This is a genomic window from Psychroflexus planctonicus, from assembly GCF_014640195.1.
In the GTDB taxonomy this organism is placed as follows: Bacteria; Bacteroidota; Bacteroidia; order Flavobacteriales; family Flavobacteriaceae; genus Psychroflexus; species Psychroflexus planctonicus.
This window is the reverse complement of record NZ_BMGM01000007.1, coordinates 114,318-171,988: the sequence shown is the minus strand read 5'-3', so window position 1 is coordinate 171,988 and position 57,671 is coordinate 114,318. Positions and strand designations below refer to the sequence as shown.

Here is a 57,671-nt window from a genome sequence, read left to right as displayed (position 1 = left end):
TTAAACATGTTTCTGAAAATGCCTATTTCGGCTTTCATCGTTTAGCCATTAATGGACTTTCGCCAAAGGGTAATCAACCCATGTATAAAAACCATTGTTGGTTAATTGCCAATGCAGAAATTTTCAATTATCAAGATTTAGCCAAGAAATATGAAATTACCTTGAGTACGGGTTCAGATTGTGAAATTCTAATCGATTTATACCGGAAAATTGGTGTTGAGCAAATGCTGAAAGAAGTGGAAGCGGAATTTGCTTTTGTACTATACGATGAAATTACTAACGAATTTATCGTTGCTCGCGATCATTTAGGTGTACGTGGATTATACATTGGAAAAGACGAATTGGGAGCTACGTATTTTGCTTCCGAAAGTAAAAGCTTGTCTTTTTGTGATGCATTGAAACAATTTCCTCCCGCTCATTTTTGGAGATCTTCAACGAATGAATTTACAGCTTATTTTCAACATACTTATGTCACCAAACAAGAAACAGAAGAAGTTTACTGCCAACAAATAAACAAGTTGCTCACCGAAGCCGTAGAAAAACGAATGATGAGTGAACGTCCTGTTGGTTGTTTATTAAGCGGCGGTTTAGATAGTAGTTTGGTGGCTGGAATTTTAGCTCGTGCTTATCGGAAACAAGGCAAACAATTAGAAACATTTTCCATAGGTTTACCTGGAAGTCCAGACTTAGTTGCTGCTCAAAAAGTCGCCGAGCATATCGGTAGTAAACACCATAGTGTAGAAGCTACTGAATCAGATTTTCTAGCTGCCTTAGAACATACCGTTTACATGTTAGGAAGTTATGACGTTACCACCATTCGTGCATCTGTAGGGCATCAACTTATTGCTGAATACGTTAGTAAAAGTTCTGATGTAAAAGTGCTTTTTTCAGGTGAAACGGCAGACGAATTTGGCTCGTATTTGTATTTTCAAAACGCACCTTCCGAAATGGCTTTTCAAGATGAAGCGGTACGATTATTAGAAGACATTCATTTTTTTGATATGAAGCGTGGCGATCGTTCCATTTCAAACGCTGGCTTAGAAGCGCGAGTTCCTTTTGCAGATAGAGCATTTGTGGAATATTATATGGGAATTCCAGCCAAAGACCGCATGTTTGGTTCTACTAAAATGGAAAAATATTTAATTAGAAAAGCTTTTGAAGCTGAAAACATCATTCCTAATGAAGTACTTTGGAGACGAAAAAACGGATTTTCAGATAGTGTAAGCGATTTAAAAAAGTCGTGGAGCAGCATCATCCAAACTTATGTAGACACCTTGATTACAGATGATGAATTTGAAATGCAAAAGCATGCTTTCCCAACTTTACCAGCAACTAAAGAAGCTTATTTTTATTTAAAAACATTTCAAAAATACTATGGGAAACATTTTCAGTTGACGCCTTATCAGTGGTTGCCCAAATGGTGTGGAGATGTTAAAGACCCTTCTGCACGTGTGTTAACTATTTACGAAGCAGATTAATTTTATCTGCAAAGTTTCAAAAAAATCCTTGCCTTAGCTTCGCAAGGATTTTTATTTCAATAACAAATTATACAGACATGATGCTATTTAAACAGTTTCAATTGTAGATTATAAATTTCTTGTTTTTGTCTTTATTGAATTATTTTACATTTAGTAAAAATTTAAACATGCGCTATTTTATCTTCACATTTATATTTTGTTTTACCATCAGCATCCCTGTTGAAGCTCAGATTCTAAAAAAACTCAAAGAAAAAGTAACCAAGTCTGCCGAAGAATCTGCTTCAAAGCGAATGGAAGAAAAAGCAGATGAGAAAATTGAAAAAGGTTTAGATGAAGTTTTTGAATCGGATAGAAAGGAAAGTAAGTCTGATGAAAATGAAAATCCATATTCTGCTCAACCGGTTCGTAATTCCTCCTCCGATAAAAAGCCACCCGAAAACTATAATTTTGATTACAAACTAGTTGTGGAAATGTATATCGATAACGAAGAAGATATGAGTATGGATTATTTATTAAGCACAGACGGAGATTATTATGCCATGGAAATGAAAGAAGTTGTAAGCATGTTAATGGTTACCGATGCTGAGCGAAAAGCCATGTTTCAATTTATGGACTACGGTGGCAACAAAATGATGATGGTTCAAGATTTGAATTTTTCTGAAGAAGAGCAACAAGCTGTTGAAGAAACTTCGTTTAAAAAATTACCGAATAAAACCATTATGGGTTACCTATGTGAAGGAATTGAAGTGGTGAATAAAGACATGCGAAGTGAAATTTATTTTACCAAAGAAGCACCTGTAAACTTTACTTTTTTTAATGATCCTGAACAGTCTAAAAACTTTTCTATCCCAACTGAAATTGAAGATATAATGAATGATGATGTGTTGATGATGGAAATGCAAATGGAAGATTTAAACCAAGGTTACCAAGTTTTATGGAAAGCCAAATCTTTAGAAAAAGAAGATAAACAAATTAACACAAGCGGTTATCGTAGAATGTAGTGCTAACTATTAAAAAGTAGACTTGAATCCTTTTTGGTAAGCTTCCCAATCTTCTGCTGTGGTAATCTCTTTGTAATCATCGCTTTTTATCATTTTTAGGTACAATTCCAATTGTTCTGGGGTTTTGTAACCTACAACAGGTGCAATTACTTCACCCTCTTCATCAAAAAACACCAAGGTTGGATAAGCACTTATATTTAATGCATTGGCTAAAAAATGTTGAGCATTTCTTCCTTTTCGGTTCGGGTCGTGATTAGGGTTGGTATACTCAAAATCTTTGTACATGATTTTTTCAGTCCCTTCTGCATTGAACTTTACAGGATAAAAATGCTTGTTAAGATAAGCAGCAACTTTTGGATGATTAAGCGTTTTTTTATCTAAAGTTTTACAGGGTCCACACCAATCCGTATAGGCATCCATAAATATTTTTTTGGGTTCTTTTTCCTGAGCTGCTAGCGCTTCATTCATGCTCATCCAGTTTACATTCTGCGCATTAAGTCCAAAAAAAGACACCAAAACAATAGCAAGTATGACTAACTTTTTCATTTCTAAATTTGATTTATATTTAATAACGGTCGAAATATACAATTATTTCTTACCGCACTCCATGCATTAATTTCTTCAACAGCGGATTTAGAGCAATAGCCAATAAACCTAAGGCGGCAGGAACCAATGTAAAAATTAAAAAGAAAGTGGTCATGCTATAGGCTTCGGTTATTTTATCAATTTGTCCACCTAAAGTTCCTGCGAGCTTGTTACCTATGGCAATGGCGATGTACCAAATACCAAACATCATGGCAATCATTCTTCCTGGTACCAATTTACTGATGTAAGATAGTGCGACTGGAGACAAACATAATTCACCTAAAGTATGGAATAGATAAGCTAAAATCAACCAGATAATGCTTACCGATGCAACTTTTGCACCTTGGTCTATTCCTAAAGAACCAAAAGCTAAGGCGGCAAAACCTAAACCTAGCAAAATTAAACCTAAACCATATTTCATCGCGCCCGAAGGATTGCGTTTGCTTTCCCACCATTTGGAAAACAAAGGCGCAAACATAATGATGAAAAGCGAGTTGAGAATTAAAAACCAAGTCGCAGGAATTTCGATTTCATTTTCTTTAATTTCTTTAATTTCTGCATTTACAATGCCTGTATTCTCTCCTTCCTGAGTAGCTTCTCGAATTCGATTTTCGGTAGATTCATCAAGGTAAATAAAGTTTCCTTTTTTATCTACATCAATCACTTTCATTTGGTCTCCTATTTCAAAATCAATAGGTTCAATGATGGTGACTTCTTTTTTAATGATTTCATCGCTTGCTGAAATTTGGTAATCTTCTGTTACAGGAATTATTTTTGTTTGGGCATTTCCTTCTTCATCTAAAACGGGTTGCCCATTTTTATCCAGCATTGCTTTTTCAACTACTTCATAATTGGCAATGTATGCAGAAGAATTTAAGTCGCGATTAATCATCCAAATCACCAAGCCCCAAATCAAAACAAAACTGATTCCTAAAGTAATATTTGCTATGGGGTAATTCTTAAAAGTTTGTTTGAAAAGCAAAATCAATACCCAAGTAATTATGGCAATAGGCACGACGGTAATCAGAATATTAGCAATCAAGAAAACGGTGTACCAATTGCCAGACATGATTCGGTCGGTATAGTCTTTTGCAAAAATGGTCATGGAACCACCAGCTTGTTCAAAACACGTCCAAAAACAAACGGTGAATAGTGCAAAGAAAATAATAGCTACCATGCGATCACGCACTTTTACGGGATACCGAATGATGCGTAAAAATAAAACCAGTAAAAAAGCAAATAAAGCAGCAAGTGCAGTTAGCGTGGAAAAATCTGTATCTCCGAAAGCCAACACACTGTTTTCTCCAATAATGGAAACGGGATCGTTAATAATCCATACCAAACCTAAAACAACCGCAATACCGATAAGAATTTTATCTAAAAGTGTAAACGGGTTCAATTTATCACCTTTGAATTCTAATTTGGCTGCTTTGTCTTCATCTGATTCATCTTCTTCTTTGGTAGGTTTTAAGCCTGCTTTTCCGAAAATATTTCTTGCAAAATAAAATTGAAGCATTCCAAAAAGCATGAAAATTCCGGCTAATCCGAAACCAAAACTCCAACCGATTTTTTCGCCGAGATACCCACATAACAAAATACCTAAAAAAGCTCCTGCATTTACGCCCATATAAAAAATGGTATACGCACCATCTTTTTTATCGGGATGTTTTTGGTATAATTCTGAAATAATGGACGTGATGTTGGGTTTGAAAAATCCGTTGCCGATAATTAGCAAAGCGATACCCAAATACATAAAAAAATGAGCGAATTCCAATGCCATGGAAGCGTGACCGAGCGTCATGATAATAGCGCCAATGACTACCGCTTTTTGGTAACCCATGTATTTGTCTGCCAGGTAGCCACCCAAAATAGGCGTTAAATAGACTAAAGAAGTGTAAGTGCCGTAAAGTGCTAATGCATGTTCGCGTGGCCAATCCCAGCCACCGAGACCAAAAGAGCTGACTAAGAATAAAACTAAAATAGCGCGCATTCCGTAGTAGGAAAAACGTTCCCACATTTCTGTAAAAAACAACACAAAAAGTCCAGCGGGATGACCTAAAACTTGTGTATCGAAAAAATTAAAGGGTTGTTGGTGTTCAAGGTTGGTTTTCATGATTTTTCAGTCTTAATTACAAGTTTGCAAAATAAACCATTTTTGTATAAAATAGTTGATAATTAAAATTTTGTTAATTGTCAAAACTTTTTGGGCGTGTCCCGTTTCAAAAACGGTACCGGGCTATCCGCTACAAGTCCTCGCTCGTACCTCGCTGTGGGCTTTCCACTACTATCCCTCACGCGAGGCTTGTTATTTTTTTAAAAAAGAAAATCTTACAAAAGTTAAACCCCACAGGTTTTTAAAAACCTGTGGGGTTTGTATTTATTTCTCAATTCTTAAGAATAAAAGGATATGATTTGCATAACCATAACTTACTTTACTTCATCATCGGCTAATTCGAAACCTTCGGTTTCAAGTCCTTCAATTTCTTTTTCTTCAGCTCCGTGAGTTAGGCGTTTCAATGGTTTTAAGAGTAAAATTACCAACACACCAAAAGCAACTGTAAAGATAACAATCCCAGCAAAAGTTTTAAATTCTAAATCGGTTTGAAATTGGTCTACATCAACTCGGCCGTAATATGTTCCTTCTTTATAATCGAATTTTAAAAAAGTAGTTAACGGATTTTCTTTTGTAGGATTATAGGTTTCAATACGATTTCTCAAGGTTTGTTCTACTTCTTTAGATGAAGTATCTTCAACTTGATAAGTAAAAATTGAGTTTACTTTTTCACCTGTAGTAGTTTCAATAAATTGTAATTGATTATTCGAATCAACATACAGATTTGTCTCTACAGTAAATGCGGTGTTTTCTGAAAACACATCATCTGAATTGTCAACAAATGGAGTTAGTTTTTCAGTTGAAGCATCCAATTCAATCTCGATGCGTTCAGCTTGAGATGATTCGCCAATTACACCAGCCACTTTGTTTCCTAAACCAGTAGCAGCAAAGTAGAGTCCCATCATTAAAGCACCGTAACGCAAAGGAGCTAATTTGGTGATAAAAGATAAGGCTACTGGCGATGCAGAAAGTTCACCTATGGTGTGTAATAAATAGGCAAAAACCAACCAGTATAAAGCAGCTTCGCCGTTGTTCTCATATTCCATGGTAGCGAAAACCATAAACACAAATCCTAGTCCCATTACAATAACACCTACGGCCATTTTGAAAATAGATGAAGCTTCCTTGCTCCTGTTTTTTCTCCAAGCCCAAAAACCAGCAACTGGAATTCCAAAAATAATGATGTACAGCGGATTTAAAGATTGAAAGAATGCTGCAGGAATGGTATAGTCGAAAGCAGGTAAGAAACGATCTGTTTTTTGTTCAGCGTAAATATTTAGCAATCCACCGGCTTGTTCAAACGCACCCCAGAAAACAATTACAATTAAAAAGGAAAGTAGCAAAACAATAAAACGGTCTTTTTCAACTTTACTCGTTAAATCATGATAAACGGTCATCATAAAACCAACTACAATGGATAAGAAAATAAAAAATACAATATAAGCAATCACTTCAGTATCCATTAGCTGAATAGGCGCAACAACCGAAATGGCAATTAGCAAGATTAAAACAGCCAATGTTTTTTTAGTAGAAAGCATTTGACTGAAAATTTCACCAATAGAAACCGATTGATCTTGTGTGTTGGTTTTATCTGGCGCATTCCCAACGTGAGCTAAATATTTTTGACCAAAAACATACACCAATTGCCCTAACACCATTCCGATGGCTGCTAATCCAAATCCATAATGCCAACCGTATTCTTTAGCCACCAAACCAACGAGAATGGCAGCTATAGCAGCTCCTACGTTAATACCAATGTAAAAAATGGAAAAACCTTTGTCTCTTCTTGGGTCGCCTTCTTTGTATAAACCACCAACCATGGTTGAAATATTGGGTTTCAACATTCCGACACCTAAAACAATAAGTGCAAGTCCTGAGAAAAACGCCCAATCTTGCTCTATAGAAAGTACGCCATGACCTGCAACCAAAAGCCAACCGCCAATCATCACGGATTTTTTCTGACCCAAAATTTTATCGGCAATAATTCCTCCAGGAATGGAAACTACATACACCAACATGGTATACCAACCATAGGTAGCCAAGGCTTTGCCTTCTTCCCAACCCAAACCGGGATTGTCTGAACTTACTTTGGCTAACATGTATAAAGTTAAAATGGCGCGCATTCCGTAGTAGGAAAAACGTTCCCATAATTCAGTGAAAAACAAAATGTAGAGTCCAGCTGGATGGCCAAAAAATTCTCTTTTGTGTGGTGGGGTTAAGGTTTGGTTCATAGTTTGTTGTATTATTTTCTATTTAATTTTAATTGCTGAATATCTAGAAGATCTTTAGGGCGAGAAGATTTTACTTTACTTGTAATTAAATCATCATAGTTCAAAACTCTCCAATACATTCGTTTTTCTCCTTTTACTATTTTTTCATCACTTTTTTTATAAGCTTCTTCAAATGTTTTATTTATAGAAAATCGAGTTATCAATTCCAAGTCTAAATCATAAGGCGAAAATTTAATAGAAATATTTTGATTCTGATTCATTACTTCCTTCGGAAATTGATCAACTTCATACCCCATTTCGTTAAAAACATTTTTTAATCGCTGCATATTTTGTTCAGTAACATCAATCCAAAAATCTACATCGGCTGAATGTCTTTGATAACCATGAAAATTAACAGCCCCACCACCAATCATAATCATTTTTACCTGATTTTTGTTGGCTAATGAAATAAACTCTTCAATATTTTCACCCCATTTCATCATCTTCTTGTAAATCTTTATGAATCAACAAAAAATTACCTTTATTTCTTTCTTCAAAACTCAATTTATCTTTTGGCGGGAATAGTTTATTGATTTTTCTGGATAGCTTCAAAAATTGCATAAATCGTTCTTCACCAGAAAGTTTCAAAAATTCTTCCTGTTGCTGTTTTTTACTTTCTTCCTTGGTTTGAAAACGTACTTCCATTATAAATTTTCCAATAAAAAATCAGTCATTAAATTGTATAAATGCAAACGCGTGTTACCACCGTAAATCCCATGGTCTTTATCAGGATAAATACGCCAATCGAATTGTTTGTTGGCTTGTATTAAAGCTTCAATAAGCTGCATAGAATTTTGTACATGTACATTATCATCGCCACCACCGTGAATTAGTAAATAATTCCCTTTTAGCTTATTTACATGACTTATAGGCGAATTGCTGTCGTAACCTGAAGGATTTTCTTGAGGTGTAGTCATGTAGCGTTCAGTATAAATAGTATCGTAAAAACGCCAGCTCGTCACGGGTGCAACGGCTATAGCAGTAGAAAATACATCATTGGATTGAAAAATAGCATTAGAAGCCATAAAACCACCATAACTCCAACCCCAAATACCAATTCTGTCTAAATCTATCCAAGGTTCGTTGCCTAAAATTTTTGCAGCTTCGGTTTGGTCTTCTAGTTCTAATTTACCAAGTTCTTTTTGCGTAACTTTTTTGAAATCTCTTCCTTTTAAACCTGTACCTCGGCCATCAACACATGCGATAATGTAACCTTGATTGGCCAGCATTTGATACCAATAATCGTTGGCTCCATAAAATGTATTGGCAACCGACTGCGAACCTGGACCTGAATATTGATACATCAGTAAAGGATATTTTTTACTTGGGTCAAAATCGGAAGGTTTTACCATCCACATATTCAGTTCGTTTCCGTTTACTTCTATGGTCGAAATTTCTTTAGGTGAAAAGTCATACTCGTTCACTTTGTCTAACAATTCTTGATTGTCTTCAATTAAGCGAATTTCCTTTCCTTTTTTAGCTTCATGTAAGGTGTATGTTGAAGGTTGTTCTACACTTTGGAATGTATTGATAAAGTAAGTAAAATCAGCTGAAAATGAAGCTGAATTGGTTCCTTCATTCGTTGCTAACTCGCGTTTGGATTTTCCTTTGGCATTTATGGAATACACACCACGGTTTACACTTCCGTTTTCAGTAGATTGATAAAAAATACGATTTGAATCAGCATCATAACCATAATAATTGGTTACTTCCCAGTTTCCTTTGGTGATTTGATTTTTCAACTTTCCATCAGCTTCATAATGGTAAATATGGTTCCACCCGTCTTTTTCGCTTGTCCAAATAAAGCTATTGTCTGCTAAAAAGGTTAAATCGAAATCTACGTCAACGTAAGCTTCATCAGCTTCAGTTAAAATGGGTTTGGCTTGGTAAGTTTTGGCATCTACAAAATGCAATTTTACTTCATTTTGATGCCGATTAGTAGTTTGCACACTTAAGGTGTTGGCATCTTTTGTCCATTGCAAACGGGGAATGTATTCGTATTCGCCCAAATCAATTTTGTGTGTTTCTTTGGAAGCGACATCGTAGATATGTAAACTTACTTCAGCATTGGCTTCACCTGCTTTTGGATATTTAAAAACTTCTTGGCTTGGGTACAAATCGTTTCCATAGGTGCCATACATATCCATTGAAAATTCAGGAACTTCGGCTTCATCAAAACGAATAAAAGCAATTTGAGTTGCATTTTTATTCCAATCGAAAGCACGAACTAGCGAAAACTCTTCTTCGTATACCCAATCCGTAATGCCGTTGATAATTTCGTTTACTTTTCCATCTTCCGTTACCTGAATGTTTTCATTTGAAACTAAATCTTTGTAAAATAGATTATTATCCAGCACAAAACCTACTTTTTTTCCATCGGGTGAAAAATGTGTAGATTGGATTACTTCACTAGAAACGGGAGTGAGTTTTTTGGTGTTTAAATCATAAACATGGTAAATTCCTTTCGTCGATCTTCTAAAAATACGCTCAATCTGATTTCCCAAGAGCACTTTATCTTCATTTTTACTCAACGAAAAAGTTTGAAATCCAGGTAAACCATCCATGTCTTTTGAAGAAAACAAAGTACGTACTTTCTCTCCTGTTTTATAGTTGTAAACTTCCACTTTCATTTCTGCTGAAGCACGATCGTATTCTTGTACAATGTACTCGGTACCGTTGCTTAAAGATTGTAAAGATTGCATATAATTGGCACGAAAAGTTCCGCCCCAAATGTCTTCTAAACTAACTTGTTTTTTTTGTGCTAAAAGCGAACACGAAACAATAAAAAGAACGTAAAACCAAACCTGTTTTTTGTACATATTTAGGAAATATAAATTTGAAGTTCAATTTTACTAAAAAAACCTAAACTAGCCGTCATTAAATTGAATTATTCTTAAGCACGAGCATGACGCTCGCACTGACGAGAATTTAATTTAACTTTTTACTAAACCATAATGCTAGTGCGAGCGTCTCGATCATACGACAAACCTAATTCAAATCAATTTCTAAAACCCTATGGTCATCATTAGCATAATTTCTAGTACTACTGTATTTCCAATCTATAGGATCGGTAACAAAGCCTGCTTTAACTGGTTTATTATGAATGTAATTGAGTTTTTACTCAAACACCTTTAAAGACCAAATTTCTATAGGGTGATTTTTTTGCTGCCAAAACTGCCTATTTTTTACATTACTATTATTGCTTCCAGATTTTTCAAACATCCACAGCATCCACTCTTTTCTGCTTTCTTGCTTATTTTCTGTTAATTGTCAAAGCTAGCTTTGTGCTAACTTTCATTTTAGGCTTTCTTCTTTGCTTCTCTTTCCAATTCTTTTTGTAAATCTTCTAAAACAGGCTTAACTGTGCTTTCGGGTAGGTCTTTTACTCGAATGTACATCAATCCGTCTACAGCATTATTAAAAAGCGGGTCTACATTAAAGGCGACTACACGTGCATTTTGTTTGATGTATTTTTTGATGAGTACGGGCAAACGCAAGTTTTTAGGCTCAATTTCATCGATGATTTTATCAAATTTATTCAAATCGGCTTCTGTTTTGTTGAATACAAAGTCTTTATCTTCATCGTTCAATTTTACTTTAAATTCCTTTCGAGCTCTAATAAATTGAGCCAAGTACGGGTCGTAATAATTCGATTTCATAAACTCAATCATAATGGATTTGGAGAAATTCGAAAACTTATTGCTGATGCTGACTCCTCCAATCAGATATTTGTGCTCTGGAAATCGAATAGTGCAATGTACAATTCCTTTCCAAAGCAAAAATAATGGCATGGGTTTTAACTGATATTCTTGGGTAATAAATGCACGTCCCATTTCGATAGATTTACGCATTACTTCATGAGATTCTTCTTCAAATCGAAATAATTCGTTGAGGTAAAAACCACTAATTCCATGTTTTTTAAAAATCTCCACACCTAAACCCATTCGGTAGGCTCCTGCAATTTTTTGGGCTTGATTATCCCATAAAAACATGTGGTGATAATATTCGTCGTATTTATCTAAATCTACAGCCAAGTTGGTGCCTTCACCAACAGAACGAAAGGTGATTTCCCGTAAGCGACCAATTTCAACTAAAATATTAGGAATCCATTCTTTTTTAGCCAAGAAAACTTCATATTGATTGCTTTCCAAAAGTCGTTTTCCAGCTGCCCTACAAGTTTCTACTTCTTCAATAAAACTCTCTAGAGCTCCTTCTTGAATGATGTCTTTTGGTGTTTTGGGAAGTTTAATCTGTTTTGGAAGTGCATCGAATAAACGCTTTTTTTCATATGCATTGGCGAGCATGTAGGTTTTGGTTCGCAGAAAGTGTGTTAATTCATCTAAATCGCTATGTTCTTGAAGTTCTTTAGGCTGAATCAAGTTTCCCACTCTCACTTTAATGGATCGGTGTTTTTGAGTGAAAATTTCTCTTGGAAGTTGAGCTGTTCTCAATTGATCTGAAACCTTAGCTAATTGATAAAAAAGACTGGAATTTTTAGCATGAAAATAAATAGGTAAAACCGGAACATTCAAACGTTGAATCAGTTTCATTGCTTCTTTAGACCACGGTTTATCTACTATTTTTTTGTCTTGTCGGTGTGTAGAAACTTCACCTGCGGGGAAGATACCTAAGGCTTGTTCTCCTTGAACATGAGCAATGGCTTTTTTGATGCCTAAAACGCTACTTTTTACATCTTTTTTGTCTTCAAAAGGATTGACAGGCAAAACATAAGGCTCCAATGGTTGAATGCGATGCAATAAAAAATTAGCGATTACCTTAAAATCTGGACGCGTGAGTAATAAGATTTTCAACAAAATTAGCCCATCAACACCACCTAAAGGATGATTAGAAACGGTTACAAAAGCGTTTTTTGCAGGAATGCGTTTCAAGTCTTTTTCAGGAATTTCAAATTGCACACCTAAATCTAGTAAAACCGCATCGATAAAAGCAATACCTTCTAAATGTGCATGTTTATTATAAATTTTATTTACATCTGTAATTTTAGTTAGATGCATTATACTTTTAGCAATGGCATTGCCTAATGTCCCAAGCTTTTCAAGACCAATTGCTTGTGCGACTTCTTTAGAAGTAAGGATACTCATGGTTGTGGTTTGGTTGACTGGCTAAGATAGGAAAATTATAAATGAAACTCTTTAAACTAAGATTATGTAATACAAAACCCTAGAAATAGGCTAAAGTCAAAATTTGAAGCCATTAAGGATTCTGCGCATACTTTTTTGGTGTGGTTCCAAATTTCTTTTTAAATGCCGCAATAAAATGACTTGCTGTGCTGTAGCCCACACTTAAACCGATTTCATTTACATTCTTTTGTCCGCGTTCTAAGAGTTTTCGAGCGTAATTCATTTTGTAATCCAACAAAAACGCGTAAACGGTTTCGCCATAAATTTCTTTGAAACCTTCTTTTAATTTCTTCAAACTCAAGCCCACTTCATCTGCCAATTCGTTCAAACTAGGTGGGTCAACCATGCGCTGTATGATAATTTCTTTAGCTAATTTAATTTTTCGCACATTGTCTTCATCTATCAAAAACGGGCATTGTTCTACGTTGGCTTCTTCAGGTTGATTAAAATACAAGCCGATGAGTTCATAAGCTTTTCCTTTAAGGTAAATGTTTTTTACTGAGCTGTGCAAGTTGAAGTTCAGCATCTGGCTTAATACTACAGCAGTTGCAGGTGTTATTTCTCCGTCTTTGTAATACTTTTTGTCTCGGTTTTCTTCCATTAATAAATCAATATAATTGGCTTGTGAAGAAAACATCGTGTGTAATTTTTTTACGGAAACCAACACGGAAACAAACCAAGAATTCGGATAAATTTCTAAATTGATAGGAAGCGCTTTCATAGGATTGTATAACAATAAAGATTGGTCTTCTTCGGTATGCAAAGCGTAACCTCCCTGATTAAAGTTGAATTTTATTTTCCCCTTCACACAAAAATGAAATTGAATAATTTCTTTGTCAGCTAAATGGTTAATACATTGATAATCATCCGTATTGTTTTGTGCTTGAAGAATATGAAAACCATCTTCTATTTCAATAAAATTGTCTGAACCTATAGCGATATTTTTTTTACTAATACTCATTTTTTAACATCGTTTTTATTTAGACTGAATCTAATTAAGTGTATTCAAAAGCCTTGCTAAGCTTACAAAAGTAGCGATTTTTGATGATATTTATCATTTTCTTACTGAAAAGACTTCAAACAACACAAAAAGAACTTTTAGCGTTATTTTAAAGTAAACTTCCTTGTTATTTTTGCGTCAAATTATTTTGAATGCAAGCGTACAACGTTTCTAAACATCAACATTTTTTTGCGATTGGACTAAGTTATGAAAAGGCAGATGCCATCGTGCGTGGTAAATTTAGCTTAAGCATAGCTCAGCGAAATGCTTTATTAGAAGAAGCAAAACAATTGGGTTTAGAAGCACTTTCTATTATTTCTACCTGTAACCGCACTGAATTATACGGTTTTGCTGATGAAGCTAAACACCTTATCGATTTGCTTTGCAAACACAGCAACGGAAGTTTTGCGCAGTTTGAAGAAGTAGGATATACTTATATAAACCAAGGAGCAATTGACCATATTTTTAGAGTTGGTGGCGGTTTGGACAGTCAAATTTTAGGTGATTTCGAAATTATCAGTCAGTTGAAATCTGCTTTTGCTTTATCTAAAAAACACGAAGTTTCTAACGCATTTTTAGAGCGTTTGTTCAATGCTGTTATTCAGACCAGTCGCAGAATTAAGAATGAAACCCAACTTTCATCAGGAGCTACTTCGGTTTCTTTTGCTTCTGTTCAATACATTTTACAGGAAATCGATTTTAAATCCAGTAAAAATATTTTGCTTTTTGGAACCGGTAAAATTGGAAGAAATACCTGTGAAAATTTAGTAAAACATACGCACAATAAGCACATTACCTTAATTAACCGCACCAAAGATAAAGCCGAAGAAATTGCAGGAAAGTTTAATCTAACGGTAAAAGATTTTTCAGATTTGCAAGCGGAAATTCGCAAAGCTGATATTTTAATTGTGGCTACGGGTGCTCAACATCCTACCATTACTAAGGAATTGATTTTTACCAAGAAACCACTTTTGGTCTTGGATTTGTCCATTCCTAAAAATGTAGATGAAAATGTAACGGATTTATCCAATGTGAATTTAATGCACATGGATCATTTATCTAAAATTACCGATCAAACTTTAGAAAAAAGAAAAGCATTTATTCCACAAGCTGAACACATCATTGAAGAAGTAAAAGCTGAGTTTTACGAATGGCTTTCTACTCGAAAATTTGCCCCAACCATCAAAGCTTTAAAGGAAAAATTAGAGTTGATGAAAGTGGAAGAGTTGGATTACCAAGGTAAAAAAATGATGAATTTTGATGAAGCTCAAGCTGAAATCATCAGCGATAGAATTATTCACAAAATAACTAGAAGTTTTGCAGCTCACCTAAGAAATGCAAATGGTTCCACCGAAGCTAGTGTGGAATTGCTCAACAAAGTGTTCAATTTAGCTTTGACTGAAAAAGAGTAAATAACACACCCAAAAAAAACCTGTCATTCCGCACGCAGATGCGGAATCTGTTCGTTTTTAGTTATGAAGTTACTAAGAACTTGTTCAGCGTTTCCATAGGTATGAGAACCCGCATCAGAGTGCGGGGTGAAAGTAAAATTAAGGCGACAACATGAGATTCCGTAAAAATTTGCTTTGCAAATTTTAAAGAATGACAGTGCAGAAGTAGTTTTATGAATTTACTGAACAACAAAGTAAAAAGCTACAAGCTAACAGCTACAAACCATGAGATTCCTCGTCGAAGCGAAAAAGCTTCTCCATCGGAATGACAGTGCAGTGAGAGTTTTGTGTAATGACATTTTCTAATTTACCTGCTCTTACGCAATCCAATTTTCACCGACTGCACATCGCCGCCTAATGGTGGATTGATTTTAGCTACTTGCACATGTAATTTTTGAACGCTCGGTAATTCGTCTAAAATGCGATTGGAAATGCGGTTGGCTACATGTTCCAACAATTTAGAAGGAATATCCATTTCTTCTTTTACAATTTTGTTGAGGTGTACGTAATCTACCGTGTCTTTTAGCAAATCGCTTTTGGCTGAAATGCTTAAATCAGCTTCTACTTCTAAATCTACACGGTAATCGCTACCTATTTTGGTTTCCTGTGGTAAGCAACCGTGATGTGAATAACAACGAATATTTTCTAAGGAAATGTAATCCAATTTCATTTTTTTACAAATTTACTAGTTTAGCTTGAACCTAAACTCGAATTTTAAAATCTTCTTTTACTTGTTCTCTTCTAAAAAATAACATTCCCCAGAAAAAAGTGTCAATACTTACTTTTACCTTCGGATGCGCAATCATTTCCAACCAAGCTTCTTTCATTCCTTTGCTCCAATGAATATCGTCAAAAATCAGAATGCTATCGTTATGTACATGCTTCAGTAAAGCTTCAAAATAACTTAAGGTAGCTTCTTTTTGATGGTTTCCGTCAACAAAAATCAAATCAAATTTTTTAGTTGAAGGAATTGTTTTCAGAAAAGCTTCAAAATCAGCATTGACAAATTGAATGTTTTTCAAATTCAGGCTTTCAGCTGAATCTTTTGCAAATTGTGATGTGTTAGTACAGGCTTCAAGTGTGGTAAGTTTAAGCTTTTCATTCAATCCTAAGGCGATGCTTCCCAAACCTAAAGAAGTGCCTAATTCCAAAGCATTTTTAATGTTCAGATAATTGGATAACCGATAGAGCAGCTTAGCTCGTTTGTAAGTTGTTCCAGCATTTTTAGCAACCGCCGAAACTTTGCGTTTGTTGTTTTGAAATACACGTGAACCTGCGCCCAAATCTTTCATTACAAAGGTAGATGAAGATATTAAGTAAGCTTGCTGAATGCTTTTCCATTTGAAGTAAGCGGGATACTTGGTTTTATCGTAAAAGCATTTGGTGATTAGTTGATACACAAAAGGCGAATGGATTCCGTGTTGATTATTGGAAGTGCACAAAAACCGAATGTATTCTTTAACTTGAAACCACATTGTAAAAGATTTATATTTTAAGGTTTAAAATTTATAGGTTTTACATAAAAAAATATGATGAATACTTTGCAGCCTGAGTTCAATTTAACAAAGCAATTAAATTACAGATTTAGAGTAAACACCCTCCTTAGATCCTCCCTCTAGGGAGGAAATTAGATATGAATATCCCCTTGAGGGGATTTTAGGGGTGTTTTTACAACAAAACTAAAATTAATATTTTTAATAATAATATGATATAATCGAATTCATTTTGGAAAATCGTTTTGTATATTCTTTTTCATTTTTACCACAAAGTCACGGACAACACAATGTCTTCTTCTATTCTTCCAATTGTGCAGAAAGCTCAAACCAACGTTCTGTTTTTTCTTCAATTTGTTGGTTGGTTTTTTCTAGTTTTATGGAATTTTCCTTGATTTGTTCGGCTTCCAATTCTTCTAAAAAACTCTTTTGTAAACTCTCTTTTTTCTTTTCCAATTCAGCTATTTCCCGTTCTAGTTTTTTGAATTCCTTTTGTTCATTATAGCTCAAATTACTGTTCGAATCCTTCTTTTTTTCAGATTTGGTTTCTGTTTTTTGTGGTTGTGTTTCAGGTTTTTCTTTTGGAAGCGCATCTATTTCAGCTTTGTATTCTCTGTAATCTGAATAATTTCCAGGAAAATCAGAAATGCCTTGTTCACCTTCGCCAAACACAAATAAATGATCTACAATTTTGTCCATAAAATAACGGTCGTGTGAAACTACAATCAAGCAACCTGGGAAGTCCAAGAGAAAGTTTTCCAACACATTCAAGGTAACAATATCCAAGTCGTTGGTAGGTTCATCTAAAATTAAAAAGTTTGGATTCTGAATTAAGATAGTACATAAATACAGGCGTTTCCGTTCACCACCACTTAATTTTTCAACAAAATCGTATTGTTTTTTTCGGTCGAATAAAAAGCGTTCTAAAAGTTGTTGGGCTGAAATTTTTCTTCCTTTCTGTAAAGGAATGTATTCCCCGAATTCCCGAATAACATCAATTACTTTTTGTCCTTCTTTGGGTTTGATTCCACCTTGGGTATAATAGCCAAACTTGATGGTTTCGCCATGAACAACTTTCCCCGTATCGGGTTCTAAATTACCTGTAAGAATATGCAAAAAAGTAGTTTTCCCCGTTCCGTTTTTGCCAATGATGCCAATGCGTTCACCACGTTTGAAGTTATAAGAATATTGGTTAAATAGCTGCTTTTCATCAAAAGATTTACCAATTTGATGCAACTCGACCACTTTCGTGCCCATGCGTTCCATGTTTATTTCTAGCTCTACTTCGTGGTCTTTTCTGCGTTTGTGAGCTCGTTCTTTAATGTCGCCAAAATCCCCAATTCGCGCTTTAGATTTGGTGGTTCGCGCTTTGGGTTGACGCCGCATCCAAGTCAATTCTTTTTTGTACAATTGCTTGGCTTTGCTGGTTTCAACGGCTTCGGTTTCCAGACGTTGATCTCTTTTTTCTAAGTAATACGAATAGTTTCCTTTGTAGTTGTAAATAATCCCTTCATCCAATTCAACTATGTGGTTGCAAACCCGTTCTAAAAAGTAGCGGTCGTGGGTTACCATAAACAAGGTCAGGTTTTCGGAAGCAAAAAAAGATTCTAACCACTCAATCATTTCCAAATCCAAGTGGTTGGTTGGCTCATCTAAAATCAGCAAATCGGGTTTACCTAAAATCAAGTTGGCCAAAGCCAAGCGTTTCTTTTGACCACCTGATAATTTACCTACTTTTTTGTTCAGATCGGTAAGTTTCAGTTTAGATAAAATCTGTTGATATTGGGTTTCAAAATCCCAAGCTTGCAGGCTGTCCATTTTCTCGAAAGCATCCTGATACGCTTCTGCGTCTTCTGGATTTTGAAGCGCTTTTTCGTAATCTCGAATCACTTGAAGCACTTCGTTATCTGAAGCAAAAATGGTTTCTTCAACCGTTAAGTTTGGTGCCAAATCGGGTTCTTGGTCTAAAAAACCGACTTTTAATGATTTTCTGAAATTCACTTGGCCTTCATCAGCCGATTCTTTTCCGGCAAGAATGCGTAATAAAGTGGTTTTTCCTGAGCCGTTTTTGGCTACAAAACCTACTTTTTGTCCTTGGTTAATTCCGAAGGAAACCCCGCTAAATAGCTGAAGCATTCCATAGGATTTACCTATATTTTCTACTGAAACGTAATTCAATGTTTTTTTTTGCGAAAGTAGGGAAGTTTCGCTTGCAAACGAAATTTATCATTTGAAGTTGAATGGAAGTTGTGAAATTTGAAGTTGCCATTTATCTATTATGATTGTTACATCGAAATTGCAAATTTCGATGAGCTTCATAAATTAAATACGGTTGATAATCTCCGCAGCTTTTTCTAGCGTTGCATCAGTTTTAGCAAAACAAAAACGAATCATTTTTCTACATTTTTCATCTTTATTGAAAACGGAAACGGGAATGGCTGCCAAACCAAATTCCTTGATTAAGCGCAAGGTAAAATCGGTGTCTTTTTCATTTGAAATGTTTTTGTAACTCGCCATTTGAAAGTACGTGCCTTCACTTGGAGTAAATTCAAATCGGGAATTTTGAATCAATGATAAGAATTGATCTCGCTTTTTTTGATAGAAGTCTGGCAGATTCAAATAGGTGTTTTTATCTGCTATATATTCACTTATAGCGACTTGCATTGGATGATTCACGCAAAATACATTGTATTGATGCACTTTTTTGAATTCCTTCATCAATAATTTCGGTGCTAAAACATAACCCAGTTTCCAACCCGTTACATGAAAGGTTTTACCAAATGAAGCCGTCAGGAAGCTTCTGGATTGCAGTTCAGGGTACTTGGCTACGCTTAAATGTGGTCTTCCATCAAACGTCATGTGTTCGTAGACTTCATCACTTAAAATGAGAATGTTGGTGTTTTTTACGATTTGGATTAAAGCTTGCATGTCTGCTTCAGAAAAAACCTTGCCCGTTGGATTATGCGGCGAATTGATCATGATCATTTTTGTTTTTGAACTGACCTTGTCTTGCACTTCATTCCAATCTACTTCATAAGTTGGTGCTTTCATTTCAATGGGAATGGGTTTTCCGCCAAATAATGCTACTGCGGGTTCGTAACAATCGTAGGCGGGTTTCAGCATAATGACTTCGTCGCCGGGATGAATGCTTGCCGCTAAACTGGTAAAAATGGCTTGCGTTGCTCCAGCGGTCATACAGATTTCATCTTCAGCATAATTGCTTCCGTATAAGGAGTTGGCTTTGTCTAATACAGCTTGATTCAATTTGGGTAAGCCAGAAAGTGGCGCATACTGATTACGGTGATTTTTGACGGCTTGGTTTTGCATTTCCAATAGCTTGGAATCTGCTTCAAAGTTGGGAAACCCTTGCGATAAATTGATAGCATTATGTTCTTGAGCGAGTTTACTCATTTTTGTGAAAATGGTAGTGCCAATATGTGGGAGTTTTGAAGTTATACTTTTCATTTTGTGTGTGTGTTTTAAAATGGTATATGTATTTTGTTAAACCAATAGACATTTCAAACTTATGATAATTTTTTCACGCAAAGCACGCAAAGAACATAACGCAAAGATTTGCTAAGTTGTTTTTGTTTTCAATTTAGCAATAAAAAACCCCTATTCGAAATGAATAAGGGTTAATTTATAATGTTAGTGAGATTTTATCCTTTTAAGCTTGCTGCTAAATATTCACGATTTAGTCGAGCGATGTTTTCTAAAGAAATTCCTTTGGGACATTCTACTTCGCAAGCCCCAGTGTTGGTACAGTTTCCAAAACCTTCCTTATCCATTTGTGCTACCATGTTTAAAACACGGTCGGTAGCTTCAATTTCACCTTGTGGCAACAATGCGTATTGTGAAACTTTTGCAGATGTAAATAACATCGCACTTGCATTTTTACAAGCTGCTACACAAGCACCACAACCAATACAAGTTGCTGCGTTGAATGCCAAATCTGCATTTTCCTTTTCTATTGGAATGCTGTTGGCATCTTGGGTATTTCCTGATGTGTTTACCGAAATAAATCCACCCGCTTGTTGAATACGATCGAATGCCGAACGATCTACTGCCAAGTCTTTAACAACTGGAAATGCGTTTGCTCTAAAGGGTTCGATAACAATGGTATCACCATCTTTAAATTTCCGCATGTGCAACTGGCAAGTGGTAATTCCACGGTCTGGACCATGCGCTTCACCATTGATTTGTAACGAACACATCCCACAAATTCCTTCACGACAATCGTGGTCGAATTCGATGGGTTCTTCTTTTCCATTTTCGATGAGCTCGTTGTTGAGTACGTCGAGCATTTCTAAGAAGGACATATCTCCATGAACTTCGTCAAGTTGATAGTTTTTAAATTCTCCTTTTGTCTTGGCATCTTCTTGACGCCATATTTTTAAATTAAGTTTCATAGTTATAAACTTATTTGTAGCTTCTAGTTTTCAATTCAATATTTTCGAAAATCAATTCTTCCTTATGCAAAACTGCATCTTTGGGTTCACCTTTGTATTCCCAAGCAGAAACATAACGGTAGTTTTCATCATCTCTTAAGGCTTCTCCTTCTGGAGTTTGGTACTCTTCTCTAAAGTGACCGCCACAAGATTCGTTTCTATCTAAAGCATCTTTTGCGAAAAGCTCTCCTAATTCTAAGAAATCGGCAACTCTTCCTGCTTTTTCTAGCTCTGCATTTCTTCCTTCGGCTTTGCCCGGAATACGTACATTGCTGTAAAATTCTTCACGTAGTTGAGCAATTTCTTCAATTGCTTCTTTTAATTCTTTTTCATTACGAGACATTCCGCATTTGTTCCACATAATTAAACCTAATTTTCTGTGGAAGTAGTCAACAGGTTTTTCCCCTTTTACGTTCATCAGTCTATCTAAGAAGTCGCGAACTTCTTTTTCGGCTTCATCAAATTCTTTTGAATCGGTCGGGATTTTTCCTGTCTGAATATCATCTGAAAGATAATCACCAATAGTATATGGTAAAACGAAATAACCATCAGCCAAACCTTGCATTAAAGCCGATGCACCAAGTCGGTTAGCACCGTGATCGGAAAAGTTGGCTTCTCCAGTTGCATAACAACCCGGAATGGTAGTCATTAAATTGTAATCTACCCAAAGTCCACCCATGGTATAATGCACCGCAGGAAAAATCATCATTGGCGTTTCATAAGGATTCTGGTCGGTGATTTTTTCGTACATATCGAATAAGTTACCGTATTTAGATTCCACTACTTCTTTACCCAATTTGATGATTTCTTCTTTTGAAGCATCTTTTTTGCCAGAGCTAAATGCTTTTTCTTTTCCGTAGCGTTCTATCGCACTAGAAAAATCTAAGTACACTGCCTGACCTGTTTTGTTTACGCCAAAACCAGCATCACAGCGTTCTTTTGCAGCTCTAGAAGCTACATCACGTGGCACTAGGTTTCCGAAAGCAGGATATCTTCTTTCTAAGTAGTAATCTCTATCTTCTTCTTTAATTTGCGTTGGCTTCAATTTACCGGCTTGTATGGCTTCTGCATCTTCTTTTTTAGCCGGTACCCAAATTCGACCATCATTTCTAAGCGATTCTGACATCAAGGTCAACTTCGCTTGCAAATCTCCAGAAACGGGAATACAAGTTGGGTGAATTTGCGTGTAACAAGGATTGGCAAAGAAAGCTCCTTTCTTGTGTGCTTTCCAAGCGGCAGTTACGTTACTTCCCATCGCGTTAGTCGATAAGAAAAATACGTTTCCGTAACCCCCAGAAGCCAAAACTACAGCGTGAGCAGAATGGCGTTCAATTTCGCCAGTTACTAAGTTTCTAGCGATAATTCCACGGGCTTTTCCATCTACTTTTACAATGTCCATCATTTCATGGCGTGTAAAAGATTGAATTTTACCCCGATTGATTTGGCGGTTCATCGCTGAATAAGCACCCAATAAAAGTTGTTGTCCTGTTTGTCCTTTGGCGTAAAAAGTTCTTGAGACCAATACTCCACCAAACGAACGATTATCCAGTAATCCACCGTATTCTCTAGCAAAAGGAACACCTTGTGCAACACATTGGTCGATGATGTTTCCAGAAACTTCAGCTAAACGATATACGTTAGCTTCACGAGAACGATAATCTCCACCTTTTACGGTATCGTAAAAAAGACGGTAATCTGAATCGCCATCGCCTTGATAATTTTTAGAAGCGTTTATTCCACCTTGTGCTGCAATAGAGTGCGCACGTCGTGGTGAATCTTGAAAACAAAATGTTTTTACATTGTAGCCTAATTCGGCTAAGGTAGCAGCAGCAGAAGCTCCTGCCAAACCTGTTCCCACCACAATAACATCGATATTTCGTTTATTGGCTGGGTTTACAAGATTAATTTCATTTTTATGTTTAGTCCATTTATCTGCAATTGGACCACTTGGTATTTTTGAATCTAATATTGACATAATACTTAATTATAAATTATTAAGATAATGGAAGATAGCAATAAACACAAAGCCCATTGGTATTACAATTGCAAAAGCTTTGGTAAAAGTCCTAATTCCTTTAGAGTACTTATTATTAACTCCCATGGTTTGAAATGAGGAAGCAAAACCATGCAATAAGTGTAACATCAAAAAGATGAATGAAAATACATAAATAGCTACGCGAATGGGTTGACCTGCAAATTTAGCTACGGTTTCTTCGTAATAGCGAAACTCTCCAGCTTCATTTAAACCGCTCATATCTCCTTGAAGGTATTTAACTTGCATTTCGTGTACCCAGAAATCGTAGAAGTGTAAACCTAAAAAGGCAAGTACTACAATTCCAGAAATCAACATGTTTCTGGAAACCCAAGGCGAATTGGCATTGCCATCAAATTTGGCATAACCTATGCTTCGAGCGCTTCGGTTTCTAGCTTCTAAAATAAAACCCATTACAAAATGGAAAATTACTCCAAAAATAAGAATAGGCTGAAGTACTGCCTGAACAAGAAAGTTCGTTCCCATGAACTGGGAAATTTCATTAAAGGTATCTGGACTAACCACCGATGTAAAGTTGATGGTGAAGTGTTGCGCTAAAAACAAAACCAGAAACAATCCGGATAAAGCCATAGCAACTTTTCGAGCAATAGAAGATTTAATTCCTCCCATGAATAATTTTTTTAAAAATTTCACCAAAAATACAGCGGATGGAAGTCAAATACAAGCACAAACTATCATTTTGCACTTATTTAGAATAGATTTAAGTGATGCTGAAGTTTAGTCCGCTTAAATAAATTCCTAAATGCATAAAATCTAGAGTTTATTACCATTTTAATTAGTTTCAAAATTTAAAATCACTACAAAGGACATCTTTATGTAATTTGTTTTTTTAGCTACTTTCAAATAGCTTTACTGCTTTTACTATTAATGAAAAAGTTTGATTGAAATTTTTCCCTTAAGGGAAATGCCGAGAGACAAAGGGTGTTTTTGCATGTTAGTTTACACCCAACCCTAACCCTTCCCTAAATGGAAGGGAAGAAGCTGATGCTTAGTTTAGATGAAAATTTTTGTTTTAATTGTCACTTCTCATTACATGAAATCACAAAATTTCTGAGGTTCGAATAAGTTTGATTGAACAGTCAGGCAGGCAGGCTGACATTATACTATCTATTTTAACTCATAATACACAACGAATGAATAAGTAATTTTCAAGCTAACAAGCGTATTTTAAAATATTAAAAATGATATATTTTGTAAATAAAAACAAGAATATGATATGTTATTTGTTAATAAATCACTTATTTTGAATTAGTGTATTTATTAATAAGCAATTATGTCTGGAAAAAGCATAAACACAACGGTAGATGTAAAAGCTAGAAAAGCCTTTACTTACCATCTTTTAAAAGATATTGAAACCTTAGATTATATGCTCAAAAACGAGTTGTTTCCTAAGGATGAAATACGAATAGGAGCAGAGCAAGAATTAGCAATTGTAGATCACAAAATGAAACCCACATGCAAATCGCTAGATATTTTAAAAAAGCTTGAAAGTGATTTGTTTACTACAGAATTATCTCAGTTTAACTTAGAAATAAATTTAGAGCCTTTGGCACTAAAAGCGGGTGTTTTTAAAGAAATGCACAAGCGTTTAAAATCACATTTAAATTATTTAGAAGAAAAATCTAAAGACTTTGATGTACATTTCCCTTTAGCAGGAATTTTACCTACCATTGAGCGTTCAGATTTTAATATTGAAAATATTACGCCCTACCAACGTTATAAAATTTTGAACGATATTTTAAAACAAGGAAAAGAAGATGCTTTTGAAATACGTATTTCGGGAGTAGATGAGTTAATTATGAAACTCGATTCAATTCTTGCAGAAAGTTGCAATACCAGTTTTCAGATTCATTTGCAATTGAAGCCGGGCGAATTTAAAGAAAAGTACAATTGGGCGCAGATGATTTCAGCACCTGTTCTAGCCGCTTGTACCAATTCATCTTTATTATTAGGGAGAGAACTGTGGTCCGAAACCCGGATTGCCTTGTTTCAACAAACCGTAGATTCTAGAAATTCTCTTTATTTATTGAGAGAGCAACGTCCCAGAGTAACTTTTGGAAACGATTGGGTAAAAGAGTGTGTTTCTGAAATTTTTAAAGATGATATTTCGCATTATCCATTATTAATTACAGCCGATGTAGATGAAGAGTCTTCTCAAGCTTTAAACGAAGGGAAGCCGCCCAAATTGAAAGCATTGGCCATGCACAATGGGAATATTTACAAATGGAATAGATTGTGTTATGGAGTAAGTGAAGGGAAACCACACTTGCGCATAGAAAACCGCTACATTCCCACAGGGCCAACACTTGTTGATGAAGTAGCCAATGTTGCTTTTTGGGTAGGTTTGATGAATGCAATGCCTGATGCATATAAAAATTTACCCGAAATGATGAATTTTAAGTCGGCTCGACAAAATTTTTATAAAGCCGCAAAACATGGAGTAAATACACAATTTAATTGGTTTGGAAAGAGAATTGCTGCCAAAAAGCTATTGCTAAACGAATTGTTTCCTATGGCAGAACAAGGATTAAAAAAATGTGGTATTCCTGATGAAGAAATTCAATTTTACTTAGAAATTGTTCGCTTGAGGGTGAAAAAAGGAAAAACGGGTTCACAATGGATGAGCACCAATTATAACCGACTAAAAAAACACTTCACCAAAAGAAGAACGGCTTATTTTTTAACTCAGCAAATGCTTATCAATCAAAAGAAAGATATTCCTGCTCATTTATGGCGAAACATCAATATTAATAAAAAGCCTTGCCATGTTACCGACTTTATAGTTTCGGACGTCATGACAAATGAGTTGGTAGTTGTTCATGAAAACGACCCTGTGCTTATCCTGAAACATTTGATGAATTGGAATAATGTACAACAAATTTTAGTAGAAAATAATGAGCATCAACTTACAGGAATTGTAAATTTGCGCGATTTGAATTTTGTTTCATCGAGCAGTAATCAATCTAAATCGGTTAAAAGCATTATGCAGTCTAATGTTATAAAAGTTAGTCCTGATGTAGAGCTCATCGAAGCCAAAGAGTTAATGAATACGCATCAACTTTCCATTTTGCCGGTATTTGCAGACGATAAACTTGTGGGAATTGTAACTTCAGATCATTTTAATCAATTTTCTATAGATGCATAAACCCGAGCGCTTAATAGCTTCAGTATATAAAGATTCCAAATTACCCACCATTATTTATTTTTGTTGCGTTCATGGTAACGAAAGAGCAGGTTATTTAGCACTGCAATCTTTTTTTGAAAAAATAGAAAAACATTCAGATTTAATACAGGGAAACTTGTATGCTGTTTTTGGAAATCAAGAAGCTTACCTGCAAGAAAACAGGTTTATAGACAAAGATTTAAACCGCATTTGGACAACATCTCATTTTGCAGAAGCAACCCGCGAAAACAAGGTAAGCGAATACGCTGAGTTAACCGCTATGTACAAAACAATTTACGATATTCTAAAGCAAGCTCAATCGCAGGTTTACTGTATAGATTTGCATACCACATCTGGACCAACAAAACCCTTTATTGTTATGAATGATGCTTTAAACAATAGAGCATTTGTTAGCGATTTAGGTTATCCCGTAATTTTTAATGTAGAAAGCTTTATTGAAGGTGCTTTATTGAATCTTTTAAATGACTTAGGACATGTATCGCTTGCTTTTGAAGGTGGCGAGCATTATGCCGAAAACTCGGTTGAAGAAATTAAAAAATTCTGTTATAAAACCTTGTATCACACCGGAATTGTAACTTCTGAAAATTTAATTAAAATAGGCATTTCTAAAAGCTTTTTTAAAGCCAAAAAAGCGCATTATTTTGAAATGGTTTTTAGACAAGACTTAAAACCACAAGATCAATTTGAAATGTGTGGTAATTATGTAAATTTTCAAAAGCTAAAAAAAGGAGAACGCATTGCTCGGTTAAATGATGAAGGCATTTATGCACCCAAAGGATTTCAAATATTTATGCCCTTGTACCAAAGAAAAGGAGAAGATGGCTTTTTTTACGTGCAACAAATCAATCGTTTTAAACTAAAAGTAGCTCGGATTTTAAGGAATCTTCATTTCGAGAATATATTGACAATTTTACCGGGAATTAAAAAAATTAACTTTTACACGATTAGCATTCCTAAGGCCATCGAAAAATTTATTCCCAAACGCTTCTTGTTTGCTTTGGGTTATCGCAAAAGCTTGGAGTTAGACTATCAAAATATATGCTATACCAAACAAGAGCAAAAACTAAACGCACTTCCAAAATTACATTCGTTTAAGAGTCCTTATCAAGATGTTGAGCGCACTTCTTAAGTGCGTCTATAGCGCTTCAGGTATCGCTATACAGCTCATTTATTTTCTCTTTATTTCCTAGTTACCTGAATTTGATTAAAAAAATGATAAAGTATTGAAAATCAATACACACTCTCTTTAGTCATCTCTCAAGGTAGGATACTTGTAGTGAAAATATCCCCTGGAGGGGATTATAGGGGTGTTATTATGTCGAAATAGTATTGTATATAGGTTAATTAATTGAAATACAATGATATATAGATCGAACTCAGGTTAGTTCATCACTTCTCCATTCTCGAGCCTTCGGAATCGGAATGATTCAAATTACCTAGCACTATAAATTATGAAAACCAATTCTGCTCTTAACGACTTTTGATATTCAAGTTGATATTATTTTTTCAGCTAACTTATTTACCAATTGTTGTTTAGCTTAAAAATACCCAATATAAGGTATTTACAGGCGTGTTATTTTTGGGTTACTTGCATGAGTAGTTAGGTTTGGTAAAACCTAATGCATAAAATAAAATTACCATAGCAGTTAGCCTGAAAAATACCACTTCAGTTTAAAAGATGGAGTGGTGTTTTTTAATGGAATGTTGGATTTCATTAGTTAATAATCTTTTGTTTCAATATGAAAACCTGATAATCAAAACCTTATATTAAAAAAAATATTTACCTTTAATCTTAAAACAGAAATCATGGCAAATTCGAAAACTAAAATGTTGGTTGCATACTTGAGTTTTATATTGGTTTTGCTCAGTTGCAACAATACAACACAAACCAATACTGATCTTGAACAACTTCAACAAGAATTAAAAGAAGTTAAGGCCAAACTAGAAGCACAAAATGCTTCAACTGAAACTAAAAGTTTAGACGAGTTTCAAAAAAATTACGAAGTTTTTCAGCCTTTGGGTGCTTTTTCAACACAGGAAGATCTACTTCAATTGCACATTCCTGTTTCTTCAAAAGATTTTAATATAATGCAATCAGAAGATATTTCATCGAAAGACATCAATGCTTTAATTGTTCGCTTGACTGATTCTACAAGCATTGATTCTTCAGTTATAAAAGATATAGTTTCGGTAGAACAAAAATTAACTGACTTAAATCTTGATATTACAAAACTTCAAAAACACCAAAAACTAAAAGTAATTGTCATCAATTCAACTCAAGCCATTGAAAAAAATGAATTGGATGCATTAAGAAAATGCATTGAAGAAGACGGAACCGACTATTTAGCTAAAAGCTGTTGGGATGCAATACGTAAAGTTCTTAAACCGAACAGCAAAAACGGCGATATCATTATTGGTGGTTAAGACAATTACATATTGTGTCTTTGGTTTTTTGGCTTTTGCCTTTAGTGGCTTTGGTCAAGTAATTCCTCGTGTTTCTTATGCTGAATTTGAAAAGCTATATCAGCAAAAAAACTACGATTCTATTGTGCAAATTGATAAAGCTCAATTTGATGATTTACCAAACCCTTCCTTAGCTAATTTATATTCCATTTATGCGAAAGCTTTTGAAAAATTAAACCAAGAAGACAAGGCTTTGGATTATTATAAAACAGCAAAGGATATTTACTTTAATGAGAATAATTTAGAACAAGTTGCACAAATTAACTCAAGTATTTATGATCTCTTGAGCAGTCAGCAAGGATTGGAAATTGATAAATCATTTTATTTAAACGAAATTAAGCAATATGCCGAAGAGACCAATTCTAAAAAATGGTTGATGCGCTACTATAACCATAAAGGCGTTGATTTTTACAAAAAAGACGAGTCCGATTCTGCCAAAACCTATTTTTTTAAAGGCAAAGCTTTAGCAGTAGAATTAGACAGTATTCAATCCATGTATAGATTTAATATTAACATTGGTTCGTTATACAACGTTGATTATAAAAAGAATGACTCGGCTATTGTTTATTTTAAAGAAGCACTACGATTATACGATTTAGATAAAACTGAAAATAAAAGAGAAAACGAATTATTTGCTTTGTATAACAATATTGGCAATGCCTACAGGGATTTAAAGAAATACGATGAAGCTTTGAATTTTTACCGTAAAGCTGAATTGATGGATTTAGAAGATTTTAATCGAAAAAGCAAACGCATTTTATTTTCGAATATGGATGCAAACTTTTACTATAAAGGCGATTGGGAAAATGCATACGATTATTTATATAAATACGATTCAATTAACCAACTCATCAACCAAAAGGAACAAAACTCCAACATTGCCAATATTGAAGAAAAATACAACAACGAAAAACTGCGGGCAGACAATCTAGAAATTGAAGCCAAACGAATTCAAAACCGAAATATAGCCTATGGTTTGGGAGGCAGTATTTTTTTAGGTGGAATTATTTTGGTGTTGGGCTTTTCTAACTTCAAACGAAGACAAAAACTGGTGAAGCAACAACAAGAAATCAATACGCAAAAACTCGTTAACCAATTAAAAGAACAAGAACTGAAATCGATTGACGCTTTGGTAGAAGGACAAGAAAAAGAACGCCTACGCATTGCCAACGATTTACATGACGATTTAGGCAGTTTGATGGCCACTATAAAACTGCATTTTGGCTCCTTGCAAAATCCGAAAACATCAGCAGAACTTTACCAAAAAACCAATTCGCTTTTAGAAGAAGCTTACCAAAAAATACGAAGCATTGCGCATGCTAAAAATGCAGGTGTTTTAGCTAAACAAGGATTGAGTATAGCTTTGAAAAACATGGCTGCAAAAGCTTCAACCAACCACCAATTGCAAATTAATGTATATGATTTTGACTTTAACCAACGTTTGGAAAATTCAGTAGAACTCACTTTATTCAGAATTCTTCAGGAACTCATGACCAACGCGATAAAACACGGTCAAGCTTCTGAAATTGACATTCATCTTACTTCGCATGAAAACCACATCAATATTATGGTTGAAGACAATGGAGTTGGATTTAACCCAAGTCAAGTTACAAAAAACAATCCCGGAATGGGACTGAGCAGTATCGATAAACGCGTTGCTTTATTAGACGGTAAATTGGTTATTGAATCTGAAAAAAACAAAGGAACCACCATTATTATAAATCTTCCCTTATGATACGAATAGCCATAGCAGACGATCATCAGTCTTTGGTAGATGGAATTCAGCTTCATCTCAAAAAAGAAACCGATATTGAATTTGTAGGAACCGCAAACGATGGCGAAACCCTACTGCAGTTTGTGCGTGACCAAAATCCCAATATAGTTATTACAGACATCCGAATGCCCAAATTGGATGGAATACAAGCCACTAAAAAAATTAAAAAAGAATTTCCACAAACCAAAATTTTGGTCTTTACCATGTTTGACCAAGAAGATGCGGTGAAACAAATGCTCAAAGCAGGTGCCGACGGTTATATTTTAAAAAATGCAACGTTAGAAGATTTGCTTACCGCTGTCCGAAGCATTAATGATGGTAGTTCCTATTTCGATGAACAAATTAGTATTCCCAATATAGAAGAAGAGCCGATGGCCAATCGAGATCAACTTTTAACCCGAAGGCAATACCAAATTTTACAATTAATTGCCCAAGGGAAAACTTCCCTAGAAATTGCAGACGAATTGTATATTGGGGTGTACACCGTAGATACACACCGTAAAAACATGGCTAGAATTCTAGGTTTAAAAGGAAAAGGAGAATTGCTGCGCTATGCATTGGAACGGAAATATGATTTTTAGATGAATGTAAAATAAAGCGCCTAAAATAACCATAGCAAATGTAAATAGAGATGAGATATGAGAAATTAGAGATAAGAAAATCAGGAAAAATAATTTCAGTCCAATCGTAAATTGAAAATCAACAATAGCATCAATAGTAGCAACAGCAAACATAATCAAGGATTAAGATATGAGAATTAAGAAGATAGACAAATTAAAACACAAATAAAATGAAAAAAGCGAGCTATGTGTTAATCTTAATAATTTTTTCCAGCTGCGGAATTGGAAACCTCTACATTATTGATAATGCAAGCGAACAAAAACAGAAAATCACTATTAATTATGTGGTTAATAAAGGCGATTTAAAAGAGTATTATGCTATGCCAGACAGTTTGTATATTACCACAAACAAATCCTACTCAGAGAAAAGCTTCAACTGGTATAAAGATGCAGAAAGCAAAATTCCTTACCAGAAAATTGACGAATTTACCTACCAAGTTGAGTTGGCAAAAAACCAAAAAATATTTATTCCGTATCGCTATAAATTCAAAAACAGCATCGATAAAATTCAGATTCACCCTAACCAAGAAATATTTCTTAGAGACACGCTTCAGCAAGATAGTTTAGTAAATTATTACACAAAAAACACAAAGCCAACTACCCAAGTAAATTACAATTATAAACTAATTGGAGACGGTCAATACCTCATTAAAATAAACGAATAATCTTACATCATGAAACAAAGCTACTTTATATTAATATGTTCAGTTTTATTTTACCTTCCCACCAATGCACAGTTTTGGTTTTACGTAAACGATACATTAGAAGTGCCAATTACCAAAGAAACAAAACCCGAAGACGTGAAGGTTTTTCTAAAAGAATACAAGGCAACCGATATTGAATTCAACCCCAACGCTGAATCGGATTTTCAATTTAGGCTTAAAAACAAAAAAGGCAATTGGATGCTTTTTGATGCCATGAATGAAGCTATTTTCATGGAAAAGCAAACTAAAAATTTCAGTTTTCAATTTCCTAGTGCATACCAAGAGAAAATGTATTTTACTTGGGCTAAAAGAAAAAATAAATGGTATTGGGTAAACACTTACAAACAAGAAATTGAAGAAAAATTAGCCTTTGATGAAGTGCAAAAAATCCCTGCGCAAAGCCAAGAACATCAAGATTATTCTAAAGTTAAAATAAAAGTAAAAAATCAAAACAAATGGGGTTTAATTGAAGCCTATGATGAATACTATACTTTTTACGTAAGTAGAAACTTTTTATACAATACGCCTGAAGAAGTGCCAAAAGCAACGGGTTTTGAAATTTATCAGTTGCAAATGATGGAGCAAATTAGAGAAGACTATAAAGTAGACTTGCTTGAAGCTTTAGACAATTATGGTTACTATTTTAAAGGAAGAAATAAAAAAAGTAAGCTTTGGGGAATGTTTGTAGGAGAAGGTCAAGTTTTTGGAGAAATCCCCATGCAATTTGATGACATTGTTCGCCACAGAAATCCAGAAACTTATGAAGTTTGGAAAAACGGCAAAGTGGGTTACTACAACTCAGCATTTGAGTTGTTAAAAGAACCCATATTCGACGAATTGCAAATCTTGCAACATAATTATGAAAAAGCTTGCGCGCTTAAAAAAGATGGCATCTGGCAACTTTTTGATCCGTTTGATGGCAGCTTAGTAGTAGAAGCTAAAGCTAAAACCATTGAAGAATTGCAGGCACTTTGGTCTAAGCCTTAACGAAAAACATCAAAAGACTATAAAACAATAAAAAAGTAAATGTTTTAAAGTTTATTTGTTAGCAGTATTACTAAGATGCAAACAACTAAATACTTAACCCAGTAAAATCATCCAACATGAAAAAACACGTAGTATCACTTTTATTTTTTTCTTTTGTATTTACTATGGGTTGTGGCTCTACACAAAGCATAAAAACATCAGATGTAGCCAACTTTAATTTAAAAGGATCAGTAAAATCCATAAAGTCTCAATCTTATTATGCAAAAGATAGCGCTGGTTATGTAATAAAATCGAGTAAAGGAGTTGGTTTTGGCGATTTTGCATATAAAGATGTAGCCGTAAAGTTTAATCCAGAAGGAAGTATTCTAAACAAAGCTACTTTGGGAAGAAATGGTCAAGCAGAATCAGAAACCAGAATCACGTATAATCAAAATGCTGAAATAGTTACTGAAGCATCCTATAATTCAGGTTCCTTAGAAAAAACACGAGAATTTAGCTATGCAACAAATGGTAAACTAGGAATTGAAAAAACTACATATCCTAACACAAACTCATTTTATTTAAGAACGTATAAGTATAACAACAAAGGAAATGTAATTGAAGAAGCTTATTTAGAAATTACTGATAAGGATACACTTTTAATTAACAAAAGCAAATCAACACACAAGTACAATAAGCAAGGCATAAAAATCTTATCGCTTACTGAAAGCGATGAAGAACAAAGACAACTTACTTATAATGAAAAAGGGCAATTAATTACTGATGAAGTAATTAAAGGCTTTGAAAATATGATTCTGCCTAAGCATACGTACGCTTACAATGAACAAGGTTTGCTCGTAAAAGAAAGTGATTATTACGCAAATAATGAATTCGCATTTGCAAATCACTTCACCTATAATAAGGATGGAATGCTGATTGAAAAAGGTTCTTCAACAGAACTCAATGGTGAATATAAAAAGGAAAAAGAAATGCGCTACAATAAACTGAACCAGATCATTGAACAAAAATCCTTTGATGAAAATGGAAATGTTACAGAAACAATACGCTTAGTTTATGAGAATGATGAAAAAGGTAATTGGATAAAACGAACGGTTTTTACAGATAATGAACCGAGTAACATTGTAGAACGTATAATCACGTATTACTAATCAGATTAAAGTTGATTTATCTGAATTAGCCTCAGTGATGTATTTCATCAAAATCAATACAAAAGAAGCACAAAGTACATCAAGATGTATTATTAAAAATTAATTTCTAAACAATCAATTATTTAAGCCCTGTAAATCTTACAGGGCTTTTTACATTTTCCTAATTACAACTAAAAAATACCAATACTAACCCGTAGTGCATTATCTAAACGAGATTAACTTTCAGATTATTGATATTTCTCTTGAACACAAATTTATTTATATATTGTATTGTTGTTAAGGTGGTAATCTTAGCTAGGATTCTAGTTTTAAAACCTTCAAATGATTTTGCATAATTACGTCTTATCATGAATTGATCACAAAGCTGTGAGAATAGAGTTTCTATTCTTTTTCTATATTTTTTAAATTGATAATATTGTGGTTTGTAATCTTTTTGATTCTTTCTCTTTGGAGTTTCTAACTCTATATTAGCTTGTGTAAATAAATCAACTTGTACTTTTTGAGACAAGTATCCTTTGTCTCCAAGCAATACACAATCAGATATTTGTAGCTTTATGTCTTTTAAATAATGAATATCATGAACTGAAGCTGGACTCAAATCAAAGCTTTGAAAAACGCCTTCTATAGAACAGACAGCATGAAGTTTATAACCATAAAAGTGTAAGTTTTGAGAAGCACAAAAACCTTTATTTGGTAAAGCATAATCTTGCTCTTTACAAATCTTGCTTCGGTTGGAACGAGATAATTTACACACTTCAAGGGGCATGCTATCAACGACAAAATAGTTTTCAAATTCATTAAAAGCATCTACCATTTTAGACCTAATTTGTTCCATGTAAGAGAAAAGTTTTCGCTTTCTTCTATTATACACACTCCTTTCAATTTTATTTTCTAACTCTGTATTTTTTAATTCTCTAAAAAGTTGATATTCTGAATCAATAGACTTAAACTCAGCTAAAATAATTAGACTAATCAACTCTATATCAGATAGCTTAGGAACAATAGGCTTGAAGTAAAAATCATCCTTATCTGATATTTTACGTAATTCTCTTAAAATTAATTTGTAACTTGCCATAAAGTTGCTCATCATTGTATTTGTTTGAAAGTCAATACAATATACTCATTTATAGTGAGTTGAGCAACTTTTTCATAATGCACTACGGGTAATACTAGGTATCTACAAGCATGCTTATTTTGAGTTACTTGCTTCTGTTTTTTTAAAATAATGGATGCTAAAAGTGAAATAATAAAAAATTGTACTTTTGTAAGTAATGTTTAAAAATAAAAGGCACTGCAGGTGCAAGACATGTAAAAAAAAATAATTAACCAACTCTTAAAAATATAAGCATGACAAAGAAAGTCCTACTATTTAGTTTATTGATGTCATATACTGTACAGGCCCAAATCCAATTTGAAGAAGTCCTGGGAACACCTTTTGACGGCGTTGTGTTTAGCTCCATCGCTTTTGCGGATATCGATGGCGATGGTGACCAAGACGTATTGATTACGGGAAAAAATGCAAATAATCAAAACATTGCCAAACTCTACACCAACAATGGTAGTGGCGGCTATACCGAAGTGACAGGCACACCTTTTGATGGAGTTCAGCGAGGCTCCATCGCTTTTACGGACATCGACGGCGATATCGACCAAGATGTGTTAATTACGGGACTAGATGAAAGTAATCAACGTATTGCCAAACTCTACACCAACGACGGTAGTGGTGGTTATACAGAAGTATCAGGAACACCTTTTGAAGGTGTTTCTAATGGCTCCATCGCTTTTGTAGATATTGACGGTGATAGCGATCAAGATGTGTTGATTACTGGGCAAAAAGCAAATAGTCAAGACATTGCCAAACTCTACACCAACGATGGTAGTGGCGGTTATACCGAAGTGACCGGCACACCTTTTGAAGGTGTTTCTAATGGCTCCATCGCTTTTACGGACATCGACGGCGATATCGACCAAGATTTGCTGATTACGGGACTAACCAATAATGGACCGATTGCCAAACTCTACACCAACAATGGTAGTGGTGGATTTACCGAATTGACCGGCACACCTTTTGATAGCGTTTGGTTTAGTTCCATCGCTTTTGCAGATATCGACGGCGATATCGACCAAGATTTGCTGATTACGGGAATAACCATTAATCAAACGATTCAACCTATTGCCAAACTCTACACCAACGACAGTAGTGGTGGTTATACCGAAGTATCTGGAACACCTTTTGAAGGTGTTTCTAATGGCTCCATCGCTTTTGTAGATATTGACGGTGATAGCGATCAAGATGTGTTGATTACGGGGGTAGATGCAAGCAATCAACGTATTACTAAACTCTACACCAACGATGGTAGTGGCGGCTATACCGAAATGATGGAGACACCTTTTGATGGTGTTATATTTAGCTCTATAGCTTTTGCGGATATCGATGGTGATGGCGACCATGATGTATTGATTACAGGAGAAAATGCCAGTGAATATTCTGCTAAAGTCTATAGAAATACTTCTTTTGAGCTCAATTGGACTGGAAATATTAATAATTTATGGACAGAAAGCGGTAATTGGAGTACTAATGCTTTACCTACTTCAACCAGCAAAGTGTTTATTACGGATGTGTCTAATCAGCCTATGTTAGAAGTTACAGACCAAATAGAAATAAATAATCTTGTCTTAAGTAACAACACTACGCTCGAGGTTTCTGGTGTATTAAAAGTAAACCGCGATATTATTAATAGTGGTAGTATCACGTTTAAAAGCGATGTCACAGGCACAGGTCAACTTGATGAATTTACAGGAAGTTATTTGGGCAGTGGAACCGTAGAAGTAGAACGTTTTATACCAGCAGGTAAAAGAGCATTCCGATTAATTAGTCCAGCAATTACAACCATCACGAGTATTTACGCAAACTGGCAAGAAAATGGTGGAAGCCCAACAAATTATGGTACACACATTACCGGTTCAACAACGGGTGCCGATGGTTTTGACCAAACAGCAACAGGAAGTCCATCATTATTTACATTTAATAATATGCTAGAAGACCAAACTGGTGGAGCCGCTTGGGAAGCAATTAGCAATACAAATGTAAATACCTTAAATACGGGAGCAGCTTACCGTTTATTAGTTCGTGGCGATCGTAATATCGATTTAACATCTGATCAATCTTCAGCTAATGAAACGGTTTTGCGTGCAAGTGGTGATTTACAGTTTGGCGATTATTCACCAAGTATTTCAGATTACGATGGGAATTTCAACTTTGTTGGAAACCCGTATCAGGCCGCAGTCGATTTTAACCAGTTAACTTTCAGTGGAGATATTAATACCAATTATATATACGTTGGGGATCCACAACAAGGTGATTTAGATAGTTTTGTAACTATCGATTTGCTTGATGGAAGCAATACAGTAGGCTCTAATGTCAATGAAATCATCCAACCCGGTCAAGCCTTCTTTGTAAGAAACAACTTAACAGTAAGCACTACTCCAAGCATTACATTTACTGAAGCTAGTAAGGCAGTAGATGAAGAACAACTTTCTGCTTTTTCTGTACCCAATTACATCAAGCTGAACTTACAATTGTTTGCTTCAACAACAGAAGTAGAAGAAATAGTAGATGCCATTGGTTTGCGTTTTAGCGAAGACTTCCAGAATGAAGTTAATGATGCTGATGCGGGTAAAATGGGTAATACAGGAGAGAATTTAGCTTTGGTAAACAGCAATCAGTTGCTCTCTATCGAGCAACGAGCAAACCCAATAGAAGGCGAAGAAATCCAATTATTTGCCAATAGCTACCAAAGTGAAAACTACAGTTTCAAGCTTCAATTAGAAAATACAAGCGAAGATTTTGAAGTGTATATTAAAGACAATTACCTAGAAACACAAACATTAATAAATGCAGAAAATGATTATAGCTTTAGTATTGATCCAAGCATTACCGAAAGCGCATCTATTTTTCGATTCAGCTTGGTATTTGAAAATGTAACGCTAAGCAATACAGAATTCGACCAAAAAATGTACTGTGTATATCCAAATCCAACCCAAGATCAATTATTTATCTCAGGTATAGAAAATGAAGTTGGTATTGAAATCTACAATTTATTAGGAAAGCGAGTATTTTCTATTATCCAAAAGGCTGAAGAAAGCCTAGATATTTCAAATTTAGAAACTGGCGTTTATCTGTTAAAAGTAAACGATAATGAAAATAGTTTTACGCAGAAGATTATTAAAGAATAAGAATTATGAAAAACTTAAAATTGAGTAAAGAAAAAATAGCATGTAGTGTGGTTCTTATCTTTTTCGTAAGTATCAACTCGCTTGCGCAAAGTTTAGAAGACGCCTAGGGTTTACAGAAACCGTGAACGATGTATCCGAAGCACCAATACACTTATTAATTCCAATCGCTTTGGTAATAGGTGCTTTTTTAGGAATAAAAAAACTGAAATAAATATTTAAAACTTGCGAGTAAATTATAGACGATATGTAAAAGTACCGTCTTTTTTGTTTGAAATCAATCATAAAATGTTTTAAGAAACTTAAGGTAGTTGATCAAGATAGTAAAGAACTAAGAAAACTCATTTTTCATTTCTAAAGCTTTCCCTACCTTTGAAAAAACAAGAATTTTATGCGATACGAACCCATTTCAAAAGACTTATTTATTCACAACCGAAAAAACTTTATGGCTCAAATGAAGCCAAAATCTGTAGCGGTTTTTAATTCTAACGATATTTATCCCATTGGTGCAGATAGTACTTTGGCTTTTCAACAAGACCGAAACATTTATTACCTAAGCGGCGTAGATCAAGAAGAAAGTATATTATTGCTTTTTCCAGATGCACCCAAAGCCAAACACAGAGAAATTCTGTTTTTAAAAGAAACCAACGCACACATTGCCGTTTGGGAAGGTGAAAAACTTACCGAAGAAAAAGCTTTTGAAACCAGCGGAATCAAAACCGTATATTGGTTAAAAGATTTTCAGAAAATTTTTCAGGAAATCATGACGCAAAGCGAAATGATTTACATCAATACCAACGAACATTACCGTGCCAATACGGAAACCGAAACCCGCGAAGAACGATTCAACAATTGGGTGAAAAAAAACTATCCAGCTCATCAAGTAGCCAAAAGCAATCCTATTTTACAAAGATTACGTTCAGTAAAACATCAACTGGAAATAGATGTCATGCAAAAAGCCTGTAACATTACTGAAAAAGCCTTCAGAAGAGTTTTAGAATTCACTAAACCTGGTGTAAACGAATTTGAAATTGAAGCCGAAGTAATGCACGAATTTTTATTGAATCGCTCTAAAGGTTTTGCTTACACGCCTATAATCGCTTCTGGAAAAAATGCTTGCGTTTTACATTACATCGAAAATAAAGATGTGTGCAAGGAAGGTGAATTAATTTTATTCGATTTTGGTGCAGAATACGCCAACTACGCTAGCGACATGTCCCGAACCATTCCTGTTTCTGGAAAATACACCAAACGACAAAAAGAAGTGTACAATAAGGTGAATCAGGTTAAAAATGATGCTACCAAAATGCTTGTTCCAGGAACAGATTGGGAGCAATACCATGTAGAAGTCGGCAAATTAATGACATCAGCTTTATTAGATTTAGGCTTATTAGACAAAGCCGATGTACAAAACGAAAACCCTGATTGGCCAGCCTACAAAAAATACTTTATGCACGGCACATCGCATCACATTGGTTTAGATACACACGATTACGGATTGCTTTACGAACCCATGCAAGCCAACCAAATTTTCACGGTAGAACCAGGAATTTATATTCCTGAAGAAGGTTTTGGTATTCGATTAGAAGACGATGTGGTCATTCAAGAAAAAGGAGAACCTTTTAATTTAATGCGTAATATTCCTATTGAAGCAGACGAAATTGAAGAAATCATGAATGCTTAACTCAGTTGCTGATATACATAAAAAACCCATTATACAATAATATGGTCAAACATAATTAAGAATTTGATAGCTATACATATAAAAAAGTGTGAAATCGTCAAAACACTAACTTAGCATAAATCAAAACTTTATAATTATGAAGAGAATTTTATTAGTATTAGCCGTTGTGTTTGCTAGTCTACAGTTTAGTAATGCACAAGAAAACATGTTTACAGCTGAAGTACAAGCTGGAATACCTATGGGTGACTTTGGTGATTTTAGTGATTTTGGTATTGGCGTAAATGCCACCTATTATTTTGCTGAGGTTGCTGAATCTTTATATGTTGGTGGCCGTGGAGGTTATTCCGTATTTTTGGCATCTGAAGATTTTATAGATGATTTTAGTTTTATTAGTCTAGCAGCAAGTGGTCGTTTCAATTTTAGCGAAAACCTATTTGCACGTGCAGATTTAGGTTATGCAATTGGTGTTTCTGACAACGTTGATGGGGCATTTTTTTACGAGCCAAGAGTTGGTTATGATACTGGAGCATTCGAAGTTTCAGTTTATTACCAAAGTATAACTGAAGATGTTGAAAACATTAATTCTTTTGGTGTAGCATTAGGCTATAAATTCTAACAGAATTACATAATTCAATAAAAAAGCCGTCTTTTTTGAAGATGGCTTTTTTTATTTCTATAGCTTTTTATGCTAAAAATTAAATGATTAATTTAGAGCCGATTTTAAAATAAACAAAAAGATGAATAAACGCTTACAGACATGGAAATTAGCTTTGCTGTTTCCGCTTTTCTTTGCATGTGAAGAAGCAAAAGAACAACAAGCCGAAAATACACCTGGTATTGAAACGCAGTACATGGATAAAGATGTAAAACCACAAGATGATTTTTACAGTTTTGTGAATGGAAACTGGATGAAAGAAACCGAAATACCAGACGATAGAACTCGTTGGGGCGGCTTTCAAGTTTTACGTAAAAAAACAGATGACAATGTTCTCGAAATACTAAAAGAAACAAGAACATCTGGAGAATATCCAGCCGACTCTGACCAAGGTAAGGCATTGGTTATTTTTGATGATATCATGGATACCATTGCTAGAAACGAAGCAGGCGTAAAACCTGTTTTACCCATCCTAAAAATGATTGATGAGGTTGAAAGCATTACAGATTTGCAAACTTTATTAGCAAAAAACCCAAGCTTAATCAATACGCCATTTTTTAGTTTTTCTGCTTACGCAGACCCAGACGACAGCAGCATGAATGTTGCCTATATTGGTACAGGAAGTTTAGGCTTGCCAGAGAGAGATTACTATTTGAATGATGATGAAGAGTCAGAAGAAATTCGTCAAGAATATGTTGCTCACATTACAAGAATGCTTCAATACTTAGGAGATGACGAAGCTAGCGCAAAAGAACAAGCCGAATTGATTTTAGCTTACGAAACCCGCTTAGCAAAACCAAGACTAAGTAAAGTTGAACGGAGAGATTTTAGAAATTACAACAATCGCTACACAATAGATAAGGTAAAAGAAGTAACGCCAAGCATCAATTGGGAAAAATACGCTGAAGATTTAGGTGTAAAAGAGCAACTAGACGTAGTTTTAGTTATGCAACCAAAATACATGGAAGAAATGGAAAAAGTGCTTTCAGAAGGAAAAGTTGAAGATTGGAAAACCTTGATGAGATGGGCAACTTTTAATTCTGCAGCTACCAGTTTAAGTACTGAAATAGAAAAAGCAAATTGGGATTTTTATAGCAAAACTTTAAGTGGTGCAAAAAAACAATTACCTATTGAAGAACGTGCACTTTCTGTCGTGAATTCTTCTGTTGGTGAAGCTGTAGGTCAAATTTATGTAGATAAAATGTTTCCGCCTGAAGCCAAAGCTAAAGCAGAAGAAATGATTGATGATGTAATTTTAGCTTTTCAAAAACGGATTGAAAACCTAGATTGGATGTCTGCTGAAACCAAAGAGCAAGCCATTGAAAAATTAGACAAATTCACGGTAAAAATTGGTTATCCAGATGAATTTAAAGATTACAGTGAAATGCAAGTAAATCCAGAAAACACCTACTTTGAAAACATGGTGGCGGTGTCTGAATGGAGTACACAACGTAACTTAGAAAAAGTTGGTGAATCTGTAGACAAAAAAGAATGGGGAATGTCTCCACAAACAGTTAATGCGTACTTCAATCCTTTGAATAACGAAATTGTATTCCCAGCAGCTATTTTACAGCCGCCATTCTATGATTATAAGGCAGACGCTGCTGTAAATTATGGCGGAATTGGTTCGGTAATCGGTCATGAAATATCCCATGCTTTTGATGATTCTGGTGCTCGTTTCGATGGAGATGGAAACTTGAAAAACTGGTGGACAGACCAAGACTTAGAAAAGTTTACAGAACGCGGTAAAAAACTCGCAGATTTATACAGCTCTATTGAAGTATTAGAAGAGACCTACATCAACGGAGATTTTACCTTAGGTGAAAATATTGGCGATTTAGGTGGAGTTTTAGGCGGATATGATGGTCTTCAAATTCATTTTGAAAAACATGGCAGACCAGATAAAATTGATGGATTTACACCTGAGCAACGCTTTTTTATCTCTTGGGCAACCGTATGGAGAACCAAAATTAGAGACGAAGCCTTAAAAACACAGGTAAAAACAGATCCACATTCTCCAGGACAACAAAGAGCAGTAGTGCCATTGCAAAATATCGATGCCTTTTACGAAGCTTTTGATATTACAGAAAATGATGCACTTTACATTGCTCCAGAAGAGCGTGTTCGCATTTGGTAATCAAGCTTTTTTAACCTTAAAACTTCCGTTCATTAAAATGTTCGGGAGTTTTTTTATGTAAATTAATGAGTTTGTATTGCAGTTTTAATAAAGGTATAAATTGGGCTTTGATTAAAAAAGTTAGATCTCTAAAAGCCAATAAAACTGGGTTTTATACCAAAAAACACCTAGCTTAAACTCACTGAATTAAAACATAAAACCGATAAGCAAATTCAATTACACTATGTTATATAATAATGTTAAGTCAACTTGCAAATCTTAGTCTAAATCGTATATTTGTTCTTTATTTAGATTAAATTTAAAGTAATGATAAAAGTAAGTGAACAAGCTAAATTGAAGCTTTCCAACTTGATGCAAGAAGAAGGTTTTAATGCTGATCAACATTATGTTAGAGTAGGCGTGAAGAGCGGTGGTTGCTCTGGATTATCTTACGATTTGAACTTTGATCAAAGTCAACAAGATAACGACAAAATTTTTGAAGATAACGGTATAAAACTCATTGTAAGCAAAAGCAGTTTTTTATATTTGGTAGGAACAACCCTAGAATATTCTGGTGGGTTAAATGGAAAAGGTTTTGTGTTTAATAACCCAAACGCTCAGCGAACATGCGGTTGTGGCGAAAGTTTTTCGCTTTAATTAAAAAATAAATTATGGCATATACCGAAGAAGAATTAGAAAAAGACTTACAAACGAAAGAATATGAATACGGTTTTTATACCGATATTGAATCGGATACTTTCCCCGTAGGTTTAAATGAAGATATTGTACGCGCAATTTCTAAAAAGAAAGAAGAACCCGAATGGATGACGGAATGGCGTTTAGATGCCTTTAAAACTTGGAAAACAATGCAAGAGCCGAAATGGGCTAATGTGCATTACCAAAAACCCGATTACCAAAACATCTCTTATTATTCGGCACCCAACAAAAAACCCAAATACGAAAGTTTAGATGAAGTAGATCCAGAATTGTTGGACACTTTTAAAAAACTGGGTATTTCATTGGACGAGCAGAAAAAATTAGCAGGTGTGGCAATGGATGTAGTAGTTGATTCGGTTTCCGTAGCTACTTCATTTAAGAGTACATTAGCTGAAAAAGGCATTATCTTTTGCTCCATTTCAGAAGCTATTCAAAAGCATCCTGAATTAGTCAAAAAATACATTGGTTCGGTTGTGCCGAAATCAGACAACTTTTTTGCTGCTTTAAATTCGGCTGTGTTTAGCGATGGTTCGTTTTGCTACATTCCAAAAGGCGTAAGATGTCCTATGGAATTGTCTACCTATTTCAGAATAAACCAAGCTGGAACAGGACAATTTGAAAGAACTTTACTGGTAGCAGACAAAGATAGTTATGTAAGTTACTTAGAAGGTTGTACCGCGCCTATGCGAGATGAAAACCAGTTGCACGCTGCTGTGGTAGAATTGATTGCTTTAGATGGAGCCGAAATAAAATATTCTACCGTACAAAACTGGTTCCCTGGCGATAAAGAAGGAAAAGGTGGCGTTTACAACTTTGTAACCAAACGTGGAATTTGCGAGAAAAACGCAAAAATCAGTTGGACTCAGGTTGAAACCGGTTCAGCAGTAACGTGGAAATATCCAAGTTGTATTTTAAAAGGAGATAACTCTACAGGTGAATTTTATTCCATTGCCTTAACCAATCATTTTCAACAAGCCGACACCGGTACTAAAATGATTCACTTAGGGAAAAACACAAAAAGTACCATTATTTCCAAAGGAATTTCAGCAGGAAAATCACAAAATTCCTATCGTGGATTGGTGCAAATCAACAGCCGAGCAGACAACGCGAGAAACTTTTCGCAATGCGATTCGTTATTAATGGGAAACAAATGTGGAGCACACACTTTCCCGTACATTGAAGCTAAAAACAAAACGGCACAAGTAGAACATGAAGCTACCACCAGTAAAATTGGTGAAGACCAAATATTCTATTGCAATCAACGTGGTATTGACGAAGAAAAAGCCATTGCCTTAATCGTAAATGGTTTCAGTAAAGAAGTACTGAATAAATTACCGATGGAATTTGCAGTAGAAGCTCAAAAATTATTAGAAATATCATTAGAAGGTTCAGTAGGATAAACACTTTTATATATGAAAATCAACCTATTTATTTTAGCAATTAGTTTCGCTTTTATGTCTTGTAAAGATTCCAACAGCAAAGGCGAAAATGAAAAATCCAAAGAAATTGAAACTGAAGTAGAAACCGAAGTTGAAACCACAAAATTTAAAAGTTATGTGGGCGAATTCATCAAAGTAGACGATGCAGCAATCTTGAAAGGAAGAGATTTTATTTACGGCGTAGTTTTAGATTCTGTGGGAATGGAGTTGGCAAACCAAACCGAATCTTACAAATTTGATGAATACGACATGATTCCTGTAGTAGTTACAGGAGATGTTATTCCAAACGAAGCTGAAGATGGTTGGGAAGAATTGATAAAAGTGAAACAAATTATTCGCATTAGCGAACCCAAAATGGAAGAAAGTATTGAAATTAAAAAATCAGTCAATTAAGCAAAGAAAGTTATGTTAGAAATAAAAAATTTACACGCTTCTGTTGAAGGTGAAGCCATACTAAAAGGAATTAATTTAGAAATAAAACCAGGTGAAGTGCATGCTATTATGGGGCCAAACGGTTCTGGTAAAAGTACTTTAGCTTCGGTTATTGCTGGTAATGAAGATTTTGAAGTAACCGATGGCGATATTATTTTTGAGCGCGCCAATATTTCAGAATTAGCACCCGAAGAAAGAGCCCACCGTGGCATTTTCTTGTCTTTTCAATATCCTGTTGAAATTCCAGGTGTTTCGGTGACCAATTTCATTAAAACATCTATCAATCAAGTGCGTAAAGCGCAAGGATTAAAAGATATGCCTGCCAACGAAATGTTGAAGAAAATTCGTGAAAAAGCAGCTATGTTAGAAATGGATAGAAAATTTTTATCCCGTTCCTTAAATGAAGGTTTTTCAGGTGGAGAGAAAAAACGAAACGAGATTTTTCAAATGGCCATGTTAGAACCTAAATTAGCCATTTTAGATGAAACCGATTCTGGTTTAGACATCGATGCATTAAAAGTAGTTGCCAACGGAGTAAACAAATTGAAAAGTAAAGACAATGCGGTTTTACTAATTACGCATTACCAACGTTTGCTAGATTACATCGTTCCTGATGTGGTTCACGTTTTAATGGATGGAAGAATTGTAAAAACAGGTGATAAGCAGTTGGCTAAAGAATTAGAAGAACGTGGCTACGACTGGATCAAAGAAGAACAAGCCGCAAAAGTCTAATTGATTTTGAAGATTGAAGTTATGGATTTAAAAGAAAAATTAATATCATCTTTTTTTGCTTTTGAAGAGCAAATTGATTTGGAAAACGATATACATCAACTTAGAAATAACGCGATAAAGTTTTTTGAAAACAAAGGTTTTCCAACCAAAAAGGAAGAAGCTTGGAAGTATACTTCATTGAAGTCAATACTAAAAGATGATTACAGTATTTTTCCTAAAAAGGAAGAAACCATTGAATACCGCGATATTAAGAAATATTGCATTCACGAAATAGATACCTATCAAATTGTTTTTGTAGATGGCATTTATGCTTCGCATTTATCCAATACAACCCATGATAAATTTGATGCTTGTTTAATGTCTTCGGCTTTAAACAATCCGAAATACAAGTCTATTATCGATACGTATTTCAATAAAATTGCACCCGAAGAAAGTTTAACGGCTTTAAATACGGCATTTTCAAAAGAAGGTGCTTTTATTCGTGTACCCAAATCGGTTGCAGCTGAAAAGCCCGTGCAGATTTTACATTTTTCAACTGGAAATGAAAGTGCATTAATGCTTCAGCCTAGAAACTTGATTGTTGTTGAAGAAAATGCTCAGATTCAAGTTATTGAACGTCACCAAAGTTTAACCGCAAATGCAGTCTTAACTAATTCGGTTACCGAAATATTTGTGGAGAAAAATGCCATGATGGATTATTACAAAATCCAAAACGACAAAATAAGCTCTTCGTTGATTGACCATACGCATGTGAAACAAGAATCCAACAGTCATTGTTCGGTGCATACCTTTTCATTAGGTGGAAAATTAACCCGTAACAATTTGAATTTTTACCAACACGGCGAACACATCAATTCGGTTTTAAATGGTGTTACCATTTTAGAAGGAAAACAACATGTAGACCACAATACCTTGGTGCACCACACCCAACCCAACTGTGAAAGTCATCAAGATTACAAAGGCGTTTTTTCAGATCGATCAACTGGCGTTTTCAATGGAAAAGTTTTAGTAGATAAGATTGCACAAAAAACAGATGCTTTTCAAAGCAACAACAATATTTTGTTGGATGACAAAGCCAGCATCAATTCTAAACCACAGCTAGAAATTTTTGCGGATGATGTAAAATGTAGCCATGGTTGTACTATTGGTCAATTGGATCAAGAAGCTTTGTATTACTTGCGTTCACGTGGAATTCCTTTAAAAGAAGCCAAAGCCTTAATGATGTTTGCCTTTGCCAATAAAGTATTGACGGGAGTAAAAATTCCTGAGATTAAAAATAGAATTACCAAGCAAATTGCTTTAAAAATCGGCGTACACTTAGGATTCGATTTGTAGTAATAAGAAAGAAAGATGAATGAAGATGAATACTCCAGAAACCCAAATGAAGTTTGATGTAGAACGTATACGAAAGGATTTTCCTATTTTACAACGAAAAGTAAACGGGAAAGATTTGGTGTATTTTGATAACGCAGCCACCTCGCAAACCCCACAACAAGTAATTGATTGCATTGTAGATTACTATCAAAATTACAATGCCAATATTCACCGTGGAGTGCATTCGCTTTCGCAAGAAGCTACCGATGCTTATGAGCAAGCTCGGGAGAAAATTAGAAAGCATTTTAATGCGGAAAAAGCACACGAAATTATTTTTACTTCGGGCACAACACACGCAATTAATTTAGTAGCTAGCGGGTATTCTTCCATTTTAAAAGCGGGAGATGAAGTAATTGTTTCTGCTTTAGAGCATCATTCCAATATAGTTCCGTGGCAAATGCTTTGTGAAAAAACAGGAGCAAAGTTGCGGGTGATTCCTATGGAATTTGATGGAAAACTGAATTTAGATGAATATGAAAAATTACTAAATTCAAAAACCAAATTGGTGTTTGTAAACCATGTTTCCAACGCCTTAGGAACCATCAACCCTATTCAATTTATCATAGATAAAGCGCATGAAATTAAAGCTAAAGTTTTAATTGATGGAGCACAAGCTGCACCGCATATTCAAGCTGACGTGCAAGCTTTAGATGTAGATTTTTATACCGTCTCAGCCCATAAAATTTGTGGGCCAACAGGAGTTGGCGTTTTATACGGAAAAGAAGCATTATTAGAAATGCTTCCGCCGTATCAAGGTGGTGGTGAAATGATTGATCAAGTCAGTTTTGAAAAAACAACTTATGCAGGTTTGCCCCATAAATTTGAAGCAGGAACACCAAATATTTCTGGTGGTATTGCTTTTGGAGCGGCTTTAGATTATATGCATGAAATAGGCTTTGATGCTATTGCCAAATATGAATACGAACTTTTGGTATATGCTACTAATCGATTAAAAGAATTAGATAGCGTAATTATTTACGGAACGGAGCCGCTTCAAAAAACCGCTGTACTTTCTTTTAATTTTGAAGGAATTCATGCCTACGATGTCGGAACCATTCTAGATAAATTAGGAATAGCAGTAAGAACAGGGCATCATTGTGCGCAGCCTATAATGGAATATTACAAAATTCCGGGTACCATTCGTGCTTCGTTTGCATTTTATAATACCAAAAGCGAAATAGATAATTTTATTAACGCGCTTAAAAAAGCGCAACAAATGCTTCAATAACATGAAAAAAATACTTTTCTTATCGGTTTTAATTCTGGCAATTTCAGCTTGTAAAAGCGGTAAAACAGAAGATCAAAAAAAATATTCATCAACTTTTGAAGATAAAGAATATCAGCTACTTACTATAGAAGATAGAAACGTAGAAGATATGGATTTAGACATGAGAATTAACACAGAACAAAATTCTGTTTCTGGCGAATCTGGCTGCAATAACTACCAATTTACCTATAATCTAGAAGAAGAAAATTTAGATTTAGGATATGGTGTTGCTACAAAAATGTACTGCGAAGAAACAATGGAAATTGAAAATGCTTTTTTTGGCGCAGCTAGTAAAGTGAAGCATTTTTCGCAAACAGATAGTATGTTGTATTTTTTAGATAAAGAAGGAAAAGTTGTTTTGAAAGCGAAAGAAAGAAAATAAGCAGAGAATAAGTAAATATGGCAGAAATTCGAGAAATTCAAGAAGAAATTGTAGACGAGTTCAGTATGTTTGAAGACTGGATGCAACGCTATGAATACATGATTGAGTTAGGGAAGAGCTTAGAGCCCATGGACGAAATGCATAAAACAGATGACAACATTATTAAAGGTTGCCAAAGTAGAGTTTGGGTACATGCTAACATGAAAGATGATAAAATTGTTTTTACTGCTGATAGCGACGCTATTATAACCAAAGGAATTATTGCAATTTTAATTCGAGCGTATTCCAACCAAAAACCAAAAGCAATTCTTGAAGCTGATACCGCTTTTATAGATGAAATAGGGCTGAAAGAACACCTTTCTCCAACTCGTGCAAACGGATTAGTGAGCATGATTAAACAATTGAAAAATTACGCTATAGCTTACCAAGCTAAATTAAATTAAAATAAAATGGCAACAGAAACTATCAATACAGAAGAACTAGGAGATAAAATTGTACGTGTACTAAAAACCATTTACGACCCAGAAATTCCTGTAGATATATACGAATTGGGCTTAATTTATGATGTGTTTGTAAATGAAAATGCAGAAGTTAAAATCATCATGACCCTAACTTCTCCAAACTGTCCTGTTGCAGAATCACTTCCACAAGAAGTACAAGAAAAAGTAAAGTCTTTAGATGTGGTTGCAGACTGTAACGTAGAAATGACTTTTGAACCAGCTTGGTCCAAAGACAATATGAGCGAAGAAGCTAAGCTTGAATTAGGAATGTTATAGAGAACCAATTTATGACTGAAATTGTAAACCGTGTTGCCAAAAGTAAACTACAAACTATAGACCTGGAAGAATTGTATGTTTCAGGAACTAGAACACAAATTGATATAGCTCAATGGCTTTATGAAGGTTTGCTTTTAAAAGAAAAAGATTTCAGAGCTGCCTTAATGGCTCATGATTTTAGTCAATATGAAGGTCAACTTATTGCACTTCATTGCTCTACAGATGCCATTGTTCCTTCTTGGGCTTTTATGTTGGTTAGTTTGCATTTAAAAGAATTTGCAAAAAAAGTTATCAAAGGAAACTTAGCAGATTTAGAACTGGTTTTATATACAGAAAAAGTGCATCAATTTAACGTGTCTTCTTTTCAGAATCTCCCAGTAATCGTAAAAGGTTGTTCAAATAAACCGGTGCCAGAAACTGCTTACTTGCTTTTGTTAGAAAAACTTCAACCGGTAGCAAAGTCCATTATGTACGGAGAAGCTTGTTCTTCAGTGCCATTATTTAAATCGAAGAAGTAAAGCTCTTAAATTATACTTTGTAAAATTTAGATTCCTGCTATATTTGCAGCTTAATCTAAACAAACTATGAAGAAAATTTATGTATTATCTCTGTTTTTTTGTTTTGTCATAGCTTCAGCACAAAACGATGCTAACAATGCTCAAAATGAAGAAAACACAGAAGAAAAGAAAGAAAAAAAGTGGAAAATGGGCGGCAATTTTTCCTTTTTAATTAATCAAGCTAGTTTTAATAGTGAATGGCTTGGTGGTGGAACTTCTAACTATTCTGCCAACGTTTTAGTTAGCTACGACATTAACTACAAAAACGAAAAAGTTACTTGGGATACCAAACTTTTAGGAGATTATGGTATTACGCGAACTAAAGATCAAGATTTCAACAGAAAAACAAACGATCGTCTAGAAGTAAACTCTGTTGCAGGATACCAGATGGGAGATTCAAAATGGAGCTACTCAACCATGTTGAATTTTAGAACCCAATTTGCCAATGGCTATACTTTTGGCGAAGATGAACTGGGAAACGAAACGAGAAGTCTTGAAACAGAGTTGATGTCTCCAGCATTTTTGCAATTGGGCTTAGGTGCGTTATGGAAAGAAAGTGATGATTTTAGGGTGAATATTTCACCAGCAACAGGTCGTTTAATATTTGCCAGTTCTAAATTTACTTCAACTCCAGGTTATGTTGATGGAGATTTTTTTGGTTTAGATGAAGGTGAAACAGTAAGAACTGAATTTGGTGCATCCTTAAACGCTTACGGTAAGTTTAAATTGATGAACAATATAACAATGGAAAACTTTCTAAATTTGTTTTCAAACTATATGGAAGATCCACAAAATGTAGATATTGATTATACCTTAAACTTAGTACTTAAAGTAAACGATTATATTTCTACTAACTTTACTTTTCAAGCCATTTACGATGATAACGCTGTAAAAGGTTTTCAGATAAGACAAGTACTTGGAGTTGGCTTAGCATTTCAACTTTAATATGGATTACATAAAAAAAAACAGCCGTTGCAATTGCAACGGCTGTTTTGTTTTGTGAAATACTAAAGTTTATTGAAATCTATCGAACAACTCTTGTGCATTTTCGATATTTCTATTCATGTTCTTTTGCATTTCTTCTGCTGATTCTTTGAAGCTATTTAGCATTTCATTTTTAGCTTTCAGTTCATCAATATCTTCTATGCTAATTCCTGAATTTACTTCTTTGGAATCAAAGTAATTACTAAATTTCTTCATCCAACTCATCATTTCTTCATGAGATTCCTGCAATAAACCCATAGCTTCATTGTATTCATCTTCTGGTAATTTAGCACTTTCCTTTTCTAAATTTGTAAGTAGCAAATTTATTTTGGTCATTTTAGGCATCACTTCGTCGTGAATTGCAATGGTTTCTTTCATTTTTTCGTTAAACTTTTTCTGAAGTTCTTCAACTTCAGGCTCATCTTTTTTGTTTTCGTCTTGACAAGATGTAAAGCTCAATGAAACGAGTAATATTAAGCTTAAACTAAGGGCAATTTTCTTCATGTGTATTAATTTATATATTCAAATTGTTTTCCGGGTAAAGGTCTTACTACTCCTTTTAATTCTAAATTAAGTAGTAGACCAGCCAATTGATGTGTTGGCATTTTAGTTTGTAAAGATAATTCGTCTAATTCACATTTACCTAATTCATTTAACTTATCTACTAATTTTTGTTCTTCATTGGTTAATTCAATAAAAAGCTGCGTTTGTTTTGCAGGTTTCGCTTCCAAATCCCAGCCTAAATGATAAATGATATCTGCTGCACTTGTAATTAATTTAGCTTGGTGCTTTTTTATTAAGTTGTTACAACCCAGGCTCAGTTTGTCGGTACTTCTTCCAGGAACAGCAAACACTTCTCGATTGTAAGAATTTGCAATATCTGCTGTTACTAAAGAACCCCCTTTTTCTGCACTTTCAATTACAATAGTGGCTTCACTCATTCCAGCGATAATTCTATTTCTTTTTAAAAAGTTATTTCTGTCAAATTCGTCCCCGCTACAAAAATCTGTAATAAAACCGCCGTTTCTTTCTACATCAGGTGCATATTTACCATGAATCTTTGGGTAAATTTGGTCTAGACCATGAGCCAAGCATCCAATGTTTTGTAATTGATGCTGTATTGCTGTTTTTTGGGCTGTAATGTCTGCACCGTATGCAAAACCAGAAACAATTACAGGATTTAAAACAGCTAAATCTGAAATGAGTTGCTCACAAAATTGAACACCATAAGATGTAATTTTTCGCGTGCCTACAATACTGATAATTTTCTTGTTTTTTAAATCTATGTTGCCCCGTGTGTAAAGTAAAATAGGACCATCGATGCAATGTTTGAGTAAATTGGGATAGCTTTTGTCTTCAAAAGACCAAACTTCAATTTGATTAGATTTGATAAAATGAATTTCTTTTTCAGCTTCATCTAAGTAAGAAGTATCTTTTAAATGTTTAATTTTATGAAGCCCAATACCCTCAATTTTTAAGAGATTATTTTTTTTCTCTTTAAAAATAGCTTCAGCAGAACCTAATCTGTCAATTAACTTTTTTGCAGTAGAATCTCCTAAATTGGGAAGTTTTTGAAGTGCAATTCGGTATAAAAGTTCATTTTCAGATAACATACAAAGTAGTTTTTAATCGGCATCTGTTTCCTTTTTTACTGAAATTTCTCTTGTAATTTGCTCAGAAAATTCGTTAGAAATTTCTTTTCCGAGGTATACCAGTCGGAAACCTTCTTCAATTTCAAGTTTTTTGCTATTAGAAGGAATCAAAATTAACTCACCATCAGTTTTTTTCACAAACAAAGGAATAGCATCTGCTTCCTGATTTGTGTTTTCAATTAATTTTTCAAAATGTGTTTTAGATGATAAAGGTATTTCATGAATTTCAGGATATTTTCGAGTTAGGTTAACCAGTTTTATATAATCGTCTGTATATGAAAATAAACCTTCTTCAGGGTTTTTTTCTGGATCACGCATTTCTTCAGATGAGATTACGCGATACACTCCTTTTCCACCAAAATGAGACGAAAAATTCTCGATGGCTTTGTTGTTCACTGCGGTATTTCCAGTAAGTGCCATCATATAGCCAATATCAGAAAGTTCTACGTTATCTACCAAATCGTCTGAGTATACATTGGCATTTATGGCTTCAATACCCATTTTTTTCGCTGCTTCTGTGTTGCTTTGGTTATTGTCTACTATAATAACATGCCTTCCATTTTCTATTAAATATTTAGCAATTACTCTAGAAAATGAAGATGAGCCGATGATTAAAATTCCATTGGAATCGGTTTGAAAAACACCGACTAATTTTGCAAAAGGTCTAGCTGTAGTTGCATTGAGTAATACTGTTCCCAGAACAATCATAAAAACCAGTGGAGTAATTAATTCTGCATTATGAACACCTTGACTCGCCAATTTAATTCCAAATAAAGATGCAATACCAGCGGCAACAATACCGCGAGGTCCAACCCAACTAATAAACAGTTTTTCACGAAGATTTAAGCTAGAATTAATACTGCTTAAAAACACGCCAAGTGGTCTCACAACAAAAACAACAGTGGCAAATAGTATAAGCGCTTCCCAATTAAATACCAACATGAGTTCATTCATGTTAATGTTGGCCGCTAGCAAAATAAATAAAATTGAAATCAGTAAAACACTAAGAGACTCCTTAAAGTACAACAGTTCTTTGAAGTTGGGTAAATTAGTGTTACCCATAATTATTCCCATAACAACAACTGCTAAAAGTCCGCTTTCATGAGCAAAACTATCTGCCAAAACAAAAACTCCCAAAACAGTTGCTAAGGTAAATACATTCATCAAGTAGTTTGGAATAACTTTTTTCTTGATTAAAAGCGTAAGGGTATGCGCAAATGTAAATCCAAATGTTGATCCAAAAAGCACGATTTTACCAAATTCTATTAAAGCTGTTTTAGTAAAAGCTTCGCCGCCACCAGCAGATATAAATTCGTAAACCAATACAGCCACTAAGGCACCAATTGGATCTATTAAAATACCTTCCCATTTTAAAATGGCAGATACATCTTTTTTAAGTGGTATATTTCTCAAAATAGGAGCAATAACAGTTGGTCCAGTAACAATAATGAGTCCTGAAAATAAAAGTGATATTTGCCAACTCAATCCCAAAATCCAATGTGCGGCCATTCCTGCACCAATAAATGTAATAATTACAGCAACTGTAATTAACTTTACAATTACGGGTCCAACATTGAGTAATTCATTTCTGCGTAAGGTTAACCCACCTTCAAATAAAATTACACTTATGGCTAGAGAAACAAAGTAAAATAAGCTTTCTCCTGGAAATAAGCCACGCTCACCATTCCAAATAGGTTCAATTAATTTGCTGCCATCTTCAGTATACAAGGTGGCCAAAGGGCCAACTGCTAAACCAATTAAAATAAGCGGCAAAATAGCGGGTATCTTAAGTTTCCACGCAAACCATTGTGCTGCAATACCTAAGATTATTATTCCTGAGAGTTCTAACATATTTCACTTGAAATGAGTTGTTAAAAATACTACAATTAGAAGGAATACAAAGTTTGTCTTCACTTAAGTTTATTATTTTGCAGTTAAACAAAGCTTAAATGAAATTATACAGCATAGAAACCGGCCATTTTAAACTAGATGGCGGAGCCATGTTTGGAGTGGTGCCAAAATCTTTATGGCAAAGAACCAATCCCGCTGACCAAAATAACATGATAGATATTGCAGCAACCAGCTTATTAATAGAGGATGGAAAGCAGCTTATTTTAATCGATACAGGTTTGGGTAATAAACAAAGCGATAAATTTTTTAGTTATTATTTTCGTTGGGGAGACCACACCCTAGACAAGTCTCTTGCAAAACATGGTTTTCATAGATACGATATTACCGATGTATTTATGACGCATCTGCATTTTGACCACTGCGGCGGAAGTGTACAATGGAATAAAGATAAAACAGGTTACGAACCTGCATTTAAAAATGCTAAGTTCTGGACCAACAAAGAACATTGGGATTGGGCTATTAATCCTAATGATAGAGAAAAAGCTTCATTTTTAAAAGAAAACCTATTGCCCATGCAAGAATCTGGGCAGCTTCATTTTTTAGACCGAAGTGAACAACGCCACTTTTATAAAGAGCTTAATTTTGAAGTTTTCTTTGCAGACGGACATACAGATAAGCAAATGATTCCTATTATTGAACATCAAAATAAAAAACTTGTTTTTGCAGCAGATTTGTTGCCCACCGCAGGTCATATTCCATTGCCCTTTGTTATGGGTTATGACACCAGACCATTGCTTACGCTAAAAGAAAAAAAACAATTTCTAGATGAAGCAGCAAAAGAAAATTATTACCTATTTTTAGAACATGATGCCCACAACGAAATAATAAACTTAAAAGAAACTGAAAAAGGCATTAGACTCAATCAAATTTATACGTTTAACGAATTATTTAATTAAAGAATGAAAACAAATTATAGAAATTATTTTGGAGCCATAGCTGCTTCAATAGTAGTAGCAAGCTGTGGTACAAAAGGTTTACAATTTGAAGCTGAACCACTTCGCTTAGGAGATTTACCTGAAAAAAACCAAGATTTGTCTGAAGACGAACTTAAATCATGGAGCCACGCAGATTTATTAACCGATACCATTCCAGGAATGAGTGTAAATCGCGCTTATGAAGAACTTATTCGTGACCAAGAAGGTGAAATAGTAATTGTAGGAGTAATTGACAGTGGAATTGACAATGAACATGAAGACTTAGCTTCTGTAATGTGGATGAATCCAAACGAAATTCCCAACAACGGTATTGATGATGATGAAAATGGATTTGTTGACGATGTATACGGCTGGAATTTTCTAGGAGATATAGTTGAAGAAAATATGGAATACACCCGTATTGTTCGCGATTTTGAAAAAATTTATGGAGAAGACCAAAGTGAAGCCAGTGATGCTGAAATTAAACAATACGAAGCAGCTAAAGCAGAGTACGAAAAAGAAATGAAGAGTACTCAAACCAACTATAACCGTTATTTAATGTTGCTAACCAATATGCAACGTGGCGAAGAAGGTTTAAAAAACGCTATGCAAGTAGACAAACTTACCTTAGAGACGGTTCGTGAATTCGAAACTGATTCTACCGAGTTAAAAAATCAAAAGAACTTTATGATGAATGTGATGACTAATGCTGGTGAAAATCTAGAAGAAGTTTACGAGCAGTTAAATGAAGCAAAAGATTATTTTGGCGGTAGAATGGATTCTCATTTTAATATGGATTTATATGCGCGACCAAAAAATCTTGGTGATGACGAGAATGATTTCAGCATTACCGTTTACGGAAACAATCAAGTATCTGGTCCAGACCCAAAAAAGGAAGATGCTAAACACGGAACTCATGTTGCTGGAATTATAGCAGCAGATAGAACAAATGATAAAGGAGCAAAAGGAGTTGCTCAAAATGTAAAAATTCTTTCTGTACGTGCAGTTCCAGATGGAGATGAGTATGATAAAGACATTACTATGGCATTTCGTTATGCGGTAGATAATGGCGCAAAAGTGATTAATACAAGTTTTGGAAAATACTTTTCTAGATATCCAGAAAAAGTGGAAGAAGCCATTAAATACGCAGCAGAAAACGACGTGTTAATTGTAAACGCAGCAGGAAATGATGCTTCAGATTTAGATGAAGTGCGTGTATACCCGAACGACCAAACACCAGAAAATGAAACTGAAATAGCAGACAACTTCCTTAACGTTGGTTCTATTACACCAGCTTATGGAAAAGCAATGGTTTCTGGATTTTCAAATTATGGAAAATCTAGTGTAGACATTTTTGCTCCAGGATCTCAAATTTATGCTTCAACTCCTTTAGATACCTACGAATTTTTACAAGGAACATCTATGGCAGCGCCAGGAGTAGCAGGTATAGCTGCTTTAATCCGTTCATATTACCCAAAATTGAGTGCAGCTCAGGTTAAACAAGTAATTATGGAAAGCGGTTTAGCTTTTGAAGGAGAAGTAATAGTTGGAGGCGACCCAAATAATACTGCAGATTTTTCAGAGTTATCGGTTTCAGGCAAAATAGCCAATTTGTATAACGCTTTAATACTTGCAGATGAAAAGTAGATTTTTCGCACTTTTTATAGTTTTATTTTGTGTTTCAATTTTAACTGCACAAAACAATACAGCATATTGGCAACAACATATCGACTACGAAATGGAAGTAGATATGGATGTGGAAACATTTCAATATACAGGTAAGCAAACTATAAAATATACCAATAATTCTCCAGATGAATTAAATCGTGTATTTATTCATTTGTATTTTAATGCTTTTCAACCTGGGAGCGAAATGGATGTGCGTTCGCAAAGCATTCAAGATGCAGACCCGCGAGTGGGAAGTAGGATAGGA

49 protein-coding genes and 1 pseudogene (2 of these 50 cut by a window edge) are annotated in these 57,671 nt (G+C 34.7%); 30 read left to right on the top strand and 20 right to left on the bottom strand.

Going from position 1 to position 57,671, the window contains the following annotated elements:
• Both asnB and IEV72_RS09245 read left to right on the top strand, forming a co-directional pair.
• A protein-coding gene (gene asnB / locus IEV72_RS09250; RefSeq protein WP_188458813.1) for an asparagine synthase B crosses the window boundary here: on the top strand, window positions 1–1,478 show its 3' portion. It extends 100 nt beyond the left edge of the window; the window shows 1,478 of its 1,578 coding nt (coding positions 101–1,578); its start codon lies off the left edge, out of view; it ends in the stop codon at window positions 1,476–1,478.
• A gap of 167 nt (window positions 1,479–1,645) precedes the next feature.
• Entirely contained in the window at window positions 1,646–2,479 is an 834-nt protein-coding gene (locus tag IEV72_RS09245) for a DUF4412 domain-containing protein (protein WP_188458812.1), read from the top strand.
• 9 nt (window positions 2,480–2,488) lie between these two features.
• Here the strand turns inward: IEV72_RS09245 and IEV72_RS09240 are convergent, their stop codons facing one another.
• From IEV72_RS09240 to IEV72_RS09205, 9 genes and pseudogenes are all read right to left on the bottom strand, one after another.
• Window positions 2,489–3,025 (bottom strand): thioredoxin family protein, encoded by a 537-nt coding sequence (locus IEV72_RS09240; RefSeq protein WP_188458811.1) that lies wholly within the window; start codon window positions 3,023–3,025, stop codon window positions 2,489–2,491.
• 49 nt (window positions 3,026–3,074) lie between these two features.
• Window positions 3,075–5,177, bottom strand: a complete 2,103-nt coding sequence (locus IEV72_RS09235) for a peptide MFS transporter (protein ID WP_188458810.1) — start codon at window positions 5,175–5,177, stop codon at window positions 3,075–3,077.
• A gap of 314 nt (window positions 5,178–5,491) precedes the next feature.
• Window positions 5,492–7,408, bottom strand: coding sequence for a peptide MFS transporter (locus tag IEV72_RS09230; protein WP_188458809.1), 1,917 nt, complete (start codon window positions 7,406–7,408; stop codon window positions 5,492–5,494).
• 11 nt (window positions 7,409–7,419) lie between these two features.
• On the bottom strand, window positions 7,420–7,887 hold the full coding sequence (locus IEV72_RS09225) for a DUF6036 family nucleotidyltransferase (protein ID WP_229731854.1): 468 nt from the start codon (window positions 7,885–7,887) through the stop codon (window positions 7,420–7,422).
• Complete coding sequence (locus IEV72_RS09220; RefSeq protein WP_188458807.1) at window positions 7,874–8,092, bottom strand: hypothetical protein; 219 nt, start codon at window positions 8,090–8,092, stop codon at window positions 7,874–7,876. The genes IEV72_RS09225 and IEV72_RS09220 overlap by 14 nt, the downstream gene beginning before the upstream one ends.
• Entirely contained in the window at window positions 8,092–10,266 is a 2,175-nt protein-coding gene (locus IEV72_RS09215; RefSeq protein WP_188458806.1) for a S9 family peptidase, read from the bottom strand. The genes IEV72_RS09220 and IEV72_RS09215 overlap by 1 nt, the downstream gene beginning before the upstream one ends.
• A gap of 169 nt (window positions 10,267–10,435) precedes the next feature.
• Window positions 10,436–10,714, bottom strand: a pseudogene (locus IEV72_RS13665) (transposase); the annotation flags it as partial.
• A gap of 32 nt (window positions 10,715–10,746) precedes the next feature.
• Entirely contained in the window at window positions 10,747–12,549 is a 1,803-nt protein-coding gene (locus tag IEV72_RS09210; protein ID WP_188458805.1) for a GNAT family N-acyltransferase, read from the bottom strand.
• A gap of 112 nt (window positions 12,550–12,661) precedes the next feature.
• Window positions 12,662–13,549: an AraC family transcriptional regulator gene (locus tag IEV72_RS09205; protein WP_188458804.1), complete on the bottom strand. Its 888-nt coding sequence runs from the start codon at window positions 13,547–13,549 to the stop codon at window positions 12,662–12,664.
• Window positions 13,550–13,740: 191 nt separating this feature from the next.
• Between IEV72_RS09205 and hemA the strand changes: the two genes are divergently transcribed.
• On the top strand, window positions 13,741–15,000 hold the full coding sequence (gene hemA, locus IEV72_RS09200; protein ID WP_188458803.1) for a glutamyl-tRNA reductase: 1,260 nt from the start codon (window positions 13,741–13,743) through the stop codon (window positions 14,998–15,000).
• Window positions 15,001–15,346: 346 nt separating this feature from the next.
• Here hemA and folB read toward each other — a convergent pair whose 3' ends face one another.
• The 7 genes from folB to IEV72_RS09165 form a co-directional block, all read right to left on the bottom strand.
• A complete protein-coding gene (gene folB / locus IEV72_RS09195; protein WP_188458868.1) occupies window positions 15,347–15,703 on the bottom strand; it encodes a dihydroneopterin aldolase in 357 nt (118 codons plus the stop codon).
• Window positions 15,704–15,740: 37 nt separating this feature from the next.
• Window positions 15,741–16,514 (bottom strand): O-methyltransferase, encoded by a 774-nt coding sequence (locus tag IEV72_RS09190; RefSeq protein ID WP_188458802.1) that lies wholly within the window; start codon window positions 16,512–16,514, stop codon window positions 15,741–15,743.
• Between the two features lie 318 nt (window positions 16,515–16,832).
• A complete protein-coding gene (locus IEV72_RS09185) occupies window positions 16,833–18,710 on the bottom strand; it encodes an ABC-F family ATP-binding cassette domain-containing protein (protein ID WP_188458801.1) in 1,878 nt (625 codons plus the stop codon).
• 144 nt (window positions 18,711–18,854) lie between these two features.
• Entirely contained in the window at window positions 18,855–19,997 is a 1,143-nt protein-coding gene (locus IEV72_RS09180; RefSeq protein ID WP_188458800.1) for a methionine aminotransferase, read from the bottom strand.
• Window positions 19,998–20,191: 194 nt separating this feature from the next.
• Entirely contained in the window at window positions 20,192–20,941 is a 750-nt protein-coding gene (locus IEV72_RS09175; RefSeq protein WP_188458799.1) for a succinate dehydrogenase/fumarate reductase iron-sulfur subunit, read from the bottom strand.
• Between the two features lie 10 nt (window positions 20,942–20,951).
• Window positions 20,952–22,955: a fumarate reductase/succinate dehydrogenase flavoprotein subunit gene (locus tag IEV72_RS09170; RefSeq protein WP_188458798.1), complete on the bottom strand. Its 2,004-nt coding sequence runs from the start codon at window positions 22,953–22,955 to the stop codon at window positions 20,952–20,954.
• A gap of 9 nt (window positions 22,956–22,964) precedes the next feature.
• On the bottom strand, window positions 22,965–23,642 hold the full coding sequence (locus IEV72_RS09165) for a succinate dehydrogenase cytochrome b subunit (RefSeq protein WP_188458797.1): 678 nt from the start codon (window positions 23,640–23,642) through the stop codon (window positions 22,965–22,967).
• A gap of 664 nt (window positions 23,643–24,306) precedes the next feature.
• On the opposite strand from IEV72_RS09165, the gene IEV72_RS09160 reads away from it, so the two are divergent.
• From IEV72_RS09160 to IEV72_RS13800, 9 genes are all read left to right on the top strand, one after another.
• Complete coding sequence (locus IEV72_RS09160) at window positions 24,307–26,178, top strand: CBS domain-containing protein (RefSeq protein WP_188458796.1); 1,872 nt, start codon at window positions 24,307–24,309, stop codon at window positions 26,176–26,178.
• Entirely contained in the window at window positions 26,171–27,346 is a 1,176-nt protein-coding gene (locus IEV72_RS09155) for a M14 family metallopeptidase (protein ID WP_188458795.1), read from the top strand. The genes IEV72_RS09160 and IEV72_RS09155 overlap by 8 nt, the downstream gene beginning before the upstream one ends.
• Before the next feature lie 677 nt (window positions 27,347–28,023).
• Window positions 28,024–28,641 carry a hypothetical protein gene (locus IEV72_RS09150; RefSeq protein ID WP_188458794.1) on the top strand — a complete coding sequence of 206 codons (618 nt, stop codon included), beginning with the start codon at window positions 28,024–28,026 and terminating at the stop codon, window positions 28,639–28,641.
• Entirely contained in the window at window positions 28,580–30,415 is a 1,836-nt protein-coding gene (locus IEV72_RS09145) for a tetratricopeptide repeat-containing sensor histidine kinase (protein WP_188458793.1), read from the top strand. The genes IEV72_RS09150 and IEV72_RS09145 overlap by 62 nt, the downstream gene beginning before the upstream one ends.
• Window positions 30,412–31,035: a response regulator transcription factor gene (locus tag IEV72_RS09140; protein ID WP_188458792.1), complete on the top strand. Its 624-nt coding sequence runs from the start codon at window positions 30,412–30,414 to the stop codon at window positions 31,033–31,035. The genes IEV72_RS09145 and IEV72_RS09140 overlap by 4 nt, the downstream gene beginning before the upstream one ends.
• 209 nt (window positions 31,036–31,244) lie before the next feature.
• Entirely contained in the window at window positions 31,245–31,739 is a 495-nt protein-coding gene (locus IEV72_RS09135; protein ID WP_188458791.1) for a hypothetical protein, read from the top strand.
• 9 nt (window positions 31,740–31,748) lie between these two features.
• On the top strand, window positions 31,749–32,765 hold the full coding sequence (locus IEV72_RS09130; RefSeq protein ID WP_188458790.1) for a hypothetical protein: 1,017 nt from the start codon (window positions 31,749–31,751) through the stop codon (window positions 32,763–32,765).
• A gap of 116 nt (window positions 32,766–32,881) precedes the next feature.
• Window positions 32,882–33,913 (top strand): hypothetical protein, encoded by a 1,032-nt coding sequence (locus IEV72_RS09125; protein WP_188458789.1) that lies wholly within the window; start codon window positions 32,882–32,884, stop codon window positions 33,911–33,913.
• A gap of 37 nt (window positions 33,914–33,950) precedes the next feature.
• The gene (locus IEV72_RS13800) at window positions 33,951–34,016 is read left to right on the top strand and encodes a hypothetical protein (RefSeq protein ID WP_505891263.1); all 66 of its coding nucleotides are present in this window, start codon (window positions 33,951–33,953) and stop codon (window positions 34,014–34,016) included.
• A gap of 102 nt (window positions 34,017–34,118) precedes the next feature.
• On the opposite strand, the gene IEV72_RS09120 is transcribed toward IEV72_RS13800, so the two are convergent.
• On the bottom strand, window positions 34,119–35,000 hold the full coding sequence (locus IEV72_RS09120; RefSeq protein ID WP_229731862.1) for an IS982 family transposase: 882 nt from the start codon (window positions 34,998–35,000) through the stop codon (window positions 34,119–34,121).
• A 260-nt stretch (window positions 35,001–35,260) separates the two neighbouring features.
• On the opposite strand from IEV72_RS09120, the gene IEV72_RS09115 reads away from it, so the two are divergent.
• From IEV72_RS09115 to IEV72_RS09045, 15 genes are all read left to right on the top strand, one after another.
• Window positions 35,261–38,149 carry a T9SS type A sorting domain-containing protein gene (locus IEV72_RS09115; RefSeq protein WP_188458788.1) on the top strand — a complete coding sequence of 963 codons (2,889 nt, stop codon included), beginning with the start codon at window positions 35,261–35,263 and terminating at the stop codon, window positions 38,147–38,149.
• A 388-nt stretch (window positions 38,150–38,537) separates the two neighbouring features.
• Complete coding sequence (locus IEV72_RS09110) at window positions 38,538–39,830, top strand: aminopeptidase P family protein (protein ID WP_188458787.1); 1,293 nt, start codon at window positions 38,538–38,540, stop codon at window positions 39,828–39,830.
• A gap of 136 nt (window positions 39,831–39,966) precedes the next feature.
• Window positions 39,967–40,446, top strand: coding sequence for a hypothetical protein (locus IEV72_RS09105; RefSeq protein ID WP_188458786.1), 480 nt, complete (start codon window positions 39,967–39,969; stop codon window positions 40,444–40,446).
• Window positions 40,447–40,567: 121 nt separating this feature from the next.
• Window positions 40,568–42,622 carry a M13 family metallopeptidase gene (locus IEV72_RS09100; protein WP_188458785.1) on the top strand — a complete coding sequence of 685 codons (2,055 nt, stop codon included), beginning with the start codon at window positions 40,568–40,570 and terminating at the stop codon, window positions 42,620–42,622.
• A gap of 306 nt (window positions 42,623–42,928) precedes the next feature.
• On the top strand, window positions 42,929–43,258 hold the full coding sequence (locus tag IEV72_RS09095) for a HesB/IscA family protein (RefSeq protein ID WP_188458784.1): 330 nt from the start codon (window positions 42,929–42,931) through the stop codon (window positions 43,256–43,258).
• 14 nt (window positions 43,259–43,272) lie between these two features.
• Window positions 43,273–44,718 carry a Fe-S cluster assembly protein SufB gene (gene sufB / locus IEV72_RS09090; protein ID WP_188458783.1) on the top strand — a complete coding sequence of 482 codons (1,446 nt, stop codon included), beginning with the start codon at window positions 43,273–43,275 and terminating at the stop codon, window positions 44,716–44,718.
• A gap of 12 nt (window positions 44,719–44,730) precedes the next feature.
• Window positions 44,731–45,150, top strand: coding sequence for a hypothetical protein (locus IEV72_RS09085; protein WP_188458782.1), 420 nt, complete (start codon window positions 44,731–44,733; stop codon window positions 45,148–45,150).
• 12 nt (window positions 45,151–45,162) lie between these two features.
• The gene (gene sufC / locus IEV72_RS09080) at window positions 45,163–45,921 is read left to right on the top strand and encodes a Fe-S cluster assembly ATPase SufC (RefSeq protein ID WP_188458781.1); all 759 of its coding nucleotides are present in this window, start codon (window positions 45,163–45,165) and stop codon (window positions 45,919–45,921) included.
• Window positions 45,922–45,942: 21 nt separating this feature from the next.
• Complete coding sequence (gene sufD / locus IEV72_RS09075; protein ID WP_188458780.1) at window positions 45,943–47,256, top strand: Fe-S cluster assembly protein SufD; 1,314 nt, start codon at window positions 45,943–45,945, stop codon at window positions 47,254–47,256.
• Between the two features lie 25 nt (window positions 47,257–47,281).
• The gene (locus IEV72_RS09070) at window positions 47,282–48,523 is read left to right on the top strand and encodes an aminotransferase class V-fold PLP-dependent enzyme (protein ID WP_188458866.1); all 1,242 of its coding nucleotides are present in this window, start codon (window positions 47,282–47,284) and stop codon (window positions 48,521–48,523) included.
• A 1-nt stretch (window position 48,524) separates the two neighbouring features.
• Window positions 48,525–48,944, top strand: a complete 420-nt coding sequence (locus IEV72_RS09065) for an META domain-containing protein (protein ID WP_188458779.1) — start codon at window positions 48,525–48,527, stop codon at window positions 48,942–48,944.
• Window positions 48,945–48,961: 17 nt separating this feature from the next.
• A complete protein-coding gene (locus tag IEV72_RS09060; RefSeq protein ID WP_188458778.1) occupies window positions 48,962–49,387 on the top strand; it encodes a SufE family protein in 426 nt (141 codons plus the stop codon).
• 6 nt (window positions 49,388–49,393) lie between these two features.
• Window positions 49,394–49,720 (top strand): iron-sulfur cluster assembly protein, encoded by a 327-nt coding sequence (locus tag IEV72_RS09055; RefSeq protein WP_188458777.1) that lies wholly within the window; start codon window positions 49,394–49,396, stop codon window positions 49,718–49,720.
• A gap of 11 nt (window positions 49,721–49,731) precedes the next feature.
• The gene (locus tag IEV72_RS09050; RefSeq protein ID WP_188458776.1) at window positions 49,732–50,238 is read left to right on the top strand and encodes a DUF2480 family protein; all 507 of its coding nucleotides are present in this window, start codon (window positions 49,732–49,734) and stop codon (window positions 50,236–50,238) included.
• Between the two features lie 66 nt (window positions 50,239–50,304).
• Window positions 50,305–51,222 (top strand): DUF3078 domain-containing protein, encoded by a 918-nt coding sequence (locus tag IEV72_RS09045; RefSeq protein WP_188458775.1) that lies wholly within the window; start codon window positions 50,305–50,307, stop codon window positions 51,220–51,222.
• Window positions 51,223–51,291: 69 nt separating this feature from the next.
• Here the strand turns inward: IEV72_RS09045 and IEV72_RS09040 are convergent, their stop codons facing one another.
• The 3 genes from IEV72_RS09040 to IEV72_RS09030 are packed head-to-tail and all read right to left on the bottom strand — an operon-like array spanning window position 51,292 to window position 54,764.
• A complete protein-coding gene (locus IEV72_RS09040) occupies window positions 51,292–51,765 on the bottom strand; it encodes a hypothetical protein (protein ID WP_188458774.1) in 474 nt (157 codons plus the stop codon).
• A gap of 5 nt (window positions 51,766–51,770) precedes the next feature.
• The gene (gene dprA / locus IEV72_RS09035) at window positions 51,771–52,874 is read right to left on the bottom strand and encodes a DNA-processing protein DprA (RefSeq protein WP_188458773.1); all 1,104 of its coding nucleotides are present in this window, start codon (window positions 52,872–52,874) and stop codon (window positions 51,771–51,773) included.
• Between the two features lie 12 nt (window positions 52,875–52,886).
• Entirely contained in the window at window positions 52,887–54,764 is a 1,878-nt protein-coding gene (locus tag IEV72_RS09030; RefSeq protein ID WP_188458772.1) for a cation:proton antiporter, read from the bottom strand.
• 98 nt (window positions 54,765–54,862) lie between these two features.
• Here IEV72_RS09030 and IEV72_RS09025 point away from each other — a divergent pair, with 98 nt between their 5' ends.
• The 3 genes in view from IEV72_RS09025 to IEV72_RS09015 are tightly spaced (at most 3 nt apart) and all read left to right on the top strand, a layout consistent with a single transcriptional unit that may run on beyond the window.
• The gene (locus tag IEV72_RS09025; protein WP_188458771.1) at window positions 54,863–55,720 is read left to right on the top strand and encodes an MBL fold metallo-hydrolase; all 858 of its coding nucleotides are present in this window, start codon (window positions 54,863–54,865) and stop codon (window positions 55,718–55,720) included.
• A gap of 3 nt (window positions 55,721–55,723) precedes the next feature.
• On the top strand, window positions 55,724–57,385 hold the full coding sequence (locus IEV72_RS09020) for a S8 family serine peptidase (RefSeq protein WP_188458770.1): 1,662 nt from the start codon (window positions 55,724–55,726) through the stop codon (window positions 57,383–57,385).
• Window positions 57,375–57,671: the 5' end (the start) of a M1 family metallopeptidase gene (locus IEV72_RS09015; protein ID WP_188458769.1), read on the top strand. 1,521 nt of this gene lie beyond the right edge of the window; 297 of the gene's 1,818 nt are visible here — the first part of the coding sequence; its start codon is at window positions 57,375–57,377; its stop codon lies off the right edge, out of view. Before IEV72_RS09020 ends, IEV72_RS09015 begins: the two co-directional genes overlap by 11 nt.

Excerpts from the sequence above, each read along its gene's own strand:
- IEV72_RS09245 (WP_188458812.1), top strand. The coding sequence starts at position 1,646 with ATGCGCTATTTTATCTTCACATTTATATTTTGTTTTACCATCAGCATC.
- IEV72_RS09240 (WP_188458811.1), bottom strand. The coding sequence starts at position 3,025 with ATGAAAAAGTTAGTCATACTTGCTATTGTTTTGGTGTCTTTTTTTGGA.
- IEV72_RS09235 (WP_188458810.1), bottom strand. The coding sequence starts at position 5,177 with ATGAAAACCAACCTTGAACACCAACAACCCTTTAATTTTTTCGATACA.
- IEV72_RS09230 (WP_188458809.1), bottom strand. The coding sequence starts at position 7,408 with ATGAACCAAACCTTAACCCCACCACACAAAAGAGAATTTTTTGGCCAT.
- IEV72_RS09225 (WP_229731854.1), bottom strand. The coding sequence starts at position 7,887 with ATGAAATGGGGTGAAAATATTGAAGAGTTTATTTCATTAGCCAACAAA.
- IEV72_RS09220 (WP_188458807.1), bottom strand. The coding sequence starts at position 8,092 with ATGGAAGTACGTTTTCAAACCAAGGAAGAAAGTAAAAAACAGCAACAG.
- IEV72_RS09215 (WP_188458806.1), bottom strand. The coding sequence starts at position 10,266 with ATGTACAAAAAACAGGTTTGGTTTTACGTTCTTTTTATTGTTTCGTGT.
- IEV72_RS09210 (WP_188458805.1), bottom strand. The coding sequence starts at position 12,549 with ATGAGTATCCTTACTTCTAAAGAAGTCGCACAAGCAATTGGTCTTGAA.
- IEV72_RS09205 (WP_188458804.1), bottom strand. The coding sequence starts at position 13,549 with ATGAGTATTAGTAAAAAAAATATCGCTATAGGTTCAGACAATTTTATT.
- hemA (WP_188458803.1), top strand. The coding sequence starts at position 13,741 with ATGCAAGCGTACAACGTTTCTAAACATCAACATTTTTTTGCGATTGGA.
- IEV72_RS09190 (WP_188458802.1), bottom strand. The coding sequence starts at position 16,514 with ATGTGGTTTCAAGTTAAAGAATACATTCGGTTTTTGTGCACTTCCAAT.
- IEV72_RS09180 (WP_188458800.1), bottom strand. The coding sequence starts at position 19,997 with ATGAAAAGTATAACTTCAAAACTCCCACATATTGGCACTACCATTTTC.
- IEV72_RS09175 (WP_188458799.1), bottom strand. The coding sequence starts at position 20,941 with ATGAAACTTAATTTAAAAATATGGCGTCAAGAAGATGCCAAGACAAAA.
- IEV72_RS09170 (WP_188458798.1), bottom strand. The coding sequence starts at position 22,955 with ATGTCAATATTAGATTCAAAAATACCAAGTGGTCCAATTGCAGATAAA.
- IEV72_RS09165 (WP_188458797.1), bottom strand. The coding sequence starts at position 23,642 with ATGGGAGGAATTAAATCTTCTATTGCTCGAAAAGTTGCTATGGCTTTA.
- IEV72_RS09160 (WP_188458796.1), top strand. The coding sequence starts at position 24,307 with ATGTCTGGAAAAAGCATAAACACAACGGTAGATGTAAAAGCTAGAAAA.
- IEV72_RS09155 (WP_188458795.1), top strand. The coding sequence starts at position 26,171 with ATGCATAAACCCGAGCGCTTAATAGCTTCAGTATATAAAGATTCCAAA.
- IEV72_RS09150 (WP_188458794.1), top strand. The coding sequence starts at position 28,024 with ATGGCAAATTCGAAAACTAAAATGTTGGTTGCATACTTGAGTTTTATA.
- IEV72_RS09145 (WP_188458793.1), top strand. The coding sequence starts at position 28,580 with ATGCAATACGTAAAGTTCTTAAACCGAACAGCAAAAACGGCGATATCA.
- IEV72_RS09140 (WP_188458792.1), top strand. The coding sequence starts at position 30,412 with ATGATACGAATAGCCATAGCAGACGATCATCAGTCTTTGGTAGATGGA.
- IEV72_RS09135 (WP_188458791.1), top strand. The coding sequence starts at position 31,245 with ATGAAAAAAGCGAGCTATGTGTTAATCTTAATAATTTTTTCCAGCTGC.
- IEV72_RS09130 (WP_188458790.1), top strand. The coding sequence starts at position 31,749 with ATGAAACAAAGCTACTTTATATTAATATGTTCAGTTTTATTTTACCTT.
- IEV72_RS09125 (WP_188458789.1), top strand. The coding sequence starts at position 32,882 with ATGAAAAAACACGTAGTATCACTTTTATTTTTTTCTTTTGTATTTACT.
- IEV72_RS09120 (WP_229731862.1), bottom strand. The coding sequence starts at position 35,000 with ATGAGCAACTTTATGGCAAGTTACAAATTAATTTTAAGAGAATTACGT.
- IEV72_RS09115 (WP_188458788.1), top strand. The coding sequence starts at position 35,261 with ATGACAAAGAAAGTCCTACTATTTAGTTTATTGATGTCATATACTGTA.
- IEV72_RS09110 (WP_188458787.1), top strand. The coding sequence starts at position 38,538 with ATGCGATACGAACCCATTTCAAAAGACTTATTTATTCACAACCGAAAA.
- IEV72_RS09105 (WP_188458786.1), top strand. The coding sequence starts at position 39,967 with ATGAAGAGAATTTTATTAGTATTAGCCGTTGTGTTTGCTAGTCTACAG.
- IEV72_RS09100 (WP_188458785.1), top strand. The coding sequence starts at position 40,568 with ATGAATAAACGCTTACAGACATGGAAATTAGCTTTGCTGTTTCCGCTT.
- IEV72_RS09095 (WP_188458784.1), top strand. The coding sequence starts at position 42,929 with ATGATAAAAGTAAGTGAACAAGCTAAATTGAAGCTTTCCAACTTGATG.
- sufB (WP_188458783.1), top strand. The coding sequence starts at position 43,273 with ATGGCATATACCGAAGAAGAATTAGAAAAAGACTTACAAACGAAAGAA.
- IEV72_RS09085 (WP_188458782.1), top strand. The coding sequence starts at position 44,731 with ATGAAAATCAACCTATTTATTTTAGCAATTAGTTTCGCTTTTATGTCT.
- sufC (WP_188458781.1), top strand. The coding sequence starts at position 45,163 with ATGTTAGAAATAAAAAATTTACACGCTTCTGTTGAAGGTGAAGCCATA.
- sufD (WP_188458780.1), top strand. The coding sequence starts at position 45,943 with ATGGATTTAAAAGAAAAATTAATATCATCTTTTTTTGCTTTTGAAGAG.
- IEV72_RS09070 (WP_188458866.1), top strand. The coding sequence starts at position 47,282 with ATGAATACTCCAGAAACCCAAATGAAGTTTGATGTAGAACGTATACGA.
- IEV72_RS09065 (WP_188458779.1), top strand. The coding sequence starts at position 48,525 with ATGAAAAAAATACTTTTCTTATCGGTTTTAATTCTGGCAATTTCAGCT.
- IEV72_RS09060 (WP_188458778.1), top strand. The coding sequence starts at position 48,962 with ATGGCAGAAATTCGAGAAATTCAAGAAGAAATTGTAGACGAGTTCAGT.
- IEV72_RS09055 (WP_188458777.1), top strand. The coding sequence starts at position 49,394 with ATGGCAACAGAAACTATCAATACAGAAGAACTAGGAGATAAAATTGTA.
- IEV72_RS09050 (WP_188458776.1), top strand. The coding sequence starts at position 49,732 with ATGACTGAAATTGTAAACCGTGTTGCCAAAAGTAAACTACAAACTATA.
- IEV72_RS09045 (WP_188458775.1), top strand. The coding sequence starts at position 50,305 with ATGAAGAAAATTTATGTATTATCTCTGTTTTTTTGTTTTGTCATAGCT.
- IEV72_RS09040 (WP_188458774.1), bottom strand. The coding sequence starts at position 51,765 with ATGAAGAAAATTGCCCTTAGTTTAAGCTTAATATTACTCGTTTCATTG.
- dprA (WP_188458773.1), bottom strand. The coding sequence starts at position 52,874 with ATGTTATCTGAAAATGAACTTTTATACCGAATTGCACTTCAAAAACTT.
- IEV72_RS09030 (WP_188458772.1), bottom strand. The coding sequence starts at position 54,764 with ATGTTAGAACTCTCAGGAATAATAATCTTAGGTATTGCAGCACAATGG.
- IEV72_RS09025 (WP_188458771.1), top strand. The coding sequence starts at position 54,863 with ATGAAATTATACAGCATAGAAACCGGCCATTTTAAACTAGATGGCGGA.
- IEV72_RS09020 (WP_188458770.1), top strand. The coding sequence starts at position 55,724 with ATGAAAACAAATTATAGAAATTATTTTGGAGCCATAGCTGCTTCAATA.